The 57,671-nt window shown below is 72.4% G+C and carries 40 protein-coding genes and 1 pseudogene (1 of these 41 running past the window's edge); 18 read left to right on the top strand and 23 right to left on the bottom strand.

Going from position 1 to position 57,671, the window contains the following annotated elements; genetic code table 11:
- The 6 genes from VFZ92_RS39115 to VFZ92_RS39090 all read right to left on the bottom strand — a co-directional run.
- Positions 1 to 373, bottom strand: the 5' portion of a protein-coding gene (locus VFZ92_RS39115; RefSeq protein ID WP_330882593.1) for a Crp/Fnr family transcriptional regulator. 338 nt of this gene lie to the left of the window's left edge; the window shows 373 of its 711 coding nt (coding positions 1–373); its start codon is at positions 371 to 373; the stop codon falls past the left edge of the window.
- 154 nt (positions 374 to 527) lie between these two features.
- Positions 528 to 1,742, bottom strand: coding sequence for a serine/threonine-protein kinase (locus tag VFZ92_RS39110; protein ID WP_330882591.1), 1,215 nt, complete (start codon positions 1,740 to 1,742; stop codon positions 528 to 530).
- A gap of 121 nt (positions 1,743 to 1,863) precedes the next feature.
- Entirely contained in the window at positions 1,864 to 2,427 is a 564-nt protein-coding gene (locus VFZ92_RS39105) for a hypothetical protein (RefSeq protein WP_330882589.1), read from the bottom strand.
- Entirely contained in the window at positions 2,424 to 3,260 is an 837-nt protein-coding gene (locus VFZ92_RS39100) for a carbohydrate ABC transporter permease (protein ID WP_330882587.1), read from the bottom strand. Before VFZ92_RS39100 ends, VFZ92_RS39105 begins: the two co-directional genes overlap by 4 nt.
- Positions 3,257 to 4,210 (bottom strand): sugar ABC transporter permease, encoded by a 954-nt coding sequence (locus tag VFZ92_RS39095; RefSeq protein ID WP_330882585.1) that lies wholly within the window; start codon positions 4,208 to 4,210, stop codon positions 3,257 to 3,259. Before VFZ92_RS39095 ends, VFZ92_RS39100 begins: the two co-directional genes overlap by 4 nt.
- A 2-nt stretch (positions 4,211 to 4,212) precedes the next feature.
- Positions 4,213 to 5,475: an ABC transporter substrate-binding protein gene (locus VFZ92_RS39090; protein WP_330882583.1), complete on the bottom strand. Its 1,263-nt coding sequence runs from the start codon at positions 5,473 to 5,475 to the stop codon at positions 4,213 to 4,215.
- A 406-nt stretch (positions 5,476 to 5,881) separates the two neighbouring features.
- Here VFZ92_RS39090 and VFZ92_RS39085 point away from each other — a divergent pair, with 406 nt between their 5' ends.
- Positions 5,882 to 7,735 (top strand): rhamnogalacturonan lyase, encoded by a 1,854-nt coding sequence (locus VFZ92_RS39085; protein ID WP_330882582.1) that lies wholly within the window; start codon positions 5,882 to 5,884, stop codon positions 7,733 to 7,735.
- Between the two features lie 101 nt (positions 7,736 to 7,836).
- Here VFZ92_RS39085 and VFZ92_RS39080 read toward each other — a convergent pair whose 3' ends face one another.
- A complete protein-coding gene (locus VFZ92_RS39080) occupies positions 7,837 to 10,083 on the bottom strand; it encodes a rhamnogalacturonan lyase (protein WP_330882581.1) in 2,247 nt (748 codons plus the stop codon).
- A gap of 147 nt (positions 10,084 to 10,230) precedes the next feature.
- On the opposite strand from VFZ92_RS39080, the gene VFZ92_RS39075 reads away from it, so the two are divergent.
- Positions 10,231 to 12,144, top strand: a complete 1,914-nt coding sequence (locus VFZ92_RS39075; RefSeq protein ID WP_330882580.1) for a DUF6807 family protein — start codon at positions 10,231 to 10,233, stop codon at positions 12,142 to 12,144.
- Here VFZ92_RS39075 and VFZ92_RS39070 read toward each other — a convergent pair.
- The gene (locus VFZ92_RS39070) at positions 12,099 to 12,809 is read right to left on the bottom strand and encodes a GntR family transcriptional regulator (RefSeq protein WP_330882578.1); all 711 of its coding nucleotides are present in this window, start codon (positions 12,807 to 12,809) and stop codon (positions 12,099 to 12,101) included. The two genes, VFZ92_RS39075 and VFZ92_RS39070, sit on opposite strands and share 46 nt — an antisense overlap.
- Before the next feature lie 313 nt (positions 12,810 to 13,122).
- Here VFZ92_RS39070 and VFZ92_RS39065 point away from each other — a divergent pair, with 313 nt between their 5' ends.
- From VFZ92_RS39065 to VFZ92_RS39050, 4 genes are all read left to right on the top strand, one after another.
- Positions 13,123 to 14,220 (top strand): carbohydrate-binding protein, encoded by a 1,098-nt coding sequence (locus VFZ92_RS39065; RefSeq protein ID WP_330882576.1) that lies wholly within the window; start codon positions 13,123 to 13,125, stop codon positions 14,218 to 14,220.
- Positions 14,220 to 15,383, top strand: a complete 1,164-nt coding sequence (locus tag VFZ92_RS39060; RefSeq protein WP_330882574.1) for a hydrolase — start codon at positions 14,220 to 14,222, stop codon at positions 15,381 to 15,383. The genes VFZ92_RS39065 and VFZ92_RS39060 overlap by 1 nt, the downstream gene beginning before the upstream one ends.
- Before the next feature lie 106 nt (positions 15,384 to 15,489).
- Positions 15,490 to 16,710, top strand: a complete 1,221-nt coding sequence (locus tag VFZ92_RS39055; protein WP_330882571.1) for an FAD/NAD(P)-binding oxidoreductase — start codon at positions 15,490 to 15,492, stop codon at positions 16,708 to 16,710.
- A gap of 173 nt (positions 16,711 to 16,883) precedes the next feature.
- Positions 16,884 to 18,017, top strand: a complete 1,134-nt coding sequence (locus VFZ92_RS39050; protein WP_330882569.1) for a N(5)-(carboxyethyl)ornithine synthase — start codon at positions 16,884 to 16,886, stop codon at positions 18,015 to 18,017.
- 7 nt (positions 18,018 to 18,024) lie between these two features.
- Here the strand turns inward: VFZ92_RS39050 and VFZ92_RS39045 are convergent, their stop codons facing one another.
- Together VFZ92_RS39045 and VFZ92_RS39040 are read right to left on the bottom strand one after the other, a co-directional pair.
- Positions 18,025 to 19,047, bottom strand: a complete 1,023-nt coding sequence (locus VFZ92_RS39045) for a hypothetical protein (protein WP_330882567.1) — start codon at positions 19,045 to 19,047, stop codon at positions 18,025 to 18,027.
- Between the two features lie 94 nt (positions 19,048 to 19,141).
- On the bottom strand, positions 19,142 to 20,005 hold the full coding sequence (locus VFZ92_RS39040) for a fused MFS/spermidine synthase (protein WP_330882565.1): 864 nt from the start codon (positions 20,003 to 20,005) through the stop codon (positions 19,142 to 19,144).
- A 162-nt stretch (positions 20,006 to 20,167) separates the two neighbouring features.
- On the opposite strand from VFZ92_RS39040, the gene VFZ92_RS39035 reads away from it, so the two are divergent.
- Positions 20,168 to 20,530 (top strand): DUF1304 domain-containing protein, encoded by a 363-nt coding sequence (locus VFZ92_RS39035; RefSeq protein ID WP_330882564.1) that lies wholly within the window; start codon positions 20,168 to 20,170, stop codon positions 20,528 to 20,530.
- Here VFZ92_RS39035 and VFZ92_RS39030 read toward each other — a convergent pair.
- Positions 20,524 to 21,909 (bottom strand): YibE/F family protein, encoded by a 1,386-nt coding sequence (locus VFZ92_RS39030; RefSeq protein ID WP_414720111.1) that lies wholly within the window; start codon positions 21,907 to 21,909, stop codon positions 20,524 to 20,526. The genes VFZ92_RS39035 and VFZ92_RS39030 overlap by 7 nt on opposite strands.
- 87 nt (positions 21,910 to 21,996) lie before the next feature.
- Between VFZ92_RS39030 and VFZ92_RS39025 the strand changes: the two genes are divergently transcribed.
- Positions 21,997 to 22,692 (top strand): nitroreductase family protein, encoded by a 696-nt coding sequence (locus tag VFZ92_RS39025; protein WP_330882559.1) that lies wholly within the window; start codon positions 21,997 to 21,999, stop codon positions 22,690 to 22,692.
- Here the strand turns inward: VFZ92_RS39025 and VFZ92_RS39020 are convergent.
- Genes VFZ92_RS39020 through pnuC form a run of 3 tightly spaced genes read right to left on the bottom strand, consistent with a single transcriptional unit; the run spans position 22,682 to position 25,356 of the window.
- The gene (locus VFZ92_RS39020) at positions 22,682 to 23,605 is read right to left on the bottom strand and encodes an aminoglycoside phosphotransferase family protein (RefSeq protein ID WP_330882557.1); all 924 of its coding nucleotides are present in this window, start codon (positions 23,603 to 23,605) and stop codon (positions 22,682 to 22,684) included. The two genes, VFZ92_RS39025 and VFZ92_RS39020, sit on opposite strands and share 11 nt — an antisense overlap.
- 24 nt (positions 23,606 to 23,629) lie before the next feature.
- On the bottom strand, positions 23,630 to 24,730 hold the full coding sequence (locus VFZ92_RS39015) for an AAA family ATPase (RefSeq protein WP_330882555.1): 1,101 nt from the start codon (positions 24,728 to 24,730) through the stop codon (positions 23,630 to 23,632).
- Positions 24,727 to 25,356, bottom strand: a complete 630-nt coding sequence (gene pnuC / locus VFZ92_RS39010; RefSeq protein ID WP_330882553.1) for a nicotinamide riboside transporter PnuC — start codon at positions 25,354 to 25,356, stop codon at positions 24,727 to 24,729. The genes VFZ92_RS39015 and pnuC overlap by 4 nt, the downstream gene beginning before the upstream one ends.
- A gap of 50 nt (positions 25,357 to 25,406) precedes the next feature.
- Here pnuC and VFZ92_RS39005 point away from each other — a divergent pair, with 50 nt between their 5' ends.
- Together VFZ92_RS39005 and VFZ92_RS39000 are read left to right on the top strand one after the other, a co-directional pair.
- The gene (locus tag VFZ92_RS39005) at positions 25,407 to 27,296 is read left to right on the top strand and encodes an intein-containing Rv2578c family radical SAM protein (RefSeq protein ID WP_330882551.1); all 1,890 of its coding nucleotides are present in this window, start codon (positions 25,407 to 25,409) and stop codon (positions 27,294 to 27,296) included.
- A 1,478-nt stretch (positions 27,297 to 28,774) separates the two neighbouring features.
- Entirely contained in the window at positions 28,775 to 29,431 is a 657-nt protein-coding gene (locus VFZ92_RS39000) for an NAD(P)H-binding protein (RefSeq protein ID WP_330882549.1), read from the top strand.
- On the opposite strand, the gene VFZ92_RS38995 is transcribed toward VFZ92_RS39000, so the two are convergent.
- The 8 genes from VFZ92_RS38995 to VFZ92_RS38960 form a co-directional block, all read right to left on the bottom strand.
- On the bottom strand, positions 29,404 to 30,735 hold the full coding sequence (locus VFZ92_RS38995) for a DHA2 family efflux MFS transporter permease subunit (protein ID WP_330882547.1): 1,332 nt from the start codon (positions 30,733 to 30,735) through the stop codon (positions 29,404 to 29,406). The genes VFZ92_RS39000 and VFZ92_RS38995 overlap by 28 nt on opposite strands.
- Before the next feature lie 14 nt (positions 30,736 to 30,749).
- A complete protein-coding gene (locus VFZ92_RS38990) occupies positions 30,750 to 32,480 on the bottom strand; it encodes an ABC transporter ATP-binding protein (protein WP_330882545.1) in 1,731 nt (576 codons plus the stop codon).
- 8 nt (positions 32,481 to 32,488) lie between these two features.
- Complete coding sequence (locus VFZ92_RS38985; protein ID WP_330882543.1) at positions 32,489 to 33,619, bottom strand: glycosyltransferase; 1,131 nt, start codon at positions 33,617 to 33,619, stop codon at positions 32,489 to 32,491.
- A complete protein-coding gene (locus VFZ92_RS38980; protein WP_330882541.1) occupies positions 33,616 to 34,416 on the bottom strand; it encodes an alpha/beta hydrolase in 801 nt (266 codons plus the stop codon). The genes VFZ92_RS38985 and VFZ92_RS38980 overlap by 4 nt, the downstream gene beginning before the upstream one ends.
- Complete coding sequence (locus VFZ92_RS38975) at positions 34,413 to 34,727, bottom strand: phosphopantetheine-binding protein (RefSeq protein WP_330882539.1); 315 nt, start codon at positions 34,725 to 34,727, stop codon at positions 34,413 to 34,415. The genes VFZ92_RS38980 and VFZ92_RS38975 overlap by 4 nt, the downstream gene beginning before the upstream one ends.
- Complete coding sequence (locus VFZ92_RS38970; RefSeq protein WP_330882537.1) at positions 34,724 to 38,875, bottom strand: beta-ketoacyl synthase N-terminal-like domain-containing protein; 4,152 nt, start codon at positions 38,873 to 38,875, stop codon at positions 34,724 to 34,726. The genes VFZ92_RS38975 and VFZ92_RS38970 overlap by 4 nt, the downstream gene beginning before the upstream one ends.
- Before the next feature lie 5 nt (positions 38,876 to 38,880).
- Positions 38,881 to 45,405, bottom strand: a complete 6,525-nt coding sequence (locus tag VFZ92_RS38965) for an SDR family NAD(P)-dependent oxidoreductase (protein WP_330882535.1) — start codon at positions 45,403 to 45,405, stop codon at positions 38,881 to 38,883.
- Between the two features lie 261 nt (positions 45,406 to 45,666).
- The gene (locus VFZ92_RS38960; protein ID WP_330882533.1) at positions 45,667 to 46,470 is read right to left on the bottom strand and encodes an SGNH/GDSL hydrolase family protein; all 804 of its coding nucleotides are present in this window, start codon (positions 46,468 to 46,470) and stop codon (positions 45,667 to 45,669) included.
- Positions 46,471 to 46,736: 266 nt separating this feature from the next.
- On the opposite strand from VFZ92_RS38960, the gene VFZ92_RS38955 reads away from it, so the two are divergent.
- From VFZ92_RS38955 to VFZ92_RS38925, 7 genes and pseudogenes are all read left to right on the top strand, one after another.
- The gene (locus tag VFZ92_RS38955; protein ID WP_330882531.1) at positions 46,737 to 47,333 is read left to right on the top strand and encodes a TetR/AcrR family transcriptional regulator; all 597 of its coding nucleotides are present in this window, start codon (positions 46,737 to 46,739) and stop codon (positions 47,331 to 47,333) included.
- 8 nt (positions 47,334 to 47,341) lie between these two features.
- Complete coding sequence (locus VFZ92_RS38950; RefSeq protein ID WP_330882529.1) at positions 47,342 to 48,091, top strand: TIGR03084 family metal-binding protein; 750 nt, start codon at positions 47,342 to 47,344, stop codon at positions 48,089 to 48,091.
- Between the two features lie 56 nt (positions 48,092 to 48,147).
- Positions 48,148 to 49,646, top strand: a pseudogene (locus VFZ92_RS38945) (acyclic terpene utilization AtuA family protein).
- A 2-nt stretch (positions 49,647 to 49,648) separates the two neighbouring features.
- Positions 49,649 to 50,791 (top strand): acyl-CoA dehydrogenase family protein, encoded by a 1,143-nt coding sequence (locus VFZ92_RS38940; protein ID WP_330882674.1) that lies wholly within the window; start codon positions 49,649 to 49,651, stop codon positions 50,789 to 50,791.
- The gene (locus VFZ92_RS38935) at positions 50,788 to 52,383 is read left to right on the top strand and encodes an acyl-CoA carboxylase subunit beta (protein WP_330882527.1); all 1,596 of its coding nucleotides are present in this window, start codon (positions 50,788 to 50,790) and stop codon (positions 52,381 to 52,383) included. The genes VFZ92_RS38940 and VFZ92_RS38935 overlap by 4 nt, the downstream gene beginning before the upstream one ends.
- 7 nt (positions 52,384 to 52,390) lie before the next feature.
- Positions 52,391 to 54,283: a biotin carboxylase N-terminal domain-containing protein gene (locus VFZ92_RS38930; protein WP_330882525.1), complete on the top strand. Its 1,893-nt coding sequence runs from the start codon at positions 52,391 to 52,393 to the stop codon at positions 54,281 to 54,283.
- Positions 54,280 to 55,425, top strand: coding sequence for an acyl-CoA dehydrogenase (locus VFZ92_RS38925; protein ID WP_330882523.1), 1,146 nt, complete (start codon positions 54,280 to 54,282; stop codon positions 55,423 to 55,425). The genes VFZ92_RS38930 and VFZ92_RS38925 overlap by 4 nt, the downstream gene beginning before the upstream one ends.
- Here VFZ92_RS38925 and VFZ92_RS38920 read toward each other — a convergent pair.
- A complete protein-coding gene (locus tag VFZ92_RS38920) occupies positions 55,422 to 56,228 on the bottom strand; it encodes a hypothetical protein (RefSeq protein ID WP_330882521.1) in 807 nt (268 codons plus the stop codon). The genes VFZ92_RS38925 and VFZ92_RS38920 overlap by 4 nt on opposite strands.
- Before the next feature lie 496 nt (positions 56,229 to 56,724).
- On the opposite strand from VFZ92_RS38920, the gene VFZ92_RS38915 reads away from it, so the two are divergent.
- Positions 56,725 to 57,671, top strand: a 947-nt coding sequence (locus tag VFZ92_RS38915; RefSeq protein ID WP_330882519.1) for a S8 family peptidase, incomplete at its 3' end; no start/stop codon positions are given.

Genomic DNA, 57,671 nt, shown 5'->3' with positions numbered 1-57,671 from the left:
CGTCGGGGAAGTTCGCCAGGTAGTGCTGGAACTCGTCGGACTGGATCACGCGGACCTGCGCCTCGCCGCACACCGTGACCGTGGCGGACCGCGGCTCGTCGTTCAACGCCGCCATCTCGCCGATCACGTCACCGCCCACCTTGATGCTCAGCAGGGCCATGCGGCCGTTCTCCAGGCTCACGGTCGCCTTCACGACGGCCCGGCAGAGCAGCACGACGTGCGACGACCGCTCCGACTCGCGGAGGATGACCTCGCCGTGCCGGTAGGTCTGCGGCACCCCCAGCCCCAGCAGCGCGGACTGGCTGCGCGGACGCAGCATGTCCAGGTAGGTCCCCGTGGGCCAACCGCCCTTGCCGGGGACGCGGGTTCCCATCGGTTGAACGGAGTTCATCCAGCACCTCGATCCGTTGGAGGAGGGGCCGGACGCGGCACCGGGCCCACTCCTGGCGACAGTGTGCTGGGTCGGTCGGGTGGGGATTAGGGATTTTTCCGGTATTCCACGGGAAAGGCGAAAATCCCGGTGTCCGTCAGCCGCCGTTCTTCTTGGTCTGCGGGGTCGACTTCTTGGCCTGGCCGGGAGGTTCCCTGTCGTTGTTCCTCGGGGAACCGGGCTCGGTCTCGACCGGGGCGGTGGTGCCGGTCGTCGGGGCCGCGGTGGCTCCGGGAGCGGGCGGCTGCCCCGCGGCGGAGTCGCCCGAGGTGGTGTCCTCCGGCACCGGGTCACCGGGGGTGGTGTTCCCCCGCGGGTCCGCGCCGGTCGTGGCGGGGTCGCTCGCCGGGAGCTGCGCGGACGAGGAGGCGGCGGCCTCGGGGCCGGTCGGCGTGGAGGTCTTCGGGGCCTCGTCGCCCAGCAGGACCCACGCCCCGCCCACCAGGCCCGCCGCCACGGCCGCGGTGGCGACCAGGATGCTCCTGCGAACCCCGGCCTCGCGCGGCGGCGTGGTGCCCGAGGCGTTGCGCAGCGCGCGGGCGCACTGGAGCGCTGTCGGCCTCCGGTGCGGCGTCAGCGCGGTCATCCTGGTCAGCAGCCGGACGAGGTCGGCGGGCAGCTCACCGGGGATGTCGGGAGGGCGGTGCAGCCGGGCGATCGCGGCCTCCACCTCGGTGCCCTCGTACTCGCGGTAGCCCGTCAGGCACTCCAGCAGCACGAGGCCGAGCGCGTACACGTCCACGGGGAAGCCGAGGTTCTTGCCCCGCACCTGCTCCGGCGCCAGGTAGGCCGCCGTGCCCATCAGCTCGCCGGTGCTCGTGAGGCGCGTCGCGCCGGTCAGCCGCGCCAGGCCGAAGTCGGCGAGGTAGGCGTTGTCGTCGGCGTCGAGCAGGATGTTCGACGGCTTGACGTCGCGGTGCACCACGTCGTGGGCGTGCACGTAGGCCAGCGCGTCGGCCAGCGCCGCACCGATCACCCGCACCTCGTCGGGAGACAGCGGCCCGTCGCCGACGCGGTTGTGCAGCGTCCGCCCGTCCACGAGTTGCAGCACCAGGAACGGCGCGTCCCCGTCCGTCCCGGCGTCGTAGACCGACACCAGGCCGGGGTGCGACAGCGCCGCCAGCGTCTTGACCTCGCTGTCGAACCGGCGGACCAGCGTGGCGTCCAGGGCGGCGCGGAACAGCTTCACGGCCACGAACCGGCGCAGGCGGGTGTCCCAGGCGCGGTGCACGTCGCCCATGCCGCCGGTCCCCAGGAGCCCTTCCAGCCGGTAGCGATCGGCCAGCAGCTCACCTCTGGTCGGCAGTGACACGCGATCCGCACCTCTCCGTCGCCTGGTGTGCCTTCTTAGGCGCCCCGTGGGGTGGCGCGCAAACCTCCGGGTCCGAGGTGTTCGGGGTTCCGAACCAGGGGGCGCTCCGAACGTACCGCGATCACCGGTGGAGTTCACCTCGGGCGCGGCGGCGCTCCACCGCGACCGCGGCCATCAGGACGCAGCCGAGCATGGGCACGACGAGCGGCGGCAGCTGCCAGGTGACCACGACCAGCACGCCGAGCGCCACCACGAGCAGCAGCGATCCGGCCGCGTCCGCCACGGCGCGGCGGGCGGCCCCGCGCACGAGCGCGGACCAGGCCGAACCCGGCGACCAGTCCGCCGCGGCCCGCAGGACGACCACCGCGAGCGCGACGGCCGCCGCCGCGCAGACCGCGCCCACCGCGCCGCCGCCGTGCAGGTCCACGCGCCGCACGACCACCACGTCCGCCGCCAGCACGCCGAACCCGAGGAGCACCCCGACCGACGGGCCCGCGCCCCCGCGGCTCGCCGCGCGCAGGCGGACGAGGAACGCGCGGACCGCCGTGGTCTCGCCGTCGACGTGCGCCTTGACGTGCGCGCAGCCCGCGGCGAGCGCGGGCAGCAGGGTGACCAGCGGCAACGCGGCGAGCACGACCAGCAGACCGGCCGTGAGGCACTCGGCGAACAGCGGGAACCGCCTCACCCCTTGAGCCCCGACGTGGACACGCCCTCGACGAGGAACCGCTGGAAGAACAGGAAGAACAGGACCACCGGCACCAGCGCGAGCAGCGACATCGCCATCAGCGCGCCGAAGTCCGACCCGCTGGCCTCGTCGATGAACAGTTGCAGCGCGAGCGGCAGGGGGTACTCCTCCGGCGTGCTGAGGTAGATCAGCGGGCCGAAGAAGTCGTTCCACGTCCAGATGAACGTGAAGATCGCGGTGGTGACCAGCGCGGGTCGTGCCAGCGGCAGGACGATGTTCCAGAAGATCCGCCACGGGCCCGCGCCGTCGATCTTCGCCGACTCGTCCAGCTCGTGCGGGATGGTGCGGATGAACTGGACGATGAGGAAGACGAAGAACGCCTCCGCCGCCAGGAACTTGCCGATCAGCAGCGGCACGTAGGTGTCGACGAGGTCGAGCCGCTGGAACACGACGTACTGCGGGATGATCAGCACGTGGAACGGCAGCAGCAGCGTCGAGATCATCACGGCGAACATCGCCGACCGGCCCCGGAAGCGCAGCCGGGCGAAGGCGAACGCGGCCAGCGCCGACGAGGCGACCGTGCCCACGACGGACAGGACCGCCAGCAGGCCCGAGTTGAGGAAGTACCGGCCGATCCCGACGCCGCCGACCCCCTCGACGGCGCGTTCGTAGTTCTCCGCGGTGGGCTCGACCGGCAGCAGGCGCAGGCTGCCCACGATCTCCGCCGACGGCTTGAACGTGGCCGCCGCGACCCACACGAGCGGGTACAGCACGACGGCCAGCAGGAGCAGGACCCCCACGTGCCAGAGCACGCTCGACAGCCGTCCCCTCACGCCTTCTCCCCGGAGTAGTGGACCCAGCCGCGCGCGGACCGGAACAGGAACGCCGTGACCAGCCCGACGCCCAGCAGCAGCATCCAGGCCATCGCGGACGCGTACCCCATGCGGTAGTCGCCGAAGCCGCGGTCGAACAGGTAGACGGTGTAGAACAGCGTCGTGCCCGCGGGCTGCCCGTTCGGCCCGCCGACGACGTAGGCGGACGTGAACACCTGGAACGAGTTGATGGTCTCCAGCAGCAGGTTGAAGAAGACCACCGGCGAGATCATCGGCAGCGTGATCGAGGCGAACCGGCGCCACCGCCCGGCCCCGTCGACCTCGGCGGCCTCGTACAGCTCCTTCGGCACCTGCTTGAGCCCTGCCAGGAAGATCACCATCGGTGCCCCGAGCTGCCACGCGGCCAGCAGCACGAGCATCAGCAGCGAGAAGTCCGGGTTGCCCGACCAGCCGCCCGTGTGGACGCCGAACACCCGCAGGACCTGGTCCACGGCGGCGTCGTCGCTGAACATCGCCTTCCACACGATCGCGACGCTCACGCTGCCGCCGATCAGCGACGGACCGTAGAACGCCGCGCGGTACAGGCCCTTGCCCCGGCGCTCGCCGTTGAGCAGGAGCGCGACGCCGAGCGCGGCGGCGAGCTTGACCGGCACCGCGAGCACCACGTACAGCGCGGTCACCTGGACCGACCTGAGCCAGCGCGGGTCGTCGAACATCCGCGCGTAGTTGTCCAGGCCGATCCACCGCGGGGTGTCGAACAGGTCGTAGTCGGTGAAGGAGAGGTACAGCGACGTCGCCATCGGGCCGAGCGTCAGCAGCAGGACGCCGAGGATCCACGGGGACAGGAAGAAGTACCCGGCGATGCCGTCGTCGGACCGCCGGGCGCGCCCTCCGCGGGCGGGCGGTCGGGACGGCGCGGCGGCGGGACGGGTCGGGGTGGTCGTCGCCATCCTCAGGAGCCGAGCGTCTCGTCGGCCTCGGTGAAGAACTGGTCGACCGCCTGGTCCACCGTGATCCTGCCGTACAGCAGCTCCTCGTTGATCCGGATGAACGCCTGCTCCAGCGCGCCCGCGCCCTTCGGCGGCGCGGGCGGGGTCTTGCCGAGCTTGTCCTTCAGGCCGTCCTCGTAGGCGGCCACGGCGGCCAGCGGGCCGGTGAGCCGCGCCGCCGCGCGCTGGGCGTTGGTCGGCGGGAGGCCGCGGTTGGCCCCGAAGATCCTGCCGACCTCCGGGTCGTTGATCATGAACGACACCAGCTTGGCCGCCGCCGCCGGGTGCTCGGACTTCTGCGACACGCTCAGCAGCAGGGCGGGCTTCAGGTACTGGCCGAGCACCCGCGGGTTGTCGCTCGGGGAGGGCGCGATCTTCAGCTCGGCGCCGGTGGCCTTGGAGTAGCGGTCGAGGAAGTTGTCCCACGCGGGGGATCCCGCCACCAGGTCCGACTCCAGCGCGTGCTTCGGCTTGATCTGCACGCCCTTCTCGACGGGCAGCGCCGCCCTGTCCTCGGCCATCTTCTTGCCCTCGTCCAGGAACCTGGCCAGGCGCGCCCGGTCGAAGCCGAGCCCGCCCTCCTCGGTGTAGAGGGACCCGCCCTCCTGCCGCAGTTGGAGTTCGAGGTTGTAGTAGGTGTCGATGGGGTTGGAGCTGCCGAACACGCCGGTCTTCTCGGTGATCTGCTTGGCGCCCGCGCGGTACTCGGCCCAGGTCCACCCGAGCTTCGGCTCCGGCACGCCCGCCTGGGCGTAGAGGGCGGGGTTGTAGACGAAGCCCCACGTGTTGCCGCCCACCGGGACGCCGTACAGGCCTCCCTTGATCTCGCCCGCGCCCTTGAGGCCGTCGACCAGGTCGCCGAGGTCGAGGTTCTTCCCCTCCTGCTTCTTCAGGTCGTAGAGGACGCGGCGATCGGCGTACTCCCTGAGGTAGGCGAAGTCGGTCTGGAGCACGTCGGGCGCGTTGCCGCCCGCGGTCTCGGTCGCGATCTTCTGCCAGTAGGCCTCGAACTCCTGGAAGCTCGGCGTGACCGTGATGGTGGGGTTCTCGCTGTGGAACAGGTCTATCGCCTGCTGCATCAGACCGGCGCGCTCCGCGTTGCCCCACCAGGAGAACCGCAGGGTGACCGGGCCGGTCTCCTCGGTCTCACCGCCCCCGCCCGACGAACCGCAGGCGACCAGCACCAGCGCGGCCACCGACACCACGAGTGACCTGAATCGTTTCAATTCGACCACGGTGGGACCTCCGGTCGCAATCGTCCTGGCAGGACACGGCTGTGGGGCGGTCGTTCCGGGAAGGCTACGAGGCCGTTACGCCATCGTCAATGCCGCTTTCCTTTGGCCGCAAGGAGAAGCGGTGGGTCGTTCGTCGAATTCGTCGAACGGGGGGTCGAACGTCCTTCGACGCGGGAGGGGCGGGCGCGGCACGGGTGGAAGTTCCTGTTGACGGCCCTGGGGGTTACCCCTATGTTAACGATTTGGAAAGCGCTTTCCAATGATCATCCGCTCGGTGCGCCGGGCGGGCGCGAACGAGTACGACCGCTGCCGGGGTTCGCGAGGCGAGGGCTGCGCCCTCGTCGGTTTCGCATTGTCGTGGAAATCGAAGACCTGTGCAGAGAATCGGGGCGGCGCCATGAGAATCCTCAACCGCAACAACGGTCCAGCTCGACGACACCTCCTCGCGATCGTGCTGGTCGCGTCCTGCTCCACGGCGGTGAGCGGCGTGGTCGCACCCGCGCACGCGGAGCCGGTGCCGACGTCGACCACCACCACGGAACGCCTCGACCGGGGGCTGGTCAGCATCCGGTCCGCGGCGGGCGACGGCAACTTCGTGTCCTGGCGGCAACTCCGGACCGACGCCGCCGACTCGGCGTTCACCGTCTACCGCGACGGGACGCTGGTCACGCCGACACCGGTCACCACCGCGACCAGCTTCCTGGACGCGGGCGCGCCCGCGGGCGCGACGTACTCCGTTCGGCCCGTCGTCGGTGGCGTGGAACAGCTCTCCGCGAGCGCCGACGGCGTGGCGGCGACCGCGACGAGCCAGGACGTCCCGCTCCAGATCCCCCCTGGCGGCACCACGCCCAGCGGCGAGTCCTACTCCTACGTCGCGAACGACGCCTCCGTCGGCGACCTGGACGGCGACGGCTCCTACGAGATCGTCCTGAAGTGGGACCCCACCAACGCCAAGGACAACTCGCAGTCGGGCTACACGGGCAACGTCTACCTCGACGCGTACAAGCTGAACGGCACCAGGCTGTGGCGCGTCGACCTCGGCCGCAACATCCGCGCGGGCGCGCACTACACCCAGTTCCAGGTGTTCGACTACGACGGCGACGGCCGGGCCGAGGTGGTCGCGAAGACCGCCGACGGCACCCGTTCCGGCACCGGCCAGGTCGTCGGCAGCTCCTCGGCGGACCACCGCAACTCCTCGGGCTACGTCCTGACGGGACCGGAGTACCTGTCGGTGTTCCGCGGCACCGACGGCGCGGTCCTGGACACCGAGAACTTCGTGGTCGCGCGCGGCACCGTCTCCGCGTGGGGCGACAGCTACGGCAACCGCGTGGACCGGTTCCTCGCCGGAACGGCCTACCTGGACGGCTCCTCGCCGAGCATCGTCATGGCGCGGGGCTACTACACCCGCAGCACGGTGACGGCGTGGGACTTCCGCGGCGGCGCGCTGACCAGGAGGTGGACGTTCGACTCCTCGTCGTCCACCAACGGCACCCAGTGGACCGGCAAGGGCAACCACCAGCTCTCGGTGGCCGACGTCGACTCCGACGGTCGGGACGAGATCGTCTACGGCTCGATGGCCGTCGACGACAACGGCAACGGCCTGTGGCAGAACAACACCCACCACGGCGACGCCCTGCACGTCGGCGACTTCATCCCGTCCAGGTCCGGCCTGGAGGTCTTCAAGCCGTCGGAGTCGGGCAGCGACCCGGCGCACTGGATCGGCGACGCCCGCACCGGCCAGATCATCTGGAGCGCGGCCTCCTGCGGCTGCGACAACGGACGCGGCGTGGCGGCGGACATCTGGGCGGGCAACGCGGGCGCGGAGGTCTGGTCCTCGGCGGTGGGCGGTCTGCGCTCGGCCACCAACGGCTCGCAGGTGGCGAGCCGCAAACCCGGTTCCGCCAACTTCGTGGTCTGGTGGGACGGCGACGCCCAACGAGAACTGCTGAACGGCACCACGATCGACAAGTACGGCACCTCGGGCGACACCCGCCTGCTCACGGGCTCGGGCGTCACCTCCGTCAACGGCACCAAGTCCACCCCGGCCCTGTCGGCCGACATCCTGGGCGACTGGCGCGAGGAGGTCGTCTGGCCCACCTCGGACAACCGGGCGCTGCGGATCTACTCCACCACCGACACCACCAGCATCAAACGCAACTCGCTCATGCAGGACAGGCAGTACCGCCTGGCGATCGCCTGGCAGAACACCGCCTACAACCAGCCCCCGCACCCCAGCTTCGCCACCCCGTAGGAGCCACGAGCACGAGGGCCGCCGGCACGGGGTGGCGGCCCTCGTGCTCGTGGGGTTCACCCGGTCGGATCGGCCACACCACGCCGGAACCGAGGAACCCCTCACCGCGGAACCGACCCCCACCGCGTGTCCGAAGCCAGGTAGAACCCGGGGTACGACGGCTGGTTGTACGTGGTCTGCTGCCGAGCCACCTCCACCCGGTACTGCCGATCCTGCATCAACGAGTACATCTTGTGCCCGGTCGGCTCGGTGCTCGTGTAGAACCGCAACGCCGAACCGTCCGCGGTCCGCACCACCAACTCCTCCCGCCAGTCCCCGAACACGTCGGCGACCAACGACGGGGTCCCCTTCGTCCCGTTGTTCGTCCGGGTCCCCTCGGCCACCACCAACGGCCCCCGGACCCAGTCCTCCACCGTGGGCGTCACCTCCAGCGCCCCGCCCACGATCTGCGTGGTCAGGTCCCCGGCCCACCGGATGCTCATGTTCGTCCCCGGCGACCGCTCCTCCAGCAGCCGCCCGTCCGCACTCCACAACCCGGTCCCACCGGACCCGCCCGGCATCGAGGCCCACGTCTCCAGCCCCGGCACGTCCGGCCGGACGTCGCCGATCATGCCCCGCCCGGTGTCCACACCCGTGTACCGGCCGTGGAGCACCTCCCCGGTGGCCGCGTCCCGCAGCCCGTACCCGTACGGCGCCACCGGTCCGCCCTCGTGCACCATGTAGACCTCCAGACCGGGCCGGTGCGGGTCCACGTCGGTCACGTGCAGGGCGTCCCCGTGCCCCAACCGCTTGCGCGCACCGGGTTCGGCGCTGCCGGGCGGCAGCACGCCGGTGGAGCTGTGGAGCAGGCTGCCGTCGTCGTCCAGCGTCGCCGCGCCGTAGACGACCTCCTGCCTGCCGTCGCCGTCCACGTCGGCCGCGCTGAGCGAGTGCGCCCCCTGGGTGGTCAGGGTGGCCCAGCGCGGGTCGGTGCCGTCCCGGCCGTGCGGGGAGTCGTTGAACGGGTTCGCCATCGGCACCCAGCCGCTGTCGGCGTACCACCGCTCCCGCAGCCGCTGCCCGTCCCAGTCGTAGGCGACCACCGTCGACCGGGTGTAGTAGCCGCGGGCGAACACGGCCGACGGCCGCTTCCCGTCGAGGTAGGCGACGCCCGCGAGGAAGCGGTCGACGCGGTTGCCCGGCTCGATCCGGTTCATCGCGTAGTCGCCCCACATCAGCCCGTCGTCCGTCCGACCGGGCCGGTACCGGACGGTCCGCAGCTCCCGTCCGGTCGCGCCGTCGAAGACCGTCAGGTACTCGGGCCCGCTCAGGATGAACCCGGCGAAGTTCCGCAGCCTGTTGTTGGCGCTGCGACCGGGCGCGTAGACGTCGAGGAAGTGGTCGACCAGCGCGGTGGCGTCCGCCTCCGACAGCGGGTAGGCGTACCGGGGCGCGGTGCCGAACGCCTGCTCCAGCGTCGCGGGCCAGTGCCCGGCCACGACCTCGGGGTGCCGGTCCCAGCCGCGGAACACCTCGACCAGGTGCGCGCGGTAGCCCTCGGCGTCGACCCGGTGGTCGTCCTGGTGGGTGTGGCCCGCGAGCACGTCCTCGCGCGGCATCGTGATGTACCGCTCCCGGCCGTCGGGGCGGACCACCTTCGTCCCCGGCGCCGTCTTGACCATCGTCTCGGCCCGGCCGTCGCCGTCGAAGTCGTGCACCAGGAACTGCGTGTAGTGGGCTCCCGCGCGGATGTTGACGCCGAGGTCGATCCGGTGCAGCAGCGTGCCGTCGAACCGGTAGGTGTCGAGGTAGACCGGTCCGGTGTAGCCGACCTGCGAGACGTCCTTGCTGTTGGACGGGTCCCACTTGACCACGTACTCGTACCGCCCGTCGCCGTCCACGTCGCCGACGCTGACGTCGTTGGCGGAGTAGGTGTACCGCTCGCCCGCCGGGGTCACGCCGTCCGCGGGCCTGCGCAGCGGCAGGTCGTGGTGGGGCGCGGCCCACGGCGTGACGGCCCCGCTCCGCCCCGCCTCCCGGCCGCGGGTGATCGCGGCGACCTGGTAGCGCTCGCCGGGCGAGGGGTCCAGGTAGGCGGTGCTGTCGGTGACGGTGGCGATCCGCAGCCCGTCCCGGTAGACCGCGAAGTCCGGGCCCGCCAGGCCGGTGGCGGTCGCGCCCGTGACCTCCTCGCGCAGCAGCCGCCAGCTCAGGTGCACGCCCTGGTCCGTGCGGGCCGCGACCAGTCCTCGGTCGAGCCGCTCCCACCCGCCGTGGTGGCGCCCGGTCGTGGCGGCGGCCTGCGGAGCGGTGAGGACGAGCAGGGCGGTCAGCGCCGCCGCGTGCAGGGCACTGCGTCGAAGTCGCACGGTTCCTCCCGGTGTCGGCGGCGGTAACGATGGACCTCCACCAGGCATGATCGCAAGGGTGGATAGCGTTGCACAGCAAGGTGGTAAGCGGTTTCCATCTGGTCCCTTGACTGGCCACCGCATCGACGCTTAGCTGGGTGTGACCTGGTGAGCGAGGTGGGCGCGATGGGACGGCTCGGCGGGCCACCGGCCGTCGTCCTCGTCGGAGCCGCCGGGTACGGGCGCGGCTACCTGCGGGAGATCGTCGCGCTGGAGGCCGCGGGGAAGGTCGTGCTGGCGGGGGTCTGCGAGGTCGTCCCGCTGGACCCCGAGGGGCTGCGACTGGTCGGCGGGCGCCCGGTGAGCCCCGACCTGCCGCGGCTGCTCGCGGACACCGGTCCGGACATCGGTGTCGTGTCCACCCCGATGCACACGCACCTGCCCCTCGCGCGGCACGTCGTGGCCTCCGGCGCGCACCTGCTGGTGGAGAAGCCGCCCACGCCGAGCCTGCGGCAGTGGCGCGAACTCGTCGCCCTCACCTCCGGCGTGGCGTGCCAGGTCGGCTTCCAGAGCCTCGGTTCCGGTGCGGTGCGGCGACTCGCGGACCTGGTGCGGCGCGGCGAACTCGGTGACGTCACGGGGATCGGGGTGCACGGGGCCTGGTCGCGCGACGACGCCTACTACTCCCGCGCGCCGTGGGCCGGACGGCGGACGCTCGACGGCCAGCCCGTGGTGGACGGCGCGCTCACCAACCCCTACGCGCACGCCATCGCGACCGCGCTGGCCGTGGACGGCAGCGACACCGTCTCCTCGATCGAGCTGGAGCTGCTGCGGACGCGCGACATCGAGGCCGACGACACGTCCTGCCTGCGGCTGCGGACCGGTCGCGGCACCACCGTGGTCGTCGCGGTGACGCTGTGCGCGGAGGTCGAGCGGGAGCCCGTGCTGGTCGTCCACGGCAGCCGCCACCGCGCCGAACTGCACTACACGCGCGACCGGTTGGTGGTCGACGGCGTCGACGAGGTGTTCGACCACGTCTCCCCGCTGGAGAACCTGGTGGCCCACCTGGAGAACGGCTCGGTGCCGCTCCAGTCGCCCCTGGCGGCGTGCGGTGGTTTCATGAACGTGCTGGAGGCCGTCCGCACGGCGGCGGAACCGGTGCCCATCAATCCGAAGTGGTTGCGGCGGAAGGGGAATCGGGTGGTGGTGAAGGGGATCGACGACGCGGTGGTCCGTTCGGCCGACGAGCTCCGGACGTTCGCCGAACTGGGTGTCCCGTGGTCCGTGCTCGGTCGCGCGGCGCGGTACGGGCGCGAGGCCGTCGTGCCTGCGGGGGTGGTGTCCAGGCCCGCGCTGCACCCGGTCCGCACCCTGGGCGGCACGGTCGTCACCGGCGAGCACCCGGAGGACCACCCGTGGCACCGCGGGATGGGGATGGCGCTGCCCGACGTCGACGGCGTGAACCTGTGGGGCGGTCGGAGCTACCGGCGGGGCCGCGGGTACGTCGAGGGTGAGCTCGGGCAGGTCCGCCAGGCCGAGGACGGCACGGTCGAGTGGTGCGACTCGTTCGGCGCGGTCCTGCTCCGCGAACGCCGCGAGATCCGCAGGCGGGTCGTGGCGGGCGGGTGGGAGCTGGCGTGGACCAGCGTCCTGTCCGCCGACGCCGAGGTGGTGCTGAACAGCCCCGGCAGCCTGGGGCGGTCGGGAGCGGGCTACGGCGGCTGGTTCTGGCGGCTGCCCGACGTCGACCCGGCGCTCGTGCGGGTCGTCACCCCCGACGGGTGCGGCGGCGACGACCTGAACGGCGTCGTCGCGGACTGGCTGGCCGTCGTGGTCGCCGACCCCGTGGCCCCGTGGACGGCGGTCCTGTCCGGCCCGCGCGACCCGTGGTTCGTGCGCGTCTCCCAGTACCGCGGCGTCGGCTCGGCGCTGTGCTGGGACAGACCCAGGCTCGTCCGCCCCGGCCGGGACGTGGCGGTCTCCGTGGTGGTGCGGCTCTACGACGGCGTCATCACGCCGGAGGGCGCGCTGGTCGGTCAGCCCGACGTGCGGTCGAAGCGCAGGTGGGACGTGATGCGGTAGCGGTCGCCGCGGTAGATCGACCTGGTGTACTCGAAGACGCGCTCGCCCGCGTCCCTGGTCGTGCGTTCGAACAGCAGCGCGGGGGCGTACCGGGGCACGCCGAGGAGGGTCGCCTCGTCCGGGTCGGTGACCGTCGGCTCGGTGATCTGGAGCGCCGTCGTGGCGACGATCTCGTAGCGCATCCTGAGCAGCTCGTAGAGCGAGCCCGACTCGAAGTCCTCCGGGCTGATGCCGGGCACCAGGTCGTGCGGGAGCAGGATGCGCTCGATGGCCATCGGGGCGTTCTCCACGATCCGCACCCTGGTGACGGCGAGGAGTTCGTGGCTGGGGGAGACTTCGAGGCGTTGGCCGAGGCGGGCGCCCGCCGGTTCGACGCGGAACTCCACGACCTTGCTGAACCAGGTGCCCTCGGCCGGGGGGACGGTGAAGTCGCCCGGCGTGGTCGGGGTGAGCTCCTGGCTGATCTTCCTGGTGCCGGTGAAGGTGCCGCGGCCGTGCTCGCGGACCAGCAGGCCGTCCCTGGCGAGGTCGTCCATGGCGGCGCGCAGCGTCGGCCTGGAGACGCCGAACTCCTCGCTCAGCGCGCGTTCGGACGGCATGACCTCGCCCGGCCGCCGCTGCTGGATGAGTTCGCGCAGACGCTCCCGCACCTCTGTTCGCCGCACCGCTGGCTCCCTCCCGTTGCGCCCTCCGCATCGTAGCAACTGGTGACCCCGAACAGCCCGTCGGAAAGTGACCAGTGGTCTTACCTCTTGGGTGGTGATCGAAACCTCGGAAGCCCTGGCAGATTATCGGTCTAGACCTCTTGACTTTACCTGTGAGGTAGACCACTTTGCTCGTGGGGGACCTGTTGCTGGACCACTGGTAAAACTGCAACAGGTCACCGGTCGCCGCGGTCCTCCCCCGTCCCCACCGAGAGAGCGGACGCTCATGACGCGATCCAGCAGAACTCGTTTCACCACGGCCGCAGCAGCGGCCGTGTCAGCACTGTCGATGGTCGCGGTGGGTGTCTCCACCGCGTCCGGCGCCCCCGTGGAGACCCGTGACGTGGCCGCCGCGGCGTGCGGCGCCCTGTTCGACGACTTCTCCTACGCGTCGCACACCGACGGCGCGCTCGGCTCGCACGGCTGGCAGGTCCGGTCCAACGCGGGCGGTCCCGGCGTGCCGGGGGCCCGCTGGGCGCCGGAGGGCATCACGTTCCCGACCTCCGACGGCGACAAGGTGCTGCAACTCGCGTCCTCCACCAACGGGACCGGCGCGGGCACCACGCAGACCGAGATCTTCCAGGGCAACCGGCGGTTCCTCGAAGGCACCTACGCGAGCCGCATCCGGTTCTCCGACGCGCCGTCCAGCGGACCCGACGGCGACCACGTGAACCAGACGTTCTTCACCATCAGCCCGCTGCGCTACAACAACGACCCGATCTACAGCGAGCTGGACTTCTCCGAGTACCTGCCCAACGGCGGGTGGGGTGAGACCGGGCCGGTCAACTTCCAGACCAGCTGGCACACCTACACGCCCGACCCCTGGTACGCGGAGAACAAGAGCAGCAGCCAGCGGCGCAGCATCAACGGCTGGCACACGGTCGTGTCCACGGTGTCGGCCGGGCACGTCAAGTACTACATCGACGGCGCGCTGGTCGCGGACCACGACCGCAGCGGTCCGTTCGACGTGTACCCGCGGCAGGCGATGTCGCTGAACTTCAACCAGTGGTTCATCGACACCGCGGGCCACAGCGGCGGCACGGCCACCTACCTCCAGCAGGTCGACTGGGTGTACTACGCCAAGGACCAGGTGCTCTCGCCGTCCGCGGCCGTCGCGAACGCCGCGGCGTTCCGGTCGAGCGGCGTGCGGTTCAAGGACGACATCGGCTCGGGAAGCTGCACGACCACCCCGCCGCCACCGACGACGACCACGCAGCAGCCGCCCGCGAGCGGCACGTGGGCACCGAACACCTTCTACCCGGTCGGCGCGCAGGTCACCTACGGCGGCGCGACCTACCGCTGCCTCCAGCAGCACACCTCCATCGTGTCGTGGGAGCCCTCGGCCACCCCCGCCCTCTGGCAGCGTGCCTGATGGGGCGCGCGACGAGGGGCCGGGTCGCGGGAGCGGCACTGGCCGCCGCCGCCGTGGTCGGTTCCCTGATCACCGCCGGGGGTGCGAGCAGCGCGGCGGCCCCGGCTCCGGCCGCGGCCTGCGGTGTCCTGTTCGACGACTTCGACTACTCCTCGCACACCGACGGCGCGTTGGGTCGGCACGGCTGGCAGGTCCGCTCGAACGCGGGCGGTCCCGGCGTGCCGGGTGCGACGTGGGCGCCGGAGAACGTCACGTTCCCCACGGTGAACGGTGACAAGGTGCTCCAGATGGCGTCGTCGACCGACGGCACCGCCGCGGGCACCGAGCACACCGAGATCCTCCAGGGGGAGCGGCGGTTCCTCGAAGGCACCTACGCGAGCCGCATCCGGTTCTCCGACGCTCCCGCGAGCGGCCCGGACGGCGACCACGTGAACCAGACGTTCTTCACGATCAGCCCGCTGCGCCACGACAACGACCCGCTGTACAGCGAGCTGGACTTCTCCGAGTACCTGCCCAACGGCGGCTGGGGCGAGACCGGCCCCATCAACTACCAGACGAGCTGGCACACCTACCAGCTCGAACCGTGGGCGTCGAAGAACAAGAGCAGCAGTCAGCGGTCCAGTGCGGACGGTTGGCACGACGTCGTCGCGACCGTCGCCGACGGGCACATCAGGTACTACGTCGACGGCGCGCTGGTCGCGGACCACGACCGCAGCGGTCCGTTCGACGTGTACCCGCGGCAGGCGATGTCGCTGAACTTCAACCAGTGGTTCATCGACCTCGCGGCGCACAGCGGCGGCCTGGCCACGTACCTGGAGCAGGCCGACTGGGTCTACTACGCGAAGAACCAGGTGCTCACGCCCGCCGCGGCCGTCGCGAACGCGGCGAACTACCGGTCGAGCGGCGTGCGGTTCGTCGACGACCTCGTGGGTGAGTGCGGTGGCACGCCGCCCACGACGACGACCACGACGACCACCACCACCACCACGACCACGCCCGGCACCCCGGTCGGCTGCGCGGGGGTGTCCGCGTGGCGCTGGGAGAGCGTCTACCTGGAGAACGCGCGGGTCACGCACAACCAGCGGCTGTGGCGCGCCCGCTGGTGGACCCAGGGTTCCGAGCCCGGCCCGACCGCCCAGTGGGAGGACCTCGGCCGCTGCTGACGCGACGGCCGACGTCGCCGGTGCCCGCCCGCACGCCGCAGCCGGGCACCGGTGACGGCCGAGCACCGAGGAGGAGCGCGGTGACCGAGGGGGAGGTGTCGCACCCGTGCGCCGCGCGGGCCGTCCGCCGGTGCGGCGCGTGACCGCCGACGTGCTCGTGGTCGGCGCGTCCACCGCCGGGCTCGGAGTGGTGGAGGGGTTGCGCCGCAGGGGTTTCCGCGGGTCCATCCAGCTCGTGGGCGCGGAGGACGAGCTGCCCTACGACCGGCCGCCGCTGTCGAAGAAGGTGCTGTCCGGCGAGTGGCCGCCGGAGCGCGCGCTGCTGCGCGACGACGACCGCCTCGACGACCTGTGCCTCCACCTCGTGCTCGGGAGGCGGGCCGTGGGGCTGGACGTCGAGGCCCACCAGGTGGAACTGGCGGACGGCTGGCGGGTCGGGTACCGGACGCTCGTCGCGGCGACCGGCCTGGTGCCGCGGCGGCTGCCGTTCGGGCGGGGGCTCACGGGCGTGCACACCGTGCGCACCCTGCACGACAGCGCGGTCCTGCGGGCGGACCTGCTGGCCGCGCGCGAGGTGGTCGTCGTCGGCGCGGGCGTGCTCGGGTGCGAGATCGCGGCGACCGCGCGGGGCATGGACCTCGACGTCACCGTGGTCGACCCGCTGCCCGTGCCGATGCAGCTTCGGCTGGGCCGTGAACTCGGCGGCCACGTCGCCGCGCTGCACGAGTCGGAGGGCGTGCGGATGAGGACGGGCACACCGGTCTCCGGACTGCTCGGCGCGCACGGCCGGGTCACCGGCGTGCGGCTGGGCGGTGGGGAGGTGGTGCCCGCCGACGTCGTCGTGGTGGCGATCGGCTCCACCCCCGCGACGGACTGGCTGGCGGGCAGCGGGGTCGTCCTCGACGACGGCGTGGTGTGCGACTCGCGGTGCCGCGCGGCCCCGGACGTCTACGCGGTCGGCGACGTCGCCCGGTGGCGGCACGACGTGCTCGGCACCGACGTGCGGCTGGAGAACCGGGCGAACGCCGTCGGGCAGGCGCGGTTCGTGGCGGGCGACATCAGCGGCGCCGACCGGCCCTACACGCCCGTGCCGTACTTCTGGACCGACCAGTACGACTCGCGGATCCAGGTGCACGGCCGGGTCCCCCCCCGGACGCGGACATCCGCGTGCTCGACGGCTCGCCCGAGTCGGGCCGGTTCACCGCGCTGGCCGTCGCCGACGGCGAACCGGTCGGCGTCGTCGGCTGGAACAGCCCCGCGCACGCCGCACGGGACACCCTGCTCCGGAAGGGCTTCCGCTGAGGACGCCGATGCGGCGCGGCGGTGACGCCCGGCACCCAACCACGTGGTCGTCGACCGGTGTGATGCCGACCGCGCCTTCAGGTGGAGAATTGTGACCGGTGAGGTGGGATAAATCGGAGTACGGTCGGTATCGCCGGGAATTAGCTGGTCAACAGCCATGTGATTGTCGGCGGAACGGCGTGTGAAATGGAGTTTCAGGTGGACCTGCTCACCATCGGGGTAATTTCTCGTTCGAGCAAGGAAAACGAGCGCAGACTGCCGATCCACCCGCTGCACTTCGAGCGGATCGACGCGGACCTGCGGGCTCGGGTGTACCTGGAACACGGCTACGGCGAGCGTTTCGGGGTGTCGGACGAGCGGCTCGCGTCGCAGGTCGCGGGCCTGCGCACACGCGCGGAGCTGATCGCCGAGAGCGACGTCGTGCTGCTGGCGAAGCCGCTGCCGCAGGACGTGGCCGAGTTGCGCACCGGCCAGGTGCTGTGGGGCTGGCCGCACTGCGTGCAGGACGAGAAGCTGACGCAGGCGGCGATCGACCGGCGGCTGACGCTGATCGCGTTCGAGGCGATGAACCACTGGACGAGCGATGGCGCGTTCGGCCTGCACGTGTTCCACAAGAACAACGAACTGGCCGGGTACTCCTCGGTGCTGCACGCGCTGGAGCAGGTCGGCTCGACCGGCGACTACGGCAGGCGGCTCCGCGCGGTCGTCATCGGCTTCGGCGCCACCGCCCGCGGCGCGGTGACGGCGTTGAACGCGCTCGGCGTGCACGACGTCCACGTCCTCACCAACCGCGACGTCGCCGCCGTCGGCTCGCCGATCCACTCGGCGGTCATGGTGCAGTTCGACCACGACGACGAGGACCCCCGCCGCAGCAACGCGGACACCCGCGACGGCCGCGTGCCGCTGGCCGAGTTCCTCGCGGGCCACGACATCATCGTGAACTGCGTCCTCCAGGACACCGCCGCGCCGCTCACGTTCCTGATCGAGGCCGACCTCCCCACCCTCGCGCCGGGCACGCTGATCATCGACGTCTCGTGCGACGAGGGCATGGGCTTCAGCTGGGCCAGGCCGACGACGTTCGCCGCGCCGACGTTCGTGGTGGGCGACCAGGTCACCTACTACGGCGTCGACCACAGCCCGTCGCACCTGTGGAACTCGGCGAGCTGGGAGATCAGCGAAGCCCTGCTGCCGCACCTGCGCACGGTGCTCCGGGGCCCGGCTTCGTGGGACGCCGACGAGACCGTCCGGCGGGCGATCGAGATCCGCGACGGCGTCATCCGCAACCCCGCGATCCTGGCCTTCCAGAACCGACCGGCGGAGTACCCGCACTAGCTGGTCGTCACGGGGTGTCGTAGTAGGAGCGGTTCCGCAGGCGGTGCAGGCACGCGGGGCACAGCACACGGCCGGGTCCCACCGGGGCACGACCGCACTTCGAGCAGAGCGGTCCCGGTGACGGGTCGTCGTGGTCGGGGTTGACGCAGGTCGTGGTCCCGGCGGCGGCACGGACCCCGGCAGGCGCGCTGCCGGGCCGGTACTCGCCGCTCGTGCCGGTGAGGTCCTGGAACAGCGCCAGGTTCTCGGGCGAGACGAGGTGGACGTGGCCCAGCAGGTCACGCATGGGGACCATCTCCCGTGCGGGGATCATCTCGGCGATGTCGTCCACGGTGAGCCCGCGCCAGGGTTCCCGTCGCGGGTGGTGCTTCCCGCAGGGGGATCTCCCGTCCGCCGGGCAGGAGCCGAAGTTCGGGACCCTGCACGCCAGGGCGACGAACCTGCTCGGGCCGAAGGCGGTGGCCGAGCGCCGGACGGGCAGCGAACTCCACCGCAGCGTGTTGCACCCGAGCGCGGGAACCTGGTGGAACCACGGCGGGGTGTTGTCGGAGTCGAGGAACCAGACGGGGAGCCAGCCGACGTTGAACGACTTCGTGGTGCGGGTCTTGACCACGGAGGTCTCCAGCGTCGAGTGCTGCACCTCGACACCGGTGCGACGGGGGCCTTCGATGGCCACGTCGAGGATGGTGTTCGCCTCGGTCCGGTGCTCCTGCCACGCCCGGTAGCCCGCGTCCTCGGCGGCGCGCTGCCAGTAGTCCTTCTGGCGTCGGTGCTCGTCGGACTCCCGCGAGATCCGGTGCCGCTCCAGCCCGCAGTCGCCTCCGGGGAAGTGCACCGCCCAGTAGCGGCCGTCGCGGACGCGGACGTGCATCTCGGCTCCACCCCCGGTCGCGGCGCGCAGGCAGAGCAGGGTCCTGTCCCCGCGGCGGATCTGGCGGTGCAGCGACCGGATGAGGGCGAAGTCCCGCCCGTCGAGGCGGGACAGGTCGAGCCTGCGGTTCTGCGGGGTGTACAGGACCGGGGTCGACATCCGGGTGCCTCCCTCCTGGTGCTTCGAGGGTAGGTCCGGGTCCCGCGGTCGACCATCCTGATCAGTGCTTTCACCCGCGGCCGTTCGGGTACGACTACTCCGCGGGCAGGCCCCACGTGCCGGGCGGCGGGCTGGGGGAGCGGGTGGCGGTCGCGTCCGTCGTCGGCTTCGCGCCGCCGATGAACCGCTCCAGCTGCCGCCCGTGCTCGACCCTGCCGGGGAACGGGTCGCCCGCCGTGCGCCGGACCAGCTGCTCGACGGGCAGCTCGACGTGCGAGCCGAGGATGATCAGGTTGCCGAACCGGCGGCCGCGCAGGATGCCGGGCTCGGCGATCACGGCGACGTGCTCGAACACCGCGCGCACGGTCGAGGCCTGGGCGCGGGCGTACACCAGCGCGTTGCCGTCGCCGATGTTGGACGCGTAGATCCCGTCCGCGACCATCGTGCGCGCGGCCTCCTGGACGTACTCCAGCGACGTGAGGTGCGCGGGCGTGCGGGCGCCGGAGAACACGTCGCTCACGACGAGGTCGAACGTCGCGCTCGGCGCGCGGGACATCACCTCGCGGGCGTCGCCGTTGCGGATGCGGATGCGGGCGTTCTTGTCCGGCGGCAGCACGCGCCGCAGCAGGTCGATCAGCGCCGCGTCGATCTCCACGACCTGCTGGGTCGACCTCGGCCTGGTCGCGGAGATGTACCTCGGCAGCGTGAACCCGCCGCCGCCGAGGTGCAGGGCCCGCACGGGCTTGCTCTCGGGCGCCATGAGGTCCACCACGTGGCCGAGGCGCTGGACGTACTCGAACTCCAGGTTCGTCGGGTCGTCGAGGTCCACGTGGGACTGCGCGGTGCCGTTGAGGCGCAGCAGCCAGGCGTTCGGCCGGTCCGGGTCGGGGGACAGCTCGGCCGTGCCGGAGTCGACCTGTTCGCTCAGCGTCTGCGGGGTGTTCCTGCCACGTGCCACGGCACCAGTATCCGCCATGCCCGCGGCGCCCCGGACCGCGTGGGCTGCGCGAACACCCCTGGATCCGCTGCCCGAACCCCCGATAGTGGAACAGGGGTGCGTCCGCCCGTCCGCTCACTGACACGATACGGACCGGTACACCGCTCAACCCTGGAGGACCCCGTGCAGATCGCGGCGAACATCATGGTCGGCCTCGTGGCGATCATCCACTTCTACATCCTGGTGCTGGAGATGTTCCTCTGGGACAAACCGCGCGGGTACAAGGCGTTCGGCCTGACCCCGGAGTTCGCGAAGGAGACCAAGACGCTCGGTGCGAACCAGGGCCTCTACAACGGCTTCCTCGGCGCCGGTCTGCTCTACTCGCTGATCGTCGACGGCGACCCCTCGTTCCAGTTCGCCGTGTTCTTCCTGGTGTGCGTCATGGTGGCCGGGGTCTACGGCGCGCTGACGGCCAGCAAGAGGATCATCTTCGTCCAGACGGTGCCCGCGACCCTCGCCCTCGTCCTGGTGCTGGTCGCTCACTGAGGTCGGGTCCACGGACCCTTGTCCCGGTGGTAGCCGGTGTAGAGGTCACCGGACAGCCGGGCGACCGGTCGCCTCCGCCTGCGCGGGGCGACCGGTTCGGGTTCCGGTTCCGGGTCGGGGTCCACGGCGGGGGGCTCCTCCACTGTGGACGCCGGAACCGGTTCCCGCGTCGCCACGAGCACCGCGAGGGCCGTCGTCACCGGCACCGCCGCCACCAGGCCGATGCTGCCCACGAGCGTCCGGACGATCTCCTGGGCGACCTGCTGCGCCGTGAAGATCTCGAACAGCCCCCTCCCGGACAGCGAGAACGCCAGCAGCAGCGGCAACGCGGCGCCCGCGTAGGCCATGACCAGCGTGTTCACCACCGACGACATGTGGTCGCGGCCGATCCGCAGACCCGCCGAGTACAGCTTGCGGCGGCTCAGCGACGGGTTCGCCCGGCGCAGCTCCCACACCGAGCTGGTCTGCGTCACGGTCACGTCGTCCAGCACGCCGAGCGCGCCGATCAGGGCACCCGCCAGCAGCAGGCCGCGCGTGTCGATGCCGCGACCGAGCAGCGCGACCAGGTTCGCCGTGTCCTCGTCCAGGCCGGTGAGCTTGCCGAACGCCGAGAACAGCGAGCCGAGCGCGCCGATGATCGCCAGGCTGACCAGGGTGCCGAGCACGGCCGTCGACGTGCGCGCCGTCAGCCCGTGCGTGAGGTACAGCACGACGAACATGATCAGCCCGGCGCCGACCACGGCGACCAGCAGCGGGTCCTCGCCTGCCAGGATCGCGGGCAGCACGAACAGGATCAGCACCACGAAGCTGAGCACCAGCGCGCCGAGCGCCTTCAACCCCTGCCAGCGGCCCAGCAGCAGCACGGCCAGCGCGAACAGCGCGGCCAGCACGGCCAGCGGGACCCCGCGCTGGAAGTCGACCAGCTGGTAGGACTGCGGGTCCGTCGGGTTCGCGCCCGCGTAGGCCAGCACGACCGCGTCGTCCACGGCGAACTTCGGCGTCGCGGGCTCGTTCGGCACCGGAACGGTGATCGACCTCCCGGAGGCCTCGCCCTCGGTCATCGTCACCGTGACCAGCAGGCAGTCCCCGGTGCCCGCCTGGCCGCCGCACGACCCCGCGACGACGGCCGTGACGTCGGCCTTGACCGGGCTCTGGCGCAGACCGATCTCCGCGCCCGTCTTCTGGTCGTGGCCGAACGGGTAGAGCAGCAGCGCGCCGACGACCGTCAGCAGCACCAGCGGCACGAGCAGGACCAGCAGCAGCGTGCGGACCTGTCTCGACGCGGGCTCGACGGGACCGTGGCCGTGGCCGTGACCCGTCGTCGGCTGTGCTCGGCGTCGGCGTCGCCCCGTCGGCAGCTTGTCCTCCACGGCGCACATCATTCACGACGACTGGGGTGCCCGTGATCCGGACGGCCCGGCGGACAGGGGTTCTGCTCCGCACCCCACCCGAGCCACACTCGATCCGTGACGACGACGCACTGGACCCCCGACCACGGCCTGGAGTTCGACCCGGTGCCGTACCGCCCGGCCCGGCTGGCCTTCGAGGAATCGCTGCGGATCTCGGCGGACCTGCGCGCGCGGATGGCCGAACGCCGCACGGTGCGGATGTTCTCCCCGGACGCCGTGCCGGACGAGCTGGTGCTCAACGCCATCGCCGTCGCCGCGACCGCGCCCAGCGGCGCGCACCAGCAGCCGTGGACGTTCGTCGTGGTCAAGGACCCCGAGGTGCGCGCCCGCATCCGCGCCGCGGCCGAGCAGGAGGAGCGGGTCTCCTACGCGGGCAGGCTCGGCGAGCAGTGGCTCGAGGCGCTCCGTCCACTCGGGACGGACGACCACAAGCCGCACCTCACCGACGCGCCGCACCTGGTCGTCGTGTTCCAGCAGCGGTTCTACCTCGAAGCCGACGGCAGCACCCGCAAGCACTACTACGTGGACGAGTCCGTCGGCATCGCGGTCGGGATGATGCTGACCGCGCTGCACCTGTCCGGCCTGGCCGCGCTGACGCACACGCCGTCGCCGATGAGGTTCCTCGGCGAGGTGCTGGACCGCCCGCGCAACGAGAAGGCGTTCGCCGTCGTCCCGATCGGCTACCCGGCCGACGACTGCGTCGTGCCGAACCTGGTGCGCAAGTCGCTCGACCAGGTCGTCGTCACGGTCTGACCAGGCGGCGGACGTCGTCGACGATGCCGGGCAGGGCACTGGTGTTGTCGATCAGCGCGAAGAAGTTCCACAGTTCGAGGGCGTGGTGCAGCGAGTAGAGGGCGACGCGGTCGCGCCAGTCGTCGGGCAGCGGCCCGTAGCCCTCCAGCAGACCGGCCAGCTTCGCCCCGTCGCCGCGGATCGAGTAGTAGTCGGTCTTGGCGACGTCGAGCACGGGGTCGGCGGCGATCGCGTTCTCCACGTCGACGAACCCCCTCACCTCCCAGCCGTCCGCCCCGCGGTCCACCAGCACGTTGCCCTCGTGCAGGTCGTTGTGGCACAGGACCGGTGCCGGGCAGCGCGCGAACAGCCCGGCCCGCTCGGCGACGTGCTCCTCCACCGCGCGGCGCAGGTCGGGGTCGCCGCCGAAGAGGGAGAGGGTCCTGGCGAACCGGCGGGTCATGTACCGGTCGTTCGCGGGCTCGGGGTCGACGACCTCGGTCGTGATCTCCCCGAAGCCGTCCTGGCCGATGCCGTGCAGGGCCGCCAGGAACTCCCCGAGACCCCGGTAGAGCCCGCGGTGCTCGTCGTCGGCCAGGCCGGGGGAGACCTCGGACAGCGGGACGCCGGGCACCCTGGTCAGCACGGTGAACGCCCGGTCGAGCAGGCCCCCGGCGCGTTCGACGTGCAGCACCTCGGGGACCGGTCCGACGCCGTGCCGGGCGAGCGTCCGGTAGACGTGCACCTCCTTGTCCTGCCGGTAGCTCCACTCGTCGGCGTAGACCTTGACGATCACCGGTGTGGCGCAGCGCAGCTCGTGGACGCCGCTCAGCTCCCCGCCCGTCCGGCGCACGACCCCGGTGAGGGTCGCCGCGGGCGCGACGCGCCGCAGGATCGCCCGCGCGGCGGAGGGGGTGAGGTCGGCGTCCGGCACGGTCGCGGACGGTAGACCACCCGGTCATCCCCGGCGACCGGTTTTCGGCGCCTCCAGGGGCCGGGCGAAGCGGAAGTGGTCGACGAGCACGTCCCGCGTCGCCGCAATCGCTTGCGCCAACCGGTCGCCGTGCGTGCCGGTCAGCAGCCGCCACGGCACGCCCCGCTCCGCGAGGCCCGCGGTGAACAGACCCGTCATCCGCTCGCGGAGGTGCTCGCCGTCGCGCCAGCCGTCCTGCTCGAACGGCACCCCGACGTGGTCGGTGAGCAGGTACAGCGCGGGCCTGCGGGCGTGCGGGGCGATGTCGGCGTGCGGCGCGCCGAGGTAGCGGTGGCCCCACACGGTCGCCGCCCACGCGTCGTTGTCGCACACCAGCACCGGACCGTCCACCGCGGCGTCCTCGTCGGACTGCTGGCGCACGGCCACGTCCACGAAGTCGCCGACCGTCCAGACCAGACGGTCCACTCCGGTCCCGGGGTCGAAGGCGCGCGCGGCGGCCAGCTTCAGCTCCGTGTGCCGCCTGCCGTGCTCCGGCACCCACGGAGCGGCCAGCTCCGCCGCCAGCGCGCGGGACAGCGTGGTCGTCCCCGTGCTCTCGGCGCCCACCACGACGATCCGCGCGGCCAGGCCCCGCCGGGTCGCCGGGGCCAGGTGGTGCCAGTGCGCGGCCGGGTCGGCGCGCACCGCCGTGCCGGAGACCGGCACCGCCGCGCGCGCCGGGTCCACGGCGACGTGCTCGGCCCCCAGCCGCTTCGCCAGCTCGTCGCCGTAGGCCTCGCTGGAGAACACGGCGTCCACGGGGGCGCCCGCCGGGTCGCCGTCGAGGATGGCCCGCCGGGACAGCACCGACCTCGTGACGCCCACGTGGAGCTCCCAGACCGCGTCGTCCTCGAAGTCCATCGGGTGGTCGTCGAGGTCGCCGAGCACCACCACGCCGGGGTCGTCCGCGTGCTCGGCGGCGAGCCACGACACCCGGTCCGCCAGCGGGATCGACTCGACGCTGGAGCCCAGCACGGCGACGGTGGTGCGCTCGCTGCTCGCCGCCGCCGTGCGGACCAGGTGGTGGTGGCCCGCGTGCGGCGGGTAGAACTTGCCGAGCACCAGCGCGTGGCGGAAGCGGGTCATGCGGCGACCAGGTCCCGGCGGTGGGCCTTCGACCAGGACCGCAGGCCCAGGACGCACAGGGCGATGAAGCCGAGGTACAGGATCGCCGTGAGCCACAGGCCCTTGTAGGCGTAGAGCGGCACGTAGATGACGTCGGCGGCGATCCACAGCCACCACGACTCCAGCTTCTTGCGCGTCTGGCCCCAGGTCGCGAGCAGGGACAGGACCGTGGTGATCGAGTCGGCCCACGGCACCGTGGACGACGTGTAGCTCGTCAGGACCCAGACCAGGACGCCGGTCAGCACGACGCCCGCGACGGCGAGCCAGAGCCACTGCGCCGACGTCGTGCGGCTGACGGGCAGCGGCGTGCGCTCGACGCCGCCGCGCAGCCAGGACCACCAGCCGTAGAGGGCCAGGCCCACGTAGACGACCTGGAGCCCCGAGTCGGCGTAGAGGCCGCTGGTGGCGAACAGGGCCAGGAACGCCAGGTTGTTGAGGATGCCGATGGGCCAGTTCCAGGTGTTCTGCCTGGCCACCAGCCACACGCAGAGGGCGCCCGTCACGAACCCGAACACCTCTCCCCAGGTCGTCGCGGCGCCCGCGAAGGTGAGCGCGGGGGTGGTGAAGGGGATCAGGAGGAAGTCCAACGGGTGACTCCGATTGACGTCGGGTTCGAACACGTGTTCGAATCAATGCCATGCGATGGGACGGCCAAAAGGACGGGGCAGCACCTCAGCAGGCGCTACCGGGGTTGCCGGGGCTCGTGCGCAGCGTACGAACTCCCGAGTTCTCCGGCGTGGTGTTCCACGAGGTGCACGCCAAATCCGTGCTGAACAAGGTGGCGGGCGCCTCGCCCATGCCGTTCAAGTGGACGGTCAACCCCTACCGCGGGTGCACGCACGGGTGCACGTACTGCTTGGACGGTTCCACGCCGGTGCTGCTGGGGGACGGGCGGGTTCGGGCGCTCGCCGAACTCGAAGTGGGCGACGAGGTGTGCGGCACGCGCGGGGGCAGGTACGTGCGCACGACCGTCCTCGCGCACTGGCGGACGGTGAAGCCCGCCTACCGGGTCGTGCTGGAGGACGGCAGGTCGCTGGTGTCCAGCGGGGAGCACCGGTTCCTGAGCACCGAGGGGTGGAGGCACGTCGCCTCCGGTTCGTGCGACCTGCCCCGGCTCTCGGTGGGCGACCGCCTGGTCGGGCTCGGCGGCGCCGTCACCGGTCCGGTGGAGGACGCCGAGTACCGCGGCGGGTACCTGTGGGGCGTGGTCCGGGGCGGTCTGACCACCGAGCCCGAGGCGCTGGAGAGGGCCGAGCGGTACGCGGCGCTCGACCGCGACCGCATCGAGTGGCCCGTGGCCCCGGAGGACAGTTGGACCAAGGGCTTCCTCGCCGGGGTGTTCGACGCCGCGGGCCGGTGCGACGACGGTGTGCTGCGCATCCGCACGGACCACCCGATCGTCGACGCCGTGGTGCTCGGCCTGAAGCGGCTCGACTTCGACTGCACCGTCGAGGACGGCGTGACGAGGCTGCGCGGCGGGGCGTCGGAGGCCCTGCGGTTCTGCCACACCGTCGAGCCCGCCCGCAGCGCGCACCGATCGGTCGACGGCGCGCCCCTGGACGCGACCGCGCGGGTCGTGGCCGTGGAGGCGCTGGGCGAGGACCGTCCGCTGTTCGACATCACCACCGGCACCGGCGACTTCGTGGCCGACGGCGTCGTCAGCCACAACTGCTTCGCGCGCAACTCGCACCAGTACCTCGACCTGGACGCGGGCCACGACTTCGACAGCCAGGTCGTGGTGAAGGTCAACGCCGCCCAGGTGCTCACCCGTCAGCTCCGGTCGACCAGGTGGCGGCGCGAGCACGTCGCGATGGGCACCAACACCGACCCCTACCAGCGCGCCGAGGGCCGGTACCGGCTGATGCCGGGCATCATCACGGCACTGGCCGACTCCGGCACCCCCTTCTCCATCCTCACCAAGGGCACCCTCCTGGCCCGTGACCTCCCCCTGCTGGCCGAGGCGGCCAAGTCGGTCTCCGTGGGCATCGGCGTCTCCCTGGCCCTCCTGGACCGCGACCTCCAGTCCTCCCTGGAGCCAGGCACCCCCAGTCCCCAGTCCCGTCTGGACCTGATCCGCCGAGTCCGCGACGCGGGCCTCCCGTGCGGCGTCTTCATCGCCCCGGTCCTCCCCGCCCTCACCGACTCGAAGGAACACCTGGACGCGCTGCTGGGCGAGATAGCCGCCGCAGGCGCCACCGGCGCGACAGCCCTGGCCCTCCACCTCCGCCCCGGCGCACGCGAGTGGTTCGCCAGGTGGCTGCTCCGTGAACACCCGGACCTGCTGGACGGCTACCGAAACCTGTACGGCACGGGCAGCAACGCCGACAAGCGCTACCGCACCTGGCTCACCGCCCGCCTGCGCCCGCTACTCAGAAGACACGGCTTCGAACCACCCCACAGCCGCCCCGCCACCGGGTCCCCGCCGGAGAGCGACGGCGACGGCGAGGCCAGGTGGCCGGAAGGAGCCCTACCCGCCGACATCCCCACCCAACGCGGGATAGACCGCGACCAACTGACCCTGCTGTAGCCGCAGCACGCGGCGGGCGCGCGGGGCGGGGGCGCGCAGCCGGGGCGGAGGGGCGCTGGGGCGGAGGTGGGGAGCCGCTGGGGGTGGGGAGCCGCTGGGGGTGGGGAAGCGTCGAGGGCGGGGAAGCGCTGAGACGGGAATGGCGACCGGGGGGTGCCTCCGGATCAGCGGGCAGGGAGAGGGACAGGCCGTCAGGCAGGGGAACGGGCGGACGGCCGGGCCGCGGGGGTGGTCGGCCAGCCGGGTGTGCGGCGGGGTGGCTGGCGAGCGCCCGAGCTGCGTGAAACCAGGGTGCCTGGGCGACTGGGCTGCACGGAAACGGGGTTGGCCGGGTTGCGCGAAAGCGCAAGGCGCAGGACGGCTGGGTACGGCGATGGCGGGGGAAGCGGAACGGTCGAGAATGGCGACGGTAAGGCAATAGGAGAGCCAGGCATCAAGGAAAGGCCGGGCATCAAGGAAGGGGCGGACGCCAAGGAGGGGCGGGCGTAGAGGAAGGGTAGGCGTCCAAGCGCGTCTGACATCGGGCACCGCACAGTCCAACGACGGGATGGTCGGGTGCAGAGGACGGGCTGGCAGCGGGTGTCGCACAGGCGAACGGTGGGTGGTCGCGCGAAGGGGGTCGGGCAAGCGGAGATAGCTGGACAAGCAGGGCGGGTGGATTCGTGCGACGGTGGCGGCCGGGGCGGCGGGGCGAGTTTCGGCCCGGCGGCTCAAGTTTTGCCACCGACCCGCCGACCTGCTGGCTCGCTGGCCTGCTGACTCGCCGAACTGCCGAACTGCCGAACTGCCGGCTTGAGGGCTTGAGGGCTTGAGGGCTTGTGAGTCTGCCGAGTCCCCAGGTAGGCATGAGTAGCCATCGCCACCCCTGGACAGGTCGGGATCATCTGCCAGCCATGACCGATTTCGCGCGAAAGTGAGTCGGGGCCTTCCCTGAAACGTGGCCGATTTTACTCGGGGGATTTGACCCTTAAAATTTGTGATCGGGCAGGCTTTCGGGACTGCCCTTTTTGCCCGATCAAGGGTCAAATCGAGGGGTCCCCGAGTCAAATCGGCCACAGCACGCTGGAAGTCGAAGCCGCCCAGCTCGCAGCTGGCACCCCAGGTCACGAAGGCGGACACCCTCCGCCACCCCGCTCGCGCAATTATCTCCTACAGTTTCCGTTCTTTGTCAAGGTAGGAAAGATTCCTTGACAAAGAACGGAAACTGCGAGGGCGCTTCGGATCGGGCCGGCGGAGGGGGACTGCGACGGTTGACTTGGGTGCTTCCGTTCGCACAGCCTGAGTTGGGTGCTTCCGTTCGCACGGCTTGAGTTGGGTGCTTTCGTTCGCACGGCTTGAGTTGGGTGCTTCCGTTCACCCCGCCGCCGGGTCGTGCGACGCCGTCTCACGCGCGCTACCGGGACAGCGGGCGAGTTGCGTCGGACCGCGAAGTCCCAGCGTCCAGCTTGGCCGGCCCCACCGTCCTCTAACCTCCACCCATGAAGGTCATCGTGTTCGGTGCGAGCGGCATGGTCGGCCAGGGTGTTCTGCGTGAGTGCCTCCTCGCGCCCGACGTCCACTCCGTCCTCTCCGTGGTCCGCCGCCCCACCGGCACCTCCGACCCGAAGCTCACCGAACACATCCACACCGACTTCACCGACTTCTCCGCGGTGAAGGACCAGTTCACCGGCTACGACGCCTGCTTCTTCTGCCTGGGCACCTCCTCCGTCGGCAAGGACGAGGCCGAGTACACCCGCATCACCTACGACTTCACCCTCGCCGCCGCCCGGACGTTGGCCGAGGTCAACCCGGACTCGACCTTCATCTACGTCTCGGGCATGGGAACGGACAGCACCGAGAAGGGCCGCCAGATGTGGGCCAGGGTGAAGGGGAGGACCGAGAACGAGGTGATGGCGCTGCCGCTGCGCGGGTACGCCTTCCGGCCCGGCTACATCCAGCCGCTGCACGGTGTCGCGTCGCCGCACCGCTGGGCCCGTGCCGTGTACTCCGTCTTCGGCAAGGCCTACCCGCTGCTGAACAAGCTGCTGCCCAGGGCGACGACCACCACCGAGAACATCGGCCTGGCGATGCTGGACGTCGCGCGCACCAGCCCGGCGAAGAAGATCCACTACAGCACGGACTTCAACGCCCGCTGACCGGTCGTGGCCGCGCCCAGCACGGCGACCGCCACGCCGCACCCGGCGATGATCCACCAGCCCACCGCGCTCCCGGCGAAGGCGCCGATCAGGGCGACGCCCAGCGCCGCGCCGACCTGTCGGCTGGTGGAGGCGATGGCCGCCGCCACGCCTGCCTGCTCGGTCGGCATGCCGGACACCGCCGTGTTCGTGATCGGCGCGTTCACCATCCCGAACCCGATGCCGAACGCCGCGTAGGCGACGACCAGCAACGCGAGGGACGACGTGGGCGTGGTGGTGGTCAGCAGCACGCCCGCGGTGGTCAGGCCGGTGCCCGCGATCAGCAGCGGCACCCTCGCCCCCCAGGCGCCGACGATGCGGCCCGACAACGGGGCGAACACCGCGGTCGTGGCGGCCATCGGCAGGGTGAGCAGGCCCGCGTGGAGCGCGGAGAACCCGCGCGTCTCCTGGAGGTAGATGCTGTTCAGGAAGAGGAACCCGCCCAGGGCGGCGAACGCGCAGACCGCGATGACCGTGGCCCCGGAGAACGGGATGCTGCGGAAGAAGCGCAGGTCCAGCAGCGGGTCCTCCCGCCGCGGCTCGTAGCGCAGCAGGCCCACCAGCGCGAGCGCCGCGACGACGAAGCAGCCGATGATGAGCGGCGACGTCCACCCCTCGCCCGGCCCCTCGATGATGCCGAAGACGGTGCCCGCGAGGACCAGGACGACCAGCACCTGCCCGACCGGGTCGAGCCTGCGCGGCCTGGCCGCCTTCGACTCGGGGACGAACAGCGCGGTCAGCACGACCGCCAGCACGCCGACCGGGACGTTGAGCCAGAAGATCGAGCGCCAGCCGATCGTCTCGACCAGTGCACCGCCCACGAGCGGGCCCGCCGCCATGCTGAGGCCGACCACGCCACCCCAGACGCCGATGGCCCTGGCGCGTTCGCGCTTCTCGGTGAAGGTGTTCGTGATGATCGACATGGCCACCGGGTTGAGCATCGAGCCGCCCGCGGCCTGGACCATCCGGAACACGACGAGCAGCCCGACGGACGGCGCGATGCTGCACAGCAGCGAGCCGACGCTGAAGAGGACCAGCCCGGCCTGGAACGTGCGGCGCCTGCCGAGCCGGTCGGCCGTCGAGCCGGACAGCACGAGCAGCGCCGCCAGCACCAGCGTGTACGCGTCGACCGTCCACTGGAGACCGGTCACCGACGCGCCCAGCTCGCGGCGGATCGAGGGCAGCGCGAGGTTCACGATCGTCGCGTCCAACCCGACGATGAACAGGCTCATGCAGCAGATGGCGAGCACGAGCGGTTTGCGCACCGGCACGCACCCGACTATTCCATGGCATCGGCAAGGAGTTGGGTCGACGCCAGTTCGCGGTACAGGTCGTCGTCGTCGACCAGGGAGCGGTGCGTGCCCCTCGCCCGCACCAGTCCGTGCTCCAGCACGACGATCTGGTCCACCTCCGTCACCGTGGACAGCCGGTGCGCGATCAGCACCACCGTGCACCGCCGCGCGGCACGGGTCACGGCGTCCCGCAGCGCCTGCTCGTTGCGGGCGTCCAGCTGGGCCGTGGCCTCGTCCAGGAGCAGCACCTGCGGCTTGCGCAGCAACGCCCTGGCGATGGCGAGCCGTTGGCGCTCACCCCCGGACAGGGTCACGCCGCGCGGGCCCACGGAGGTGTCCAGGCCCAGCTCCAGACCGTCCACCAGGCGGTCGAGGCAGGTCACGCGCAGCGCCTCGGTGATCTCGTCGTCGGTGGCCGCCGGGGCGGCGTAGAGGAGGTTGTCGCGGATCGTGCCCGCCATCGCGGGGGCGTCCTGCTCCACGTAGGCGATGCGGCGGCGGACCTCGGCGCGGGTCATCGAGGAGACGTCCACGCCGTCGATGAGGACCGAGCCCGCCGCCGGGTCGTAGAAGCGCTGGAGCAGCGCGAACATGGTCGTCTTGCCCGCGCCGGACAGGCCGACCAGTGCCGTCTGAGTGCCGCCGGGGACGGTGAAGGAAACGCCCTTCAGCGCCGGGGTGCGGCCGGGGTAGGTGAAGTGGACGTCGCGGAGTTCGATCGCGGGCGGGGGCAGGCCGTCGGGGAGCGCCACGAGCGCCGCCACGTCGTCCTCGACCGGCATGTCGCGGACCTCCTCGATGCGGCCCACCGCGCCCAGCCCCTGCTGCATCTTGCTGGCACCGCCCACCAGCGAGGCGATGGGCCCGGCCAGGAAGAACACGTAGAGGAGGAACGCGATCAGCGACGCCACCGAGAGGTCGCCGGACGCGACCAGCATCCCGCCGAAGCCGAGCACGGCCAGGAAGGCGCCCTGGATGGACACGCCGGAGACGACGCTGACCACGGCCGAGTAGCGCGCGCCGACGAGCCCGGCCCGGTAGGCGTGCTCCACCGCCTCCTCGGCGCGTGCGGTCTCGCGGTCCTCGGCGCCGTTGGCCTTCACGGTCCTCGCGGCGCCCAGCGTGCGGTCCAGGGTGGCGCCGATCGCGCCGACCGACTCCTGCGCCCGCGCCACGGCCTCGCGGATGCGGGGCAGCACGAGGGTCAGGACCGCGGCCACCGCGAGGAGGACCAGCAGCGTCACGCCCAGCAGGCCGAGGTGCAGGGTGCCCATCAGCACGATCGCGCCGACCAGCGTCAGCGCCCCGTTGACCACCAGGATCAGGCCCTCGGTGGCCGCGCTCTGGAGCAGGGTGCTGTCGGAGGTGACCCTGGCGATCAGGTCGCCGGGGGGCCGCCGGTCCAGCTCGGGCACGCGGAGGCGGATCAGGCGGAACACCAGGCCGCGCCGGACGTCGCGGACGACGCTCTCCGACGTGCGCTGCTGGAGCCACGCCGTCCCGCCGGTCAGCGCGGCGCCCGCGAGCAGCAGCGCGGTCAGCACCGCGATCGGGCCCGCCACGCTCCCGCCGCTGCCCAGCGCGGTCAGCACGTCCTGCGCCACCAGCGGTTGGGCGAGGCCGCACGCGCTGGCCAGCAGGGTCAGCGCCAGCGTGGACAGCAGGACCGCGCGGTGCGGCCTCGCGTACGACAGCAGCGTGCTGAAAGATCCGGACATCGGGGTCCTCACACCTTCTCGAGGTGGTCGGCGGCGCGGGTCGCGCCGCCCGCCGCGCGGAACGAGTCGCCGACCAGCGCGGCGGCCTCGCGGTGGCCGTTCGCCTCGTCGAGCACGGCCGTGACGGCGTCGGACAGGTGGGTCGCGGTGGCGCGGGAGAAGCGCACCCGCACGCCCGCGCCCGCGTCGACCACCTGGCCCGCGACGATGGGCTGGTCGTCGCGGATCGGGGCGACGACCAGGGGAACGCCGTGCCAGAGGGCCTCGCACACCGTGTTGTGGCCCGCGTGGCAGACCACGGCGTCGACGTGGGGGAGCAGGTCGAGCTGCGGGACGTGCCCGCGCACCAGGACGTCGTCGCCGACCTCGGTCAGCGAGCCGTCCGGGTCGACCAGCACGGCCCGCACGTCCAGGCGCGCCACCGCCTGCGCGGCGTGGGCGAGGAAGCGGTGGCCCGCGTCGGCGTTGGCCGTGCCCAGGGTGACCAGCACGGTGGGCTTCTCACGGGACAGCCACTCCCACGGGAAGTCCGCCGTGGACGGTCGGGGCACGATCGAGGGGCCGACCAGCCACACGTCGTCGTGCGGGAGGTCGACCTCGCCGAGCAGCTCCCGCGTGGTGAACGCGAGGATGCCGTGCGGCGACAGCCTCGGGTCCGGTCCGCCGGTCCCGCCGCGCAGGGCGTCGATCCGCTCGGCCAGCCAGGTCTTCACCTTCGGCATGCCCGACAGCGGGTCCACGAGTTCGGCGGACGTCGTGGCGGAGGTGATCCACGGCAGGCCGAGGTCCTCGGCGACCAGCCCGCCCGCGACGGCCTGCTGGTCGGCGACCACGACGTCCGGCCGGAACGCCCTGATCGCCGTGCGGACACCGGGTTGCATGGCCTCGCCCAGCGGCAGCAGGAACTCCTGCCACAGGAACCGGAACGCGGCCGGACCGGTCAGGTCCGCGCTCCGGGGCACCAGCTCCGGCGACGCGCAGCCGAACACCCGCGCGTCGGGGCCGACGAGCTTCCCGATCGCGTCGTGGTGCCCGGCCCAGGCGACCTCGTGGCCCCGCGCCACCAGTTCCGCGGCCACCCCGACGGTCGGGTTGACGTGCCCGACCAGCGGCGGCACCACGAAGAGGAACCGGCTCACCCGACGCGGCCCAACGCGTGGTCGCGCACCCAGCCCAGGATCGCGTCGCGGGTCTCGTCCGTGCGCTCGATCAGCACCGAGTGGCCCTGGTCGGGCAGCACGACCGTGCGGCACGACGCCAGGTACGACTCGAAGTACGGCACCTGCCGCGACAGCCCCGAGTCCGCGCCGAAGATCGCGAGCACCGGGCAGCGGATCGCCGACAGGTCGTCGGAGATCGTGTCGCTGACCGGGATGTCCTCCAGCATCGACGTGATCTGGAGGAGCCTGCCCGCGGCCCGCGACAGCCGGGCGGTGTGCCTGCCGTTGTTGACCGCGATCCAGTCGATCACCTCGTCCTGGGTGAGCTGCGACTTGGCCAGGTCCAGGCCCTCGGCCATCCGCACGGTCCACGCCCGCACCGGCGGCTCGGCCTCGATGGCGATCACCGTGGCGACCCGCTCCGGGTGCGCCGCGGCGAGGCCGAACGCGATGCTGCCGCCGAAGGAGTTGCCGACCAGGTGCACCGGCCGGGTGATGTCCATGGCGTCCAGCAGCGACACCAGGTCGGCGACGAACCGCTCCAGCTGGTACCCGGTCGCGGGCCTGCCGGACTTGCCGTGCCCGCGCAGGTCGTACATCACCACGTCGACGCCCGCCGCGGCGAACGCCGGACCGAGGGTGAAGTAGTAGCTCGCCAGGCTGTCGGTGAGCAGGCCGTGGATGAACACCACGACGGGTGCCTCGCCGTCGACCGGGATCGTCGGCGGCAGGCGCTGCACGTGCGTGTCGAGGTCGCCCGCGAGGATCTTCGTCATCCGCGGGCCGCTTCGCGCAGCGACACCACGACGTGGTCGACCAGCTGGCCGACGGTCATCGCGATGATCTCCTCCAGGTCGAAGCCCGCGATGAACTCGGCGAAGTTGACCTGGTTCCCGTAGCGCTCCCTGAGGTCGGCGGACAGCGACACGAGGTCGATGCTCTCCAGCTCCAGGTCCTCGTGGAACCTGGTGTCCAGGGTGATCTCGACGTCGTCGAGGCCGTACTCGTCGAGCAGGACCCGCAGCATCCCGGAGATCTCGGCCAGTACCGCGTCCTCGGTGACCGGGGCGGTGGTGTCGACGCTCATGTGCTCATCTCCTGTTCGTCTTCGGCCGTCCAGGCCACGACGTACTCCCTGCTCGGCAGACCCGGCGGGTTGCCGATCCGCGCCCACCGCACCTCCGACGGCGCGGGTCCTCCTCCGAACGCCGCGGCCAGGGCGGCCTCACCGGCCTTCGACACGGCATCCGGGTCGTCGGCGGGCTCGACGGCGATGCCGCACCGACCACGTCCCGCGATGGCGACGCCCAGTTCCCCGTGGTGGGCCACCGACACCGTCAGCGCGGGCGCCTCCCGCCCGTGCACGCCGACGACCTCGCCGTCCCGCAGCAGGAGTTCGGCCGGGAACACCTCGCCCGCGCCGTGCTCCCACATCCACCGCCGCACGGCGTCCTTGGCCGCGATCCGGCCCAGCAGCCACTGCCGCTTGGCGCGCGGCGACTGCTGGTCGTACTGCTCGCGCTCCGCGCTCCCGAGCTGGTTGCGCATGATCAGCTCGCGGGTCGCCAGGTCCGGCCAGCGCTCGTGCACGCGCGTCCAGCCGCCGTCCTCCACGGTGGACAGCGTGTGGCGGCCGGGGGCGCGGTCGTTGGCGCGGATGTTCGGGTCGCTGTCGAACCGGCGGTCGGACCACCCGTCGAACTCCGCCCACACGCGTCCGCGGTGCACGAGCTGCATGTCCGCCGTCAGGGCGCCGTCGGTGACGGACGTGATGCGCACCAGGCACTCCAGCTCCTCACCGGCGGCCGGGTGGTCGCCGTGGAAGCGGATGCGGTGGATCGCGACGGGGAACACCGTGGTGCGGTCCGGCAGCGACGCCATGATCCAGTAGCCGAGCACCTGGCCGACGTTGTCCAGCAGCGCGCCGGGCGCGGCGGGCGTGACCAGCCTGGCGCGCACGTGCCGCGGGCCGATGGCCGTCAGCTCCTCGACCCCCTGGAACCGGGGACCGTGGAACATCCAGCGCTCGTCGTACAGCTCGCGCGCGGTCAGGTCGGGCGTCCGCTCGTCGGTGAACGTCCAGGGCTCCGCCGCGGGCGCCGGGAACCCCGCCGCCAGTTCGACCACGGCGCGGGAGTAGCCGCCCAGCGCGGCCAGCACCCGGTCGTCGCCCGCGGGCACGACGCTGACCGGCACGTCGACCGCCGGGATGGCCGTGATCCACTGGCTGAGCCGCACGTCGTGCACCGCGACGGCCCGCCTGCCGGGTGCGGCCTGCTCCGCGAACGCCATCAGGTGGCCGATCACGGTCGTGGCAGGGACGACCGGCCACCGGTCGACGTGGTCGGGCCAGCCGGGGCGCTGCTGGAAGAAGCAGTGGTCCAGCAGGTACGGCATGGTGTCGACCGACACCCGCAGCACGCCGTCGAGCCGTCGGGGCGGGGGGACGGGGGTGGGCCCGCGCCGCGTGAGCAGCTCGGCCGCCACGTCGGCGGTGTCCTTGAGCAGCAACGACAACTCGGCCGCGAGCGGCGAGCCGTCGACCAGACCGTCCAGGGCGGACGCCTGGCCCGGCATCCGCAGGCGCGTGTGCTCGTCCAGGGTGATCAGCGCTCCACCGAGGTCGAGCCGGACCGGAGCCCGGCGGCGGCGGGCCGACTCGGGCAGCAGCGGTCGGACGTCCGGCTCGGCACCGTCCACCCACAGCGCGGTCACGACCCGGCGCACCTGGTCGACACCGTCGCGGTGCGGGGAGTGCGCGGACACGACGAGGGTGTCGTGGCCCTGGAGCGTGTCCGTGATCAGCGAGCCGGTCTGGCCGACGCCGAGCTGCACGAACGCGCGGAACCCGGCGGCGTGCATGGCCTCGACCATCGGCCGGAACCGCACGGGCTCCAGCAGGTGCCGCACGAACAGGTCGCGCACGTCGTCCGGGTCGGTCGGGAACTCGCTCGCGGTCGTGGCCGACCACACCGGCACCCGCGCCGGGTTGATGTCGTAGGTCTCCGCGGCCCGCTGGATCGGCCCGAGGTACGGCGTGAGCATCGGCGTGTGGAAACCGGACTGGAACGGCAGCACCTGGCTGATCACGCCGTCGGCGCGGAACGTCGACACCAGGGCCTCCACCGCCTCCGACGGCCCGCACACCATCGACTGGCTCGGCGCGTTGTCGTGGGACAGCACGACCTCGTCCTGGTTCGCCAGCGCCGCCCGCACCCGGTCGGCCGGGGCGCCGAGCACAGCGAACGCCAGTCCGGGCACGCGCAGCGCGTCCGGGTCGAACGCGCTGAGGAACGCGTCCACCTGGTGCGCGGAGTGGATCCCCCCGGCGGCCATGGCGGTCCACTCGCCGACGCTGTGCCCCGCGACGCCGTCCGGTCGCACGCCGAGCCCCCGCAGCACGGTGTCCAGGAGCCTGCCGAGCTGGAACACGCCCGTGCCGTGCCTGCCGACGTCGCCGACGAGCGCCTCGGAGCGCCAGTCGAGCCCGAACCGGCGGGCGAGCGCGTCCACGGACGGCGCGAACTCCGCCTCCAGGCCGGGGAAGACGAACGCGAGCTTGCCGCCGCCGTCGCCCAGCAGGGGCGTCGGCGCGAACCACACGTCGTTGCGACCGCGCCAGCCCGCGCCCTTGGCCACGGCCTTGCGCGCCAGGGCGAGCCGCTTCGGCGTGGGGTCGACGATCCCGAGCCGGGTCGGCCCGGTCGCGGCCTCGCGCTCGTCCAGGCTCGCGGCGAGCACGGTCGCGTCGTCGGTGTCCAGCAGCGCGGCCAGGTGGCCGGGGGACGCGGCGGACAGCCGCAGCACCCGCTCGGGCTCCCGCACCGCCGCCGGTCCCGGCCTGCTCGTCGGCGCCTGCTCCAGCACGACGTGCGCGTTGATCCCGCCGAACCCGAACGCGTTCACGCCCGCCCGCCGCACCTCGCCGGTCCACGGCCGCACCTCGGCGATCGGCCGGAACCGGGTGTCCGCCAGCGCCGGGTTCGGGTCGTCGCAGTGCAGGGTGGGCGGCAGGACGCCGTGGTGCACGGCCAGGGCGGCCTTCACCAGCGCCGCCACGCCCGCGGCCGGCATGGTGTGGCCGATCATGGACTTGACCGAGCCGATCACCGGCCGGTCGGTCGCGGAGGCGGGCCCGAACACCTCGGCCAGCGTGGCGAGTTCGGCCGCGTCACCGGCGGGGGTGGCCGTGCCGTGGGCCTCCAGCAGGCCGATCGAGCCCGGCTCGGTCGGATCGGTGCCCGCCGCCAGCCACGCCTGCCGGATCGCGCGCACCTGGCCGCCGGTGTCCGGGTTGACCAGCGACGCGGTCCGGCCGTCGCTGGCCACGCCGGTCCCGGTGATCACCGCGTACACCCGGTCGCCGTCGCGCTCGGCGTCGGCGAGGCGCTTCAGCACCACCACGCCCGTGCCCTCGCCGATCAGCACGCCGTCCGCACCCCGGTGGAACGGCCTGATGCGCTGGCTCGGCGACAGCGCGCCGAGCTGCGTGAAGACGCTCCACAGCGTGATGTCGTGGCAGTGGTGCACGCCGCCCGCGAGCACGACGTCGCAGCGCCGGTCGGCGAGTTCGCGCACGGCGTGGTCGACCGCGACCAGCGACGACGCGCAGGCCGCGTCCACGGTGTAGGCGGGGCCGCGCAGGTCCAGCCGGTTCGCGACCCGTGACGCGGCGAGGTTCGGCACCAGCCCGATGGCCGACTCGGGCGAGTCCGGCCCGAGCTGGTCGCTGAACGCCTGCCGCACCTGCTCCAGCTTCTCGTCGCCCAGCTCCGGCATGAGCTGGCCGAGCGTGCGCACGAGCTGCCGCGCGGTCCGGACCCGCTGGTCCAGCCGGGCCAGCGCGGGCGTGAGGTAGCCGCCGCGCCCGAGCACCACGCCGACCCGTTCGCGGTCGACCGGCAGCCGGGCGTCGCCGCCCGCGTCCGCGATGGCCGCCGCCGCGACGTGCAGGGCGATCAGCTGGTCGGGTTCGGTGCCCGCGACGGAGTTCGGCATGATGCCGAAGCTCACGACGTCGACCTCGGCCAGCGGGTCCACGAAACCGCCGCGGCGGCAGTAGACCCGGTCGGCCCGGCGCTCCAGGTCCGGCTCGTAGTAGTCGGCGTCCCAGCGGCCCGCGGGCACCTCGGTGATCGCGTCCACGCCACCGGTGATGTTGCGCCAGTACGTGTCCAGGTCGGGGGCACCGGGCAGCAGCACCGACATGCCGACGATGGCGACGGGGGTGCTCATCGCCGTCACCAGCCCGATGCCGTGTAGACCACCGAGTCCAGCTCCTCCGGGCCCCAGGCGAGTTCGCGCAGCAGGCTGAGCGCGCCCTCCTCCGGGTCGATCAGCTTGATGCCGCGCTTGGCGTAGGACCGCATCAGCTCCGGCGTCACCATGCCGTTGTTGACCCCGGTCGGCGCCCACGGTCCCCAGTGGACGGTCAGCGCGCGGTAGGAGCACCGGCGCGCCACCGATTCCAGGGCGTCGTTCGCGGCGGCGTAGTCGGACTGGCCGCGGTTGCCCAGCACGGCGGCGATGCTGCCGAAGAACACCGCGAACCGCGGCCCGTTCGGCAGGTCGTCCACGGCGTCGAGCACCGTCCTGGCGCCGTCGACCTTGGTGCCGAACACCCGGCCGAACGACTCCGCGGTCTTCTCCGCGATCAGCCTGTCCTCGATGACCCCGGCCGCGTACACGACGCCGTCCAGCCTGCCGTGCTCGGTGTGGATCTCCTTGACCGCGCGGTGCACGGCCTCGACGTCGCGCGTGTCCACGGAGCGGTAGCGGACCGCGCTGCCCAGCTCGGTCAGCCGCCGGACGGTGTCGCGCACCTCCCGCACGGCCTCGATCCGCCCGATCTCCCGTTCGATCTCGGCCGGGACCCGCAGTCCGCCCGCGATCAGCGCGGCGCGCAGGGCGGCGGGGTCGGCCGCCGCGGCGATGGCGGGCGGCTCGTCCTCGGCAGGCGGCGCCGTGCGGCCCACCAGCTCGATCCGGCACCGGCTCGCGCTCGCCAGCGTGGCCGCGAACCGGGCCGTGATGCCCTTCGCGCCCCCCACCAGCAGCACCACGGAGTCGCGGTCCAGCCCGATGGCCAGCGCCTCGGCGGCACCGTCGCCCGCCGGGCCCGCGCCGGAGCTGCCGAGCAGCCCCAGGTCGGTCTCGACCATCCGCAGCCCGACCCGGCCCGCGTCGGTGATCCGCACGACGGCCTCGCCGTCGGTGGCGCCGAGTTCGGCGACCAGCGCGTCCGGCAGGACCTCGCCGTCGAACTCCACCACCTTCACCGCCGTGTCCGGGTACTCCCTGGCCGCGCTGCGGGTGAACCCGCGCAGCCCGTCACCGCCGCCCACGACGACCAGGTGGCGAGGACCGCCCGCCAGCAGGTCCCGCAGCAGCGGGAACGCCTCCGGCAGTTCGGTGTCGCGGTCGAGGTGGAAGACGCCGTCGACCCGCTCGGCCGGGTCGCGGGTGACCTCGGCGCCGAGGCCCACCAGCGTCGCGGCGAGTTCCCCGCCGTCACCGACGAGCAGGAACCGCTGTCCCGCCAACGACTCCGGAGCGACCGCCGCCGGCAGAGCGAACTCCGTCATCACCAGCCGCCGCGGGGCGATCACCACCGCCTCGGCCCCGGCGGGCGCGACCGCCTTCGGCGCGGGCGCTCCGCCTCCGCCCAGCAGTGCGGTGATGGCGGCGGCGGTGCGGGCTCGGGAGAGCTGGTCGAGGTCGGCGGTGACGCCGAGTCGGATGGCGAGTTCGCCTGCGATCTCGGTGCGCTTGATGGAGTCGACGCTGAGGTCGGCCTCCAGGTCCAGGTCCGGCTCGATCATGTCGATCGGGTAGCCCGTGCGCTCCGCGATGATCGCCAGCACCGACTCCAGGACGCTCGTCGGGGCGACGGCCACCGGGGCGTGCTCGACGACGACGGGCTGGAGCACGACCGGCTGCGGCTGGGGAGCGCGCTGGACCGGAACCCGGTCGGACGCGCCGAGGTAGCCGAGGAGGACGTCCCGCTGCGCGGCGATCATCTCGCGGCTGCCGCGGAGGAACTCCGCGATCAGCGCCTCGTCGGAACCGCCGCCGCCGTGGGCCGCCATGGGGATCTCCTGAACGCGTTCGGCCGGACGCAGCGCGCCCGTCGGGATGACGCCCGCGGCCGTGCGGACGAGGTGGCCGTCGACGGTCCAGCCCGCCGGACGGGTCGTGCGGGGCGCGGAGGCGTCGACCGAGTCGCGTCCGCGGTGCAGCCACGAGGTGCGCGGGGCGACGCCCGCCACGGCGAGCCGCGCGAGCGCGCAGAGGAAACCGCGCAGGCCCTGCCCGTGCGACTCCAGACCGACGGTCCGGTGCGGCCGGTCGCCGAGGGTCGCGGACACCAGGCCGGACAGCACCGACCCCGGCCCGGCCTCCACGAACACCCGCGCCCCGTGGGCGTACATGGCCTCGACCTGGTCGGCGAACCGCACCGGCGACCCGATCTGCGCGGCCAGTTCCGCGCGCACGTCCTCGGGGTAGACCGCCGCGGTCCGGTTCGACCACACCGGCAGCTCCGGCGCGCGCACGTCGGTCAGCGCCTCGGCGAACGCCTCGCCGGCCGAGGCGACCAGCGGGCTGTGGAACGCGCACGCGACCTTGATCCGCTTGGCGCTGAACCCGTTCGCGCGCAACGACTCCACCGCCGCCTCGACGTCGGCGGTCGGACCGGAGACCACGGTCTGCGCGGGCGAGTTGTGGTTGGCCACCACGACCGACGGGGGCAGCAGCGCCTCGAAGTCCGCGGCGGGCGCGGTCACGGCCGCCATCGCGCCCGGATCGGCGCCGGTCGCGGCGAGGATCGATTCAGCTCTCGCGGCGCTCAGCGCGAGCAGGGATTCCGCGGGCAGCGCGCCCGCCGCGGCCAGCGCGACGAGCTCGCCGAAGCTGTGGCCCGCCAGCATGTCCGGCTCGACGCCCGCCATCGCCAGCAGGTCGTGCGCGGCCAGTCCGACGATCCCCAGCGCGGGCTGGGCGACCCTGGTGTCGGTCAGCCTGGCCTGCTGCGCCGCCCGCTCCTCGGCGTCGAACGCCGTCGGCGGGTGCAGGACGTCGGCCCACCGAGCGCCGACCTGGAGGTGCCGCTGCAACTCCGGGAACGCGACGAACAGCTCGGCGAACATGCCGGGCCGCTGGCTGCCCTGACCGGGGAACAGGAACGCGACCTCGCCGGACACGCCGGAGGCCTGGAAGATCCCCTCGGACGGCGCGTCCTCGCCCGCGAGCGCCCGGCGCAGCTTCCCGGCCAGGTCGTCCACATCGGACGCCACGACCGCGAACCGCACCTCGCCGCCTGCCAGGTCCGCGCGCGCGGCGGCGCTCGCCGCGTAGTCGCGCAGCCGCCACCCGCCCGCGTCGACCAGTTCCAGCAGCTCCTCGGCGGCCCGCACCGCGCCCTCGCCGCGGAACGTGAACAGCTCGGCGGGCCACTCGTCCAGCCCGTGCGCGGGCGGCGGAGCGCCGTCGTGGCCGCGCAGCACCACGTGGAAGTTCGTGCCGCCGAACCCGAACGCGCTCACCCCGGCGACCCGGTCGGCGGGCTCGGCCGCCCACGGCCTCGGCGCGGCGTGGAAGGTGAACGGGCTGGTGTCCGCGACCCACGCGGAGTTCGGCCTGCTCACGTGCAGCGTCGGTGGCTGGACGCCCGTGTGCAGCGCCAACGAGGTCTTGATCAGTCCGGCGAGCCCGGCGGCGCACTTGGTGTGGCCGATCTGCGACTTGACCGAGCCGACGGCGCAGCCGCCGACACCCGCGCCCGCCTCGACGAACACGTCGGTGAGCGTGGCCAGCTCGGTGCGGTCGCCGACGACCGTCCCGGTGCCGTGCGCCTCGACCAGCCCGACCTCGGACGGCGAGATGCCCGCGTTGCGGTAGGCCCGCTCCAGGGCGTTGCGCTGGCCCTCCGGCCGGGGAGCGGTGAGGCCGAGCGACCGGCCGTCGCTCGCGCTGCCGACGCCCTTGATCACCGCGTAGACCCGGTCGCCGTCGCGTTCGGCGTCGGCGAGGCGCTTGAGCACCACGCACGCCACGCCCTCGCCGAGCGCGATGCCGTCGGCCGAGCTGTCGAACGTGGCGCAGCGGCCGGTCGGCGACAGCGCGTGCACCGAGGAGAAGAGCAGGTAGTCGTTGATGCCGTTGTGCAGGTCAGCGCCACCGCACAGCACGACGTCGCTGGTGCCGCTCGTGAGTTCCTTGCAGGCCACGTCCACCGCCGCCAGCGACGACGCGCAGGCCGCGTCCACGGTGTAGTTGGCGCCGCCGAGGTCGAGCCGGTTGGCGATCCGGCCCGCGATCACGTTGGCGAGCACACCGGGGAACGAGTCCTCGGTCAGCGTCGGGAGCTGGTCGCGCAGACCCGCGGGCACGTCGCCGAAGTAGCTCGGCAGCACCGTGCGCAGGGTCATGGCGTTGGACAGGTCGCTGCCCGCCTCCGCGCCGAACACCACGGACGTGCGGGACCGGTCGAACGGCCGGTCGGCGTACCCGGCGTCGGCCAGCGCCCGCGACGCCGCCTCCAGCGCCAGCAGCTGCACCGGCTCGATGCTCGCCAGCGACGTCGGCGGGATGCCGTACTTCAACGGGTCGAACGGGATCTCGGGCAGGAACCCGCCCCAGCGCGACGGGGTGCGGTCGCCGTCGCCGTCGGGGGAGTAGTAGACGGCCGGGTCCCAGCGGACGGCGGGGACCTCGGTCACGGCGTCCGCGCCGGACAGCACGTTCGCCCAGAACGACGGCAGGTCGGGAGCCTGCGGGAACATGCAGGCCATGCCGACGACCGCGATGTCCAGCGGCTCGGGCACGGGCAGGTCCAGCCCCGGTGCCACCAGGCCGAGTTCGGCGGCCCGCAGCGCGGCGAACGACGCCGCCCCGCCGGTGACGCTCTCGTGCAGCGCGGCGATCGTCGTGACCTCGGACCGCAGCACGGCCACGTCACCGGCCATGAACATGCCCTCGTCGAGCTGGCGTGCCTCGTCCACTTCGGACAGCACGTCGCCGATCCGCTCGATCCCCTTGCTGGCCAGGCGGAGCCTGCCGACGTTGAGCCGCTCCAGCCGCTCCCACGCCTCGCGGTCGGGCACGGCGCGGTCGCGCAGCTCCTGCTTCACGGCGGCGTACTCGTCGGTGAACGGGCTGCTGACGCACCGGGTCGCGTGGCCGGGCGCGGTCTCCAGCAGCTCGGTCCGCTCGGCGGCCACGACCTGCCGCTGGAACAGCGGCTGGACGGCCCCGGCCCGCACGGCCTCCTCGGTGAACAGGTACGCCGTGCCCATCAGCACGCCGATCGAGCCGCCGCGGCTGGTCAGCGGTGCGGCGAGCGCGGCCACCATCGCGGCCGACCGCTCGTCGTGGATGCCGCCCGCGAACAGCACGTGGACGTCGTCGGCGGGGTGCTCGGCGAGCACGGCCAGCTGCGCCTCCCAGAGCGGGAAGCTGTTGCGCGGCCCCACGTGCCCGCCGCACTCGGCTCCCTCGAACACGAACCGCCGCGCCCCGGCCGCGAGGAACTGCCGCAGCAGACCGGGCGACGGCACGTGCAGGAACGTGGTGACGCCGACCTCGTCCAGCGCCGCCGCCTGCGCCGGACGGCCGCCCGCGATGATCGCGTGCGTCGGCCGCAGTTCGCGGATCACGTCGAGCTGGGCGTTCTTGACGTCCTCGGCGGCGAAACCGAGGACGCCGACGCCCCAGGGGGAGCCGCCGAGCTGGTCGCGCGTCCTGGTCAGCACCTCGCGGGTCTGCTCGCCGGTCGACAGCGCCAGCGCGATGAACGGCAGGCCACCGCCGTCGGCCACGGCCGAGGCGAACGCGGGCTGGTCGCTGACCCTGGTCATCGGGCCCTGCGCGATCGGCAGGGCGGTGCCCAGCGAGCGCGCGCCGGGGGAGTCGGGGCCGAGCGCGGCGGCGCCGTCGGCGAGCGCGGAGACCACGGCGTCGCGCACGCCGCGGACCGCCGCGCCGACGGTGCCCCAGCGGTCGCGGAAGACGGCGGCGAGGAAGCCGTCCTGCCCGACGGGCGGGAAGCGGCCGTCGAGCGGACCCGACAGCGCGGCGAGGTCCGGCGGGGCCTGGGCTCCGGGGCCCCTGCGGAGCAGCACGCGGTGCCCGTGCACGACGGTCGTCTCGGAACCGTCCATCGTGGCCAGCGGACCGGTCACGTCGGCGGGCAGCTCCGACTCGGCGAGCAGCGCGAGCCCGACGTCCAGCACGACGCCCGCGGCGCCACCGGCCACCGCGGCGGCGGCCGTGTTCGGCCCGATGCCGCCCGCGGCCCACACCGGCACGTCCAGGTCGGCCAGGAGCTGTTGCAGCAGGACGAAGGTCGCCAGGTCGCCGACGCGGCCACCGCTCTCGCAGCCGCGGGCGATGACGCCGTGCGCACCGGCCAGGACGGCGTCGTGGGCCTGCTCCCGCGAGGTCACCTCGACCAGCACCCGCAGGCCGGGCAGGTCGGCGGGGACCAGGTCGGCGTCGAGCGCCAGCACGGCCGTGGTCACCTGCTCGGGCAGGTCGGGGGCCCGCAGCGGGCAGCCGGCGGTGAACCGCACGCCGAACGCCCCACCGGCCCACCTGGCGGTCCTGGCGAGCGCCGACCGGGCCTTCCGGTCACCCGCGCCGAGGTCCAGCACACCGAGCGCCCCGGCGCGCGCCGCGGCGGCCGTCATCCTCGGGGAGGTCGCCGAGAACGGGTTCAGCGCGATCACCAGATCGTCCGTGCCGCTTCCGTGTATCAACCCGCGCATTCTCACTCCAGTAACACTCGAAAGAGTGACAGGGACTACTCGGAGTTAAGCGGTCCGGTTCGTTCAGGTCAATGCGTTTGCGGCCTGAAAACTTGCAATCCCGCTCACATGTTAATTCTCTTCCCGTAACACGATAGGTGGCTTGAACTGGTGTTTTGTCTGTTTGACACGAATTGGACGCGTGATCGTCACGTCCTGGTCGGAGCATGGCGAATACCCCTCGGACACAATGGTCCAAGGGGTATTTCGTGGCCGGACGGATTAGCCGGTAATGGCGTTCAGGGGTGCGAAGTACCCGAGCTGGTGACCCTTTTTGTTCGGGTGGAAGGACTCGTTGAGCTTGAAGATTTCGAGCGCGGTCAGGTACCAGTCGGACGTGCAGATCTCGTGACCGCTGAACGTCGCCCGGGCGTCGAGGAACGTGAAGCCCGCGGCGGAGGCCTGCGCCGCCGTCACGCTCGCCAGCACGTCGGCCGAGGCGTTGATCGCGGCCTGCTTGGGTGCGCTCAACTGGCCGAAGCACGTGCCGCCCGGCTTGTAGATGCGCGGGTAGCCGATGACGACGACGCGTGCCGAGGGGGCGTTGGCCCGCACGGCGGCGTAGGTCTTCTGGAGGGCGGGCGCGACGGTCGTGCGCACGACCTGGCTCGCGGCCTGGGTGCGGGCGACGCAGTCCGCGTCGGACCCGAACGTGCAGCCGACGAGCACGTCGACGAAGCCGGCGTCGTTGCCGCCGACCTGGATCGTCACCAGCGAGGTGTCCGGCGTGACGAGCGGGAGTTGCGAGGTGAGCACGTCGGCGGTCTCGGCGCCGGAGCACGACGCCTCGACGAACGCGGTCGAGGGGTGGGCCGCGGCCCAGAGCCGGGGGTAGGCGAACGGCCCCCGGCGACACGGGTCGTTGGGGTCGTCGTAACCGTACGTTCCCACGCCGACGGCGTAGGAGTCCCCGAGTGCCACGTACTTGCCGATCGCGGCGGGGGCGGCCGACGCGGCGGACGTGGTTCCCACCAGCAGGGACAGGGCGGCCAGGGTTGACAAGACGATGGCGCGGAACGCTCGCATTGGTTCTCCGTAGATCACCGGGCAGGGGGGAACGGCGTCCAAGAGTTAGCGGTCGATCACGGTGAGCGAAAGGGGGCGCATCGAGAATTCACCGAAGTGCGTACGGTCGGGTCAGTCGCTACCTCCTTACGCCACCGGCCCACCTGCGGGGATCCGCACGACCTGCGGGGGTCCGCACCCCTCGTCGCGGACGGACCACCCCGGCGCGGAGTGCCCACTAACAATCAGGCTTGACTGTTTGTTAGTGGGCCGCCAGACTCGGCGGCATGGTGGTCGAGGCGAGGCAGCGGCAGGCCGATCGCAGCCGGGAGACCAGGCGCAAGCTCATGGAGGCCACGGTCGACTGCCTGGTCGAGCGGGGCTGGTCGCGCACCACGACGATCCTGGTCGCCGAGCGCGCGGGCGTGTCCCGCGGCGCGCAGCTCCACCACTTCCGCACCAGGGGCGAGCTGGTCGCCGCGGCCGTCGAGCACCTCGGCGCGGAGAGCGTGCAGCAGCTCAAGGCCCGCGCGATCGGTGTCGGCCGAGCCCCGGTCGCGGTGGTCGGCCTGATCGCCGACTTCTACGCGAGCGACCTGTTCTCCGCCGCGCTGGAGCTGTGGGTCGCCGCGCGCACCGACCCGGAGCTGAAGACGATCGTGCTGCCGCTCCAGGCCAGGATCGGCCGCGAGACGCACCGGCTCGCGGTGGAGCTGCTGGGCCTCGACGAGTCGCGGCCCGGTGTCCGCGAGGCCGTGCAGATCACCCTCGACCTGGTCCGCGGCCTGGCGCTGGCCAACCAGCTCGCGGACGACCGCAAACGCCGTGAGGGCATCGTCCGGCACTGGGCGACGATGCTCGAAGCCGCCCTTGAGGAGAGCTGAACGTGATCATGGACGTGCTCCACGACCTCCGCGTCGAGAGCGGTGAGCTGGACGACCTGGTCGCCCCGCTGGACGACTGGTCGGTGCCGACACCGGCCGAGGGCTGGACGATCGCCCACCAGGTCGCCCACCTCGCGTGGACGGACCGGGCGTCGCTGCTGGCCGTGCGCGACCCCGACGCGTTCACCGCCGGGCTGGCCGGGTACGACGAGCGCACGGTGGACCGGGCCGCCGCCGAGGGCGCGGAGCGCCCGGACCTGCTGGCGCACTGGCGAACGGGCCGCGACGAGCTGTCCGCCGCGCTGGCCGAGGTGCCCGCGGGCGAGAAGCTGGTGTGGTTCGGCCCCCGGATGAGCGCGACGTCGATGGCGACGGCCCGGCTGATGGAGACGTGGGCGCACGGGCAGGACGTCGCCGACGCGCTCGGCGTGGTCCGCGCGCCGTCCGACCGGCTGCGGCACGTGGCGCACATCGGCGCCCGCACGGTCGCGTTCGCCTTCCTGGTGAACAACCTCGCGCCGCCCACCGACCCGGTGCGGGTCGAGCTGGCGGCACCCGGCGGGGGCGTGTGGACGTGGGGCCCCGAGGACGCGGAGAACCGCGTCACGGGGCAGGCGCTGGACTTCTGCCTGCTGGTCACCCAGCGCCGCCACCGCGACGACCTGGACGTGACGGCCGTCGGTCCGGTGGCGCGGGAGTGGCTGCCGATCGCCCAGGCGTTCGCGGGGCCTCCCGGTGGGGGGAGGGCGCGGTCGTGATCAGGATCGGCAACGCCTCCGGCTTCTACGGCGACCGGCTCAGCGCCGTGCGGGAGATGCTGGAGGGCGGCGACCTCGACGTGCTCACCGGCGACTACCTCGCCGAGCTGACCATGCTCATCCTCGGCCGCGACCGGATGAGGGACGCGAACCTGGGCTACGCCAGGACGTTCCTGCGCCAGATGGAGGACTGCCTCGGTCTCGCCGTCGAGCGCGGCGTCACGGTCGTCGCCAACGCGGGCGGCCTGAACCCGCTGGGGCTGGCCGCCGCCATCGACGAGCTGGGGGTGGGCGCGAAGATCGGCGTCGTCACCGGCGACGACCTGCGGGCCGACTTCCCGGAGTCGTTGACCGCCAACGCCTACCTGGGTGCGTGGGGCATCGCCGAGTGCGTGCGGGCGGGCGCGGACGTCGTGGTGACCGGCCGGGTCACCGACGCCTCTCTCGTGGTCGGCCCGGCCGCGGCCCACTTCGGCTGGGCGCGCGACGACTGGGACGCGCTGGCCGGCGCGACGGTCGCGGGCCACGTGCTGGAGTGCGGCACCCAGGCGACCGGCGGCAACTACTCGTTCTTCACCTCGATCGACGTCGACCGGCCGGGCTTCCCGATCGCCGAGGTGCACGCCGACGGCTCGTCGGTGATCACCAAGCACGACGGCACCGGGGGAGCGGTCACGGTCGACACCGTCACGGCCCAGCTCCTCTACGAGATCGGCGACCCCGCCTACCCCGGACCGGACGTCGTCAGCCACTTCGACACCATCGCCCTGGAACCGCACGCGCGTGGCGTGCGGATCTCCGGGGTGCGCGGCAGCCCACCGCCGGACACGCTGAAGGTGTGCCTGAACAGCATCGGCGGTTTCCGCAACGGCACCACGTTCGTCCTCAGCGGACTGGACGTCGAGGCGAAGGCCGACCTCGTGCGGCGGCAGCTGGAGGGCGCGCTCGGCCCGGACGGTCTGACGTGGACGCTGGCCCGCACCGACCGGGAGGACGCGGACACCGAGGAGACGGCCAGCGCGCTGCTGCACGTGACCATCAAGACCCCGGACCCGAAGCGCGCCAAGGCGTTCTCCCGCACGGCCGTCGAGCTCGCGCTCGGGTCCTACCCCGGCTTCCACGTCACCGCGCCGCCGTCGGACGGCACGCCGTTCGGCGTGTACCGGGCCGCGTTCGTGCCCCGTGACCGGGTCGAGCACCGGGCCGTGCTGCCCGACGGGAAGGTGGTCACCGCATGAGGGCACCACTCGGCACGATCGCCGGAGCCCGCTCCGGCGACAAGGGCGGCGACGCGAACCTCGGCGTCTGGGTCCGCACCGACGAGGCCTACGCGTGGCTCGCGCGGGAGCTGACCGCGGCGCGGCTGAAGGAACTCCTGCCGGAGGCGGGTGAGGTCGTCCGCTACGAGCTGCCGAACCTGCGGGCGCTCAACTTCGTGCTGCTCGGTCTGCTCGGCGACGGCGTGGCCTCGTCCACCCGCTTCGACCCGCAGGCCAAGGGGCTGGGCGAGTGGCTGCGCTCCCGGCACGTCGACATCCCGGAGGAGCTGCTGTGACGATCACCGCCGACCTCTTCGGGACACCCGAGCGCAGGGAGCTGCGCGCCACCGTCCGCCGGTTCACCGAGCGCGAGGTCGTGCCGCACCTGGACGCGTGGGAACGGGCGGGCGAACTCCCGCGCGACCTGCACCGCGCCGCCGCGGGGATCGGCCTGCTCGGCATCGGCTTCGCCGAGGAGGTCGGCGGCAGCGGCGGCGACCTGCTGGACAGCGTGGTCGTGACCGAGGAGATCATCCAGGCGGGCGGCTCCTCCGGCCTGGTCGCGGGCCTGTTCACCCACGGCATCGCCCTGCCGCACATCGTCGACGCGGGGAGCCCCGACCTGGTCGACCGGTTCGTCCGGCCGACGCTGGACGGCGAGCTGATCGGTTCCCTGGCGATCACCGAACCGGACGGCGGCTCGGACGTCGCCGCGCTGCGCACCACGGCCGTCCGCGACGGCGACCACTACGTCGTCAACGGCACCAAGACGTTCATCACCTCCGGCGCCCGCGCGGACTTCGTCACCACCGCGGTCCGCACCGGCGGCCCCGGCTACGAGGGCATCAGCCTGCTCGTGGTCGACAGCGGCGTCCAGGTCGTGCGCAGGCTGGAGAAGATGGGCTGGCACTGCTCGGACACCGCCGAACTGTCCTTCGTGGACGTCCGCGTGCCCGCGGCCAACCTCGTCGGCCCGGAGAACGGCGGGTTCGCGCTCATCATGCGGCAGTTCCAGGTCGAGCGGATCACCATGGCCGTGGAGGCCTACGCCACGGCCCAGCGCTGCCTCGACCTGACGCTCGCCCACGTCCGCACCCGCGAGACCTTCGGCAAGCCCCTGGTGAAGCGGCAGCTGGTCAGCCACAAGCTGGTCGAGATGGCGCAGCGGATCGAGCTGGCCCGCACCTACACCCGCGAGGTCGCCGCCATGGTGGCCGAGGGCCGCGAGTGCGTGGCGCAGGTGTGCTTCGCGAAGAACGCCGCCGTGGCCGCGTGCGACTTCGTGGTGGACGAGGCCGTGCAGCTGCACGGCGGCTTCGGCTACCTGCGCGACGCCGAGGTCGAACGGCACTACCGCGACTCGCGCATCCTCGGCATCGGCGGCGGCACGACCGAGGTCATGGCCGAGCTGGCCGCACGACGATTGGGGTTCACGTCATGACCGCGCTGCGCTCGGTGCTGGACACCGGATCGGCGGAGTACCGCGACAACCGGGCCGCGCTGCTGGCCAAGATCGAGGAGTTGGACGCCGAGCAGGCCAAGGCGCTCGCGGGCGGCGGCCCGAAGTACACCGAGCGGCACCACGGGCGCGGCAAGCTCCTGGCCCGCGAGCGGATCGAACTGCTCCTCGACCAGGACAGCCCGTTCCTGGAGCTGTCGCCGCTGGCCGCGTGGGGCACGGACTTCCCGGTCGGCGCCAGCATCGTCACCGGCATCGGCGTCGTCGAGGGCGTCGAGTGCCTGGTGGTCGCGAACGACCCGACGGTGCGCGGCGGCGCGAGCAACCCGTGGACGCTGCGCAAGACGTTCCGCGCCAACGACATCGCCTTCGCCAACCGGCTTCCGGTGGTGAGCCTGGTCGAGTCCGGCGGTGCGGACCTGCCGAGCCAGGCGGAGATCTTCATCCCCGGGGGACGGGCGTTCCGCGACCTGACCCGGCTGTCGGCGGCGGGCATCCCGACGATCACGGCCGTGTTCGGCAACGCCACGGCGGGCGGCGCGTACGTGCCGGGCATGTCCGACCACGTGGTGATGATCAAGGACCGGTCGAAGGTGTTCCTCGGCGGTCCGCCGCTCGTCAAGATGGCGACCGGCGAGGAGGCCGAGGACGAGGCGCTCGGCGGTGCGCACATGCACGGCACGGTGTCGGGCCTGGCGGACTACGTCGCCGAGGACGAGGTCGACGCGATCCGGCTGACCCGCCGGATCGTGGCGCGGCTGAACTGGCGCAAGCTCGGCCCCGCGCCGAAACCCGTCGAGGAGCCCGCGTACCCCGCCGAGGAGCTGCTGGGGCTGGTGCCGACCGACCAGCGGATCCCGTTCGACCCTCGCGAGGTGATCGCGCGGATCGTGGACGGCTCGCGGTTCGACGAGTTCAAGCCCGGCTACGGCACCAGCCTGGTCACCGGCTGGGCCGACCTGCACGGGTACCCGGTCGGTGTCCTGGCCAACGCGCGCGGCGTGCTGTTCAGCGAGGAGTCGCAGAAGGCGACCCAGTTCATCCAGCTCGCGAACTCCGCCGACACGCCCCTGCTGTTCCTCCAGAACACCACCGGGTACATGGTGGGCGCCCAGTACGAGCAGGGCGGCATCATCAAGCACGGCGCGATGATGATCAACGCCGTGTCCAACAGCACCGTGCCGCACCTGACCGTGACCATGGGCGCGTCCTACGGCGCGGGCAACTACGGCATGTGCGGCAGGGCGTTCGACCCGCGGTTCCTGTTCACCTGGCCCAACGCCAAGTCGGCCGTCATGGGCCCCGCGCAGCTCGCGGGCGTGCTGTCGATCGTCGGGCGGCAGGCCGCCGCGGCGAAGGGGCAGCACTACGACGAGGAGCACGACGCCGCCATGCGGCAGGTGGTCGAGGGGCAGATCGAGCAGCAGTCCCTGGCCGCGTTCCTGTCGGGGCGGCTCTACGACGACGGGGTCATCGACCCCCGCGACACCCGCACCGTCCTCGGCCTCTGCCTGTCCGCGATCCACAGCGGACCGATCAAGGGCGCCGAGGGCTACGGCGTCTTCCGGATGTGATGGGGCGATGATCCAGACACTGCTGATCGCGAACCGGGGCGAGATCGCCCGCCGGATCATCCGCACGTGCCGGGAACTCGGCATCTCGCCGGTGGCCGTGCACTCCGACCCGGACGCCGACGCGCCGCACGTCGCCGAGGCCGACGCCGCCGTGCGGCTGCCCGGCGCCACCCCGGCCGAGACGTACCTGCGGGCCGACCTGCTGGTCGCCGCCGCCGTGAGCGCGGGCGCGGACGCCGTGCACCCCGGCTACGGGTTCCTGTCCGAGAACGCCGACTTCGCCCGCGCGGTGCTCGCCGCCGGGCTGGTGTGGGTCGGTCCGACGCCCGAGGCCGTCGAGGCGATGGGCTCCAAGGTCGCGGCGAAGAAGCGGATGGCGGCCGCGGGTGTGCCCGTGCTGGCCGAACTGGACCCGGACGCGGTCACCGACGCAGACTTCCCACTGCTGGTCAAGGCGTCCGCGGGCGGTGGCGGCCGGGGGATGCGCGAGGTGCGGTCCCGCGCGGACCTGGCCGACGGCGTCGCCGCCGCGCGCCGGGAGGCCGAGTCGGCGTTCGGCGACGGCACGGTGTTCTGCGAACCGCTGCTGGAGGGCGCGCGGCACGTCGAGGTGCAGGTGCTCGCAGACGCGCACGGCACGGTGTGGACCCTGGGCGAGCGCGAGTGCTCGATCCAGCGGCGGCACCAGAAGATAGTGGAGGAGACGCCGAGCCCCGCCGTGGACCCTGGGGCGCGGCAGCGGCTCTGCGCCGCCGCGACCGCCGCCGCCGAGGCCATCGGGTACGTCGGCGCGGGCACGGTCGAGTTCCTGTTCTCCGACGGCGACTTCCACTTCCTGGAGGTCAACACCCGCCTCCAGGTCGAGCACCCGGTGACCGAGCTGGTCTTCGGCGTCGACCTCGTGGCGTGGCAGATCGCCGTCGCCGAGGGGGCGCGGCTGCCCGCCGAGCCGCCCGCGCCGAACGGCCACGCGATCGAGGTGCGCCTGTACGCGGAGGACCCGGCCAGGGACTGGCGGCCCGCCAGCGGCACCCTGCACCGGTTCGAGGTGCCCGGCGACGTCCGCGTGGACAGCGGCGTGGAGAACGGCTCGGTGGTCGGCGTGCACTACGACCCGATGCTGGCCAAGGTGATCGCCTGGGCGCCGGACCGCACGAGCGCCGCCCGCAAGCTCGCCGCCTCCCTCGCGGCAGCCCGCATCCACGGCCTGGTCACGAACCGGGCCCTGCTCGTGGACGTCCTGAGGCACCCCGCGTTCCTCTCCGGGGAGACCCATACCGGCTTCCTCGACGAGCACCGCCTCACCGAGGCCCGCGAACGCGACCTGACGGGCAGCGCACTGGCCGCCGCGCTCACGCAGGCGGCACGACGGCACACCGGCGCTCTGCCGATCGGGTGGCGCAACCTGCCCTCGCAACCACAGCGCGTGAGGTACGAGAACGTCGAAGTCGATTACCGGCACACCCGCGACGGCATCGTCACGAGCCTGCCGTTCACCGTCGTCTCCGCCGACGGGGAATCCGCCGTGCTGGAACGTGACGGTTTGCGAAACCGTTTCCACGTCAGCGTTTACGGCGATTCGGTCGAAGTGGACTCGCCCCTCGGCGCGGTGACGCTCCGGTCCGTTCCGCGCTTTCCCGAACCGGTGGCGACGGTGGCGCCGGGCGCGACGGTCGCCCCGATGCCCGGCACGGTCGTGCGGGTCGCGGTCGAGCAGGGGCAGCGGGTCGAGGCGGGCGCGGAACTGCTCGTGCTGGAGGCCATGAAGATGGAGCACCGCGTCCTCGCGTCGACGGCGGGAACGGTCGCCGAGCTGCGCGTCACCCGAGGGCACCAGGTCGATTCCGGCGACGTGCTGGTCGTCGTGGCCGAGGACGAAGTCGCAGAGGGAGAGTCATGAGCGTCAACTTCACCGAGACCGACGAGCGCAGGGCGCTGCGCGCGGCCGTGGCGGACCTGGGGTCCCGCTACGGGCAGGAGTACTTCACCGCCAAGGCCCGCGCGGGCGAGAAGACGGACGAGCTGTGGGCCGAGGCGGGCGAGCTCGGCTACCTCGGGGTGGCGGTTCCCGAGGAGTTCGGCGGGGGTGGCGGCGGCATCGGCGACCTGGCCGCCGTCTGCGAGGAACTCGCCAGGGCGGGCAGTCCGATGCTGCTCATGGTGGTGTCGCCCGCGATCTGCGCGACCGTGATCGCCCGGTTCGGCACCGCCGAGCAGAAGGAGCGGTGGCTGCCCGGTTTCGCCGAGGGCACCACGAAGATGGCGTTCGCGATCACCGAGCCCGACGCGGGTTCGAACTCGCACAAGCTCACCACGAAGGTCCGCCGCGACGGCGACGAGTGGGTCCTCAGCGGCGGCAAGTACTACATCTCCGGTGTGGACGAGGTGCGGGCCGTGCTGGTCGTGGCGATCGGGGCGACCGGTCCGGCGCTGCTGATCGTGCCGACGGACGCCGCCGGGCTGACCTACCGGCCCATCGAGATGGACATCGTCTCGCCGGAGAAGCAGTTCACGATGTTCTTCGACGACGTGCGCCTGCCGTCGGACGCCCTCGTCGGCTCCGAGGACGCCGGGTTGGCCCAGCTGTTCGCCGGGCTCAACCCGGAGCGCATCATGGCGGCGTCGTTCGCCACCGGCATGGCGCGCCGGGCACTGGACAAGGCCGCCGAGTACGCGCGGACGCGGTCGGTGTGGGGTGCGCCCATCGGCACCCACCAGGGCCTGTCCCACCCGCTCGCCCAGTGCGCCATCCAGGTGGAACTGGCCAGGCTGATGACGCAGAAGGCGGCGGCGCTGTACGACGCGGGGCAGGACAGGGCGGCGGGCGAGTCGGCCAACATGGCGAAGTACGCGGCCGGTGAAGCGGTCGCCACGGCCGTCGACCTGGCCATCCAGGTCCACGGCGGCAACGGCTTGGCAACCGAGTACGGACTCGCTTCGCTGTTGACCGCGTCACGTATTTCGCGAATCGCCCCGGTGAGCCGGGAAATGATCCTGAACTATGTGGCGCAGCACACCTTGAACCTGCCCCGGTCGTATTAGTTGTAGGACCATTCCCAGCGGATGCCGAAGATTCCGGGGCCGAAGTCGCGCGCCTTCGCGTGCGCGTAGCCCCAGTCGTCCACCTTGACCGCGGCCCCGGTGGCGAGGTCCGGGGTGCAGAACTGCTCGCACCGCGCGGGCAGGCTGCGGCTGTCGAACCTGACCTCCAGCGCGTACTCGCGGACGGGGAGGCGGAAACGACGGAAGTGCGAGGTCTCCAAGGCCGGGTAGGGCGCCTCACCCTGGAGCAGCTCGTACTCCAGCACGAGCGTCTCACCCTGCCGCAGGGGTCTCGGGAACAGGAGTTCGGCGACCAGGATGCCACTGGTCGGGTCCGCTATCAGTCGCCCCAGCCTGCACGAGCGGAGCATCCCGATGGTCGGCAGGGGGTTGCCCGGCGCGTCCGTGTCGTAGACCAGCACCCACCGGTCGACGCCGCCGCGGTCGGCTCGCAGGGTCTGCCGCGAGCGCACCCTCCGGGTCCCGCCCTCGGCGCCGATCTCGACGCGGTCCTGCTGGGAGACCCGGTTCAGCCCGGTGTCGGAACTGGTGTCGACACCGGCGAGCAGCTGGGCGAGCCGGACGTTGTCCCGGCCTATGCCCTGCACCTGCGGTTCCGGCTGGCGGATTCGGCCACGACCACGGGGTCGCGGCGGGCCGAGCAGTTGGCTCAACGCGCCTTCCGGCATGTCGAGCACGTCTTCGAGGTGGCTCAACGCGAGCAGCGAATCCGGTCTTTCCGGTCTGCGCCTGCCCGACTGCCAGTAGCTCAACGCCGTGATGCTGATCGGGGCGCCCCGCATGTGCAGTCGGTGCCGAATGCGGTCCAGGCTGAGGCCTTTCGCACGTATCGCGGCACGCAGTGTTTCGGCGAACTCCTCGGCCGTTTCGGTGGTGTGGCCGACCATTACCCACTCCGTTCAGAAGGAACTTCAGCGGGAGCGACCCTACTGGGGCAAAACAGTGGTCCGGTACAGCCGTTCGGGGATGTTCCGCAGAATTCCGTATGCTGACACTGTTAAAGAAACACTGGATTCTTGAGACTTTCGGCCCTGTTCATTACCTGTGCTCGGTCGGAGGCGTACCGCCGAAGGTATGACGACGATCGTCGTGGCCCCGGTGCAGTAGAGCCCTCGGAGCGGCTGGGGCATCTGGTCTATTTCGGACACCTGGGAACGCCAATAACCTCGGAAGACGTGGAGCGCCTGCTCAGGGCGTGACATGCGGTCGTCGTCCCCGTCTTCCCCCGCCCGCGGGTCACTTCGTCGACCGTTCCCTGCGAACGACAGGAACAGACGAATGCGCGAAACACGACAGGTGCGCTGGTTGGCCGGTGCCGGTGCGGTGATCGTCGCCGCGGCGACCATCACCATGGCGGCCGGGACGGCGCAGGCCGCCGAGGGCGGCATCCTGGCGGCCGGATCGCCCCAGGCCATCCCCGGCAGCTACATCGTGAAGCTCAAGGACTTCTCCACCGCGTCCGCCGACTCCCTCGCGTCGAAGTTCGGCACGAAGATCGACCGCACGTACGAGGGCGGGTTCAAGGGCTTCGCGACGAGCGCGTCGGAGAAGCAGGCGAAGCGCCTCGCCGCCGACCCGTCGGTCGAGTACGTCGAGCAGAACCAGGTCTTCAGCATCCAGGCGACGCAGACCAACCCGCCGTCGTGGGGGCTGGACCGCATCGACCAGGCCAACCTGCCGCTCAACTCCTCCTACAGCTACACCACCACCGGCGCGGGCGTGAACGCCTACGTCATCGACACCGGTGTCCGCATCAGCCACCAGACCTTCGGCGGGCGCGCGGTCAACGGCTACGACGCCGTCAGCAACGACAACATCGCCCAGGACGGCAACGGCCACGGCACGCACGTCGCGGGCACCATCGGCGGCAGCCAGTACGGCGTCGCCAAGGGCGTGCGGATCGTCGCCGTCCGCGTGCTCGACAACAACGGCTCCGGCACGACCGCCGGTGTCGTCGCGGGCATCAACTGGGTCACCAACAACCACGTCAAGCCCGCCACGGCCAACATGAGCCTCGGCGGCGGCGCCTCCACGGCGCTGGACGACGCGGTGCGCACCTCCATCGCGCGCGGCGTCACCTACGGCGTGGCGGCGGGCAACAGCAACGCCAACGCCTCCACGTTCTCCCCGGCCCGCGTCACGCAGGCCATCACCGTCGGCGCCACCGAGCGCACCGACGCCCGCGCCAGCTACTCCAACTACGGTTCCGTGCTCGACGTCTTCGC

Origin of the sequence: Umezawaea sp. (genome assembly GCF_036375055.1) — a bacterium.
Taxonomy (GTDB): domain Bacteria; phylum Actinomycetota; class Actinomycetes; order Mycobacteriales; family Pseudonocardiaceae; genus Umezawaea.
Note: the sequence above shows the minus strand (reverse complement) of the source record. Positions and strands in the feature narration are given on the sequence as shown.

What these genes read in the sequence shown, in the direction of transcription:
- VFZ92_RS39095 (WP_330882585.1), bottom strand. Translation starts at nt 4,210, where the DNA reads ATGGCGACGACCACCCCGACCCGTCCCGCCGCCGCGCCGTCCCGACCG.
- VFZ92_RS39085 (WP_330882582.1), top strand. Translation starts at nt 5,882, where the DNA reads ATGAGAATCCTCAACCGCAACAACGGTCCAGCTCGACGACACCTCCTC.
- VFZ92_RS39060 (WP_330882574.1), top strand. Translation starts at nt 14,220, where the DNA reads ATGGGGCGCGCGACGAGGGGCCGGGTCGCGGGAGCGGCACTGGCCGCC.
- VFZ92_RS39045 (WP_330882567.1), bottom strand. Translation starts at nt 19,047, where the DNA reads ATGTCGACCCCGGTCCTGTACACCCCGCAGAACCGCAGGCTCGACCTG.
- VFZ92_RS39030 (WP_414720111.1), bottom strand. Translation starts at nt 21,909, where the DNA reads ATGTGCGCCGTGGAGGACAAGCTGCCGACGGGGCGACGCCGACGCCGA.
- VFZ92_RS39015 (WP_330882555.1), bottom strand. Translation starts at nt 24,730, where the DNA reads ATGACCCGCTTCCGCCACGCGCTGGTGCTCGGCAAGTTCTACCCGCCG.
- VFZ92_RS39005 (WP_330882551.1), top strand. Translation starts at nt 25,407, where the DNA reads ATGCGATGGGACGGCCAAAAGGACGGGGCAGCACCTCAGCAGGCGCTA.
- VFZ92_RS39000 (WP_330882549.1), top strand. Translation starts at nt 28,775, where the DNA reads ATGAAGGTCATCGTGTTCGGTGCGAGCGGCATGGTCGGCCAGGGTGTT.
- VFZ92_RS38990 (WP_330882545.1), bottom strand. Translation starts at nt 32,480, where the DNA reads ATGTCCGGATCTTTCAGCACGCTGCTGTCGTACGCGAGGCCGCACCGC.
- VFZ92_RS38980 (WP_330882541.1), bottom strand. Translation starts at nt 34,416, where the DNA reads ATGACGAAGATCCTCGCGGGCGACCTCGACACGCACGTGCAGCGCCTG.
- VFZ92_RS38975 (WP_330882539.1), bottom strand. Translation starts at nt 34,727, where the DNA reads ATGAGCGTCGACACCACCGCCCCGGTCACCGAGGACGCGGTACTGGCC.
- VFZ92_RS38970 (WP_330882537.1), bottom strand. Translation starts at nt 38,875, where the DNA reads ATGAGCACCCCCGTCGCCATCGTCGGCATGTCGGTGCTGCTGCCCGGT.
- VFZ92_RS38965 (WP_330882535.1), bottom strand. Translation starts at nt 45,405, where the DNA reads ATGCGCGGGTTGATACACGGAAGCGGCACGGACGATCTGGTGATCGCG.
- VFZ92_RS38960 (WP_330882533.1), bottom strand. Translation starts at nt 46,470, where the DNA reads ATGCGAGCGTTCCGCGCCATCGTCTTGTCAACCCTGGCCGCCCTGTCC.
- VFZ92_RS38955 (WP_330882531.1), top strand. Translation starts at nt 46,737, where the DNA reads ATGGTGGTCGAGGCGAGGCAGCGGCAGGCCGATCGCAGCCGGGAGACC.
- VFZ92_RS38950 (WP_330882529.1), top strand. Translation starts at nt 47,342, where the DNA reads ATGGACGTGCTCCACGACCTCCGCGTCGAGAGCGGTGAGCTGGACGAC.
- VFZ92_RS38935 (WP_330882527.1), top strand. Translation starts at nt 50,788, where the DNA reads ATGACCGCGCTGCGCTCGGTGCTGGACACCGGATCGGCGGAGTACCGC.
- VFZ92_RS38930 (WP_330882525.1), top strand. Translation starts at nt 52,391, where the DNA reads ATGATCCAGACACTGCTGATCGCGAACCGGGGCGAGATCGCCCGCCGG.
- VFZ92_RS38925 (WP_330882523.1), top strand. Translation starts at nt 54,280, where the DNA reads ATGAGCGTCAACTTCACCGAGACCGACGAGCGCAGGGCGCTGCGCGCG.
- VFZ92_RS38920 (WP_330882521.1), bottom strand. Translation starts at nt 56,228, where the DNA reads ATGCGGGGCGCCCCGATCAGCATCACGGCGTTGAGCTACTGGCAGTCG.